This is a genomic window from Aquipseudomonas ullengensis (assembly GCF_014174475.1).
Classification (GTDB): Bacteria; Pseudomonadota; Gammaproteobacteria; order Pseudomonadales; family Pseudomonadaceae; genus Aquipseudomonas; species Aquipseudomonas ullengensis.
In genome coordinates this window covers 56,674-113,071 of the sequence record NZ_JACJUD010000007.1, presented here as the reverse complement: position 1 = coordinate 113,071, position 56,398 = coordinate 56,674, and the positions used below count along the sequence as shown (strand labels likewise).

At 62.2% G+C, this 56,398-nt stretch carries 53 protein-coding genes and 2 tRNA genes (2 of these 55 running past the window's edge); 28 read left to right on the top strand and 27 right to left on the bottom strand.

The genetic code is table 11. The features are described from left to right. The 6 genes from H3H51_RS18920 to H3H51_RS18895 all read right to left on the bottom strand — a co-directional run. Nucleotides 1-961 carry the 5' portion of an acyl-CoA dehydrogenase family protein gene (locus tag H3H51_RS18920; RefSeq protein WP_183090633.1) on the bottom strand. The gene continues 179 nt to the left of window position 1, outside the view, so the window shows 961 of its 1,140 coding nt (coding positions 1-961); its start codon is at nucleotides 959-961; its stop codon lies off the left edge, out of view. Nucleotides 962-1,076: 115 nt separating this feature from the next. Then, entirely contained in the window at nucleotides 1,077-2,633 is a 1,557-nt protein-coding gene (locus H3H51_RS18915; RefSeq protein ID WP_183090632.1) for a long-chain-fatty-acid--CoA ligase, read from the bottom strand. 2 nt (nucleotides 2,634-2,635) lie between these two features. Further along, entirely contained in the window at nucleotides 2,636-3,049 is a 414-nt protein-coding gene (locus H3H51_RS18910; protein WP_183090631.1) for a PaaI family thioesterase, read from the bottom strand. Continuing rightward, nucleotides 3,049-4,605: a long-chain-fatty-acid--CoA ligase gene (locus tag H3H51_RS18905; protein ID WP_183090630.1), complete on the bottom strand. Its 1,557-nt coding sequence runs from the start codon at nucleotides 4,603-4,605 to the stop codon at nucleotides 3,049-3,051. Before H3H51_RS18905 ends, H3H51_RS18910 begins: the two co-directional genes overlap by 1 nt. A 62-nt stretch (nucleotides 4,606-4,667) precedes the next feature. Further along, nucleotides 4,668-5,471, bottom strand: coding sequence for an enoyl-CoA hydratase/isomerase family protein (locus H3H51_RS18900; protein WP_183090629.1), 804 nt, complete (start codon nucleotides 5,469-5,471; stop codon nucleotides 4,668-4,670). A gap of 33 nt (nucleotides 5,472-5,504) precedes the next feature. Beyond that, nucleotides 5,505-6,665, bottom strand: a complete 1,161-nt coding sequence (locus tag H3H51_RS18895) for a CaiB/BaiF CoA transferase family protein (protein WP_183090628.1) — start codon at nucleotides 6,663-6,665, stop codon at nucleotides 5,505-5,507. Nucleotides 6,666-6,920: 255 nt separating this feature from the next. Between H3H51_RS18895 and H3H51_RS18890 the strand changes: the two genes are divergently transcribed. The 15 genes from H3H51_RS18890 (at nucleotide 6,921) to H3H51_RS18820 (ending at nucleotide 24,688) form a co-directional block, all read left to right on the top strand. Beyond that, nucleotides 6,921-9,740, top strand: a complete 2,820-nt coding sequence (locus H3H51_RS18890) for a LuxR C-terminal-related transcriptional regulator (RefSeq protein ID WP_183090627.1) — start codon at nucleotides 6,921-6,923, stop codon at nucleotides 9,738-9,740. Between the two features lie 237 nt (nucleotides 9,741-9,977). Beyond that, complete coding sequence (locus tag H3H51_RS18885) at nucleotides 9,978-11,150, top strand: acyl-CoA dehydrogenase family protein (protein WP_220791096.1); 1,173 nt, start codon at nucleotides 9,978-9,980, stop codon at nucleotides 11,148-11,150. 29 nt (nucleotides 11,151-11,179) lie between these two features. After that, the gene (locus H3H51_RS18880; RefSeq protein WP_183090625.1) at nucleotides 11,180-12,364 is read left to right on the top strand and encodes a lipid-transfer protein; all 1,185 of its coding nucleotides are present in this window, start codon (nucleotides 11,180-11,182) and stop codon (nucleotides 12,362-12,364) included. A gap of 74 nt (nucleotides 12,365-12,438) precedes the next feature. Then, nucleotides 12,439-12,879: a MaoC family dehydratase N-terminal domain-containing protein gene (locus H3H51_RS18875; RefSeq protein ID WP_183090789.1), complete on the top strand. Its 441-nt coding sequence runs from the start codon at nucleotides 12,439-12,441 to the stop codon at nucleotides 12,877-12,879. A gap of 14 nt (nucleotides 12,880-12,893) precedes the next feature. Next, nucleotides 12,894-13,310: a MaoC family dehydratase gene (locus H3H51_RS18870; protein ID WP_183090624.1), complete on the top strand. Its 417-nt coding sequence runs from the start codon at nucleotides 12,894-12,896 to the stop codon at nucleotides 13,308-13,310. Between the two features lie 26 nt (nucleotides 13,311-13,336). After that, nucleotides 13,337-14,161 (top strand): SDR family NAD(P)-dependent oxidoreductase, encoded by an 825-nt coding sequence (locus H3H51_RS18865; RefSeq protein ID WP_183090623.1) that lies wholly within the window; start codon nucleotides 13,337-13,339, stop codon nucleotides 14,159-14,161. Between the two features lie 73 nt (nucleotides 14,162-14,234). Next, on the top strand, nucleotides 14,235-16,031 hold the full coding sequence (locus tag H3H51_RS18860) for an acyl-CoA dehydrogenase (RefSeq protein ID WP_183090622.1): 1,797 nt from the start codon (nucleotides 14,235-14,237) through the stop codon (nucleotides 16,029-16,031). Nucleotides 16,032-16,241: 210 nt separating this feature from the next. Beyond that, a complete protein-coding gene (locus H3H51_RS18855) occupies nucleotides 16,242-17,495 on the top strand; it encodes an alpha/beta hydrolase (RefSeq protein WP_183090621.1) in 1,254 nt (417 codons plus the stop codon). A gap of 2 nt (nucleotides 17,496-17,497) precedes the next feature. Beyond that, nucleotides 17,498-17,914, top strand: coding sequence for a hypothetical protein (locus tag H3H51_RS18850; RefSeq protein ID WP_183090620.1), 417 nt, complete (start codon nucleotides 17,498-17,500; stop codon nucleotides 17,912-17,914). 2 nt (nucleotides 17,915-17,916) lie between these two features. After that, nucleotides 17,917-19,002 carry an alpha/beta fold hydrolase gene (locus H3H51_RS18845; protein ID WP_183090619.1) on the top strand — a complete coding sequence of 362 codons (1,086 nt, stop codon included), beginning with the start codon at nucleotides 17,917-17,919 and terminating at the stop codon, nucleotides 19,000-19,002. Then, nucleotides 18,999-19,595: a GNAT family N-acetyltransferase gene (locus tag H3H51_RS18840; RefSeq protein WP_220791084.1), complete on the top strand. Its 597-nt coding sequence runs from the start codon at nucleotides 18,999-19,001 to the stop codon at nucleotides 19,593-19,595. Before H3H51_RS18845 ends, H3H51_RS18840 begins: the two co-directional genes overlap by 4 nt. Nucleotides 19,596-19,692: 97 nt before the next feature. Beyond that, on the top strand, nucleotides 19,693-21,654 hold the full coding sequence (locus H3H51_RS18835) for an alkyl/aryl-sulfatase (protein WP_183090617.1): 1,962 nt from the start codon (nucleotides 19,693-19,695) through the stop codon (nucleotides 21,652-21,654). 116 nt (nucleotides 21,655-21,770) lie between these two features. Continuing rightward, nucleotides 21,771-22,400 carry a TetR/AcrR family transcriptional regulator gene (locus tag H3H51_RS18830; protein ID WP_183090616.1) on the top strand — a complete coding sequence of 210 codons (630 nt, stop codon included), beginning with the start codon at nucleotides 21,771-21,773 and terminating at the stop codon, nucleotides 22,398-22,400. After that, a complete protein-coding gene (locus H3H51_RS18825; RefSeq protein ID WP_183090615.1) occupies nucleotides 22,397-23,110 on the top strand; it encodes a 3-hydroxyacyl-CoA dehydrogenase family protein in 714 nt (237 codons plus the stop codon). Before H3H51_RS18830 ends, H3H51_RS18825 begins: the two co-directional genes overlap by 4 nt. A 219-nt stretch (nucleotides 23,111-23,329) precedes the next feature. Further along, complete coding sequence (locus H3H51_RS18820) at nucleotides 23,330-24,688, top strand: hypothetical protein (RefSeq protein WP_183090614.1); 1,359 nt, start codon at nucleotides 23,330-23,332, stop codon at nucleotides 24,686-24,688. 261 nt (nucleotides 24,689-24,949) lie between these two features. Here H3H51_RS18820 and H3H51_RS18815 read toward each other — a convergent pair. From H3H51_RS18815 to H3H51_RS18770, 10 genes are all read right to left on the bottom strand, one after another. After that, a tRNA-Pro gene (locus H3H51_RS18815) sits at nucleotides 24,950-25,026 on the bottom strand. Between the two features lie 85 nt (nucleotides 25,027-25,111). Further along, the gene (locus H3H51_RS18810) at nucleotides 25,112-25,468 is read right to left on the bottom strand and encodes a MerR family transcriptional regulator (RefSeq protein ID WP_183090613.1); all 357 of its coding nucleotides are present in this window, start codon (nucleotides 25,466-25,468) and stop codon (nucleotides 25,112-25,114) included. Further along, nucleotides 25,449-25,751, bottom strand: coding sequence for an integration host factor subunit alpha (gene ihfA / locus H3H51_RS18805; RefSeq protein WP_002553164.1), 303 nt, complete (start codon nucleotides 25,749-25,751; stop codon nucleotides 25,449-25,451). The genes H3H51_RS18810 and ihfA overlap by 20 nt, the downstream gene beginning before the upstream one ends. 3 nt (nucleotides 25,752-25,754) lie before the next feature. Beyond that, the gene (gene pheT, locus H3H51_RS18800) at nucleotides 25,755-28,133 is read right to left on the bottom strand and encodes a phenylalanine--tRNA ligase subunit beta (RefSeq protein WP_183090612.1); all 2,379 of its coding nucleotides are present in this window, start codon (nucleotides 28,131-28,133) and stop codon (nucleotides 25,755-25,757) included. Nucleotides 28,134-28,175: 42 nt separating this feature from the next. After that, complete coding sequence (gene pheS / locus H3H51_RS18795; RefSeq protein WP_183090611.1) at nucleotides 28,176-29,192, bottom strand: phenylalanine--tRNA ligase subunit alpha; 1,017 nt, start codon at nucleotides 29,190-29,192, stop codon at nucleotides 28,176-28,178. A 94-nt stretch (nucleotides 29,193-29,286) separates the two neighbouring features. Beyond that, nucleotides 29,287-29,643 carry a 50S ribosomal protein L20 gene (gene rplT / locus H3H51_RS18790; protein WP_183090610.1) on the bottom strand — a complete coding sequence of 119 codons (357 nt, stop codon included), beginning with the start codon at nucleotides 29,641-29,643 and terminating at the stop codon, nucleotides 29,287-29,289. A gap of 25 nt (nucleotides 29,644-29,668) precedes the next feature. Further along, nucleotides 29,669-29,863 carry a 50S ribosomal protein L35 gene (rpmI, locus tag H3H51_RS18785; RefSeq protein WP_042552869.1) on the bottom strand — a complete coding sequence of 65 codons (195 nt, stop codon included), beginning with the start codon at nucleotides 29,861-29,863 and terminating at the stop codon, nucleotides 29,669-29,671. 60 nt (nucleotides 29,864-29,923) lie between these two features. Continuing rightward, nucleotides 29,924-30,475 carry a translation initiation factor IF-3 gene (infC, locus tag H3H51_RS18780; RefSeq protein WP_183090788.1) on the bottom strand — a complete coding sequence of 184 codons (552 nt, stop codon included), beginning with the start codon at nucleotides 30,473-30,475 and terminating at the stop codon, nucleotides 29,924-29,926. Continuing rightward, nucleotides 30,475-32,397 (bottom strand): threonine--tRNA ligase, encoded by a 1,923-nt coding sequence (thrS, locus tag H3H51_RS18775; RefSeq protein ID WP_183090609.1) that lies wholly within the window; start codon nucleotides 32,395-32,397, stop codon nucleotides 30,475-30,477. Before thrS ends, infC begins: the two co-directional genes overlap by 1 nt. A 224-nt stretch (nucleotides 32,398-32,621) precedes the next feature. Further along, nucleotides 32,622-32,698: transfer RNA gene (locus H3H51_RS18770), tRNA-Val, on the bottom strand. Nucleotides 32,699-32,882: 184 nt separating this feature from the next. On the opposite strand from H3H51_RS18770, the gene H3H51_RS18765 reads away from it, so the two are divergent. Then, nucleotides 32,883-34,166, top strand: coding sequence for an NAD(P)/FAD-dependent oxidoreductase (locus tag H3H51_RS18765; RefSeq protein ID WP_183090608.1), 1,284 nt, complete (start codon nucleotides 32,883-32,885; stop codon nucleotides 34,164-34,166). 52 nt (nucleotides 34,167-34,218) lie between these two features. Here H3H51_RS18765 and H3H51_RS18760 read toward each other — a convergent pair whose 3' ends face one another. Continuing rightward, entirely contained in the window at nucleotides 34,219-34,722 is a 504-nt protein-coding gene (locus H3H51_RS18760) for a DUF3015 domain-containing protein (RefSeq protein WP_183090607.1), read from the bottom strand. 257 nt (nucleotides 34,723-34,979) lie between these two features. Here H3H51_RS18760 and dusA point away from each other — a divergent pair, with 257 nt between their 5' ends. Further along, on the top strand, nucleotides 34,980-35,966 hold the full coding sequence (gene dusA, locus H3H51_RS18755) for a tRNA dihydrouridine(20/20a) synthase DusA (RefSeq protein ID WP_183090606.1): 987 nt from the start codon (nucleotides 34,980-34,982) through the stop codon (nucleotides 35,964-35,966). 84 nt (nucleotides 35,967-36,050) lie between these two features. Continuing rightward, entirely contained in the window at nucleotides 36,051-36,974 is a 924-nt protein-coding gene (gene tal, locus H3H51_RS18750) for a transaldolase (RefSeq protein WP_183090605.1), read from the top strand. A 66-nt stretch (nucleotides 36,975-37,040) separates the two neighbouring features. On the opposite strand, the gene rssC is transcribed toward tal, so the two are convergent. Next, on the bottom strand, nucleotides 37,041-37,535 hold the full coding sequence (gene rssC, locus H3H51_RS18745; protein ID WP_183090604.1) for an anti-sigma factor antagonist RssC: 495 nt from the start codon (nucleotides 37,533-37,535) through the stop codon (nucleotides 37,041-37,043). Continuing rightward, nucleotides 37,532-38,716, bottom strand: a complete 1,185-nt coding sequence (gene rssB / locus H3H51_RS18740; protein WP_183090603.1) for a two-component system response regulator RssB — start codon at nucleotides 38,714-38,716, stop codon at nucleotides 37,532-37,534. The genes rssC and rssB overlap by 4 nt, the downstream gene beginning before the upstream one ends. 213 nt (nucleotides 38,717-38,929) lie before the next feature. Here rssB and H3H51_RS18735 point away from each other — a divergent pair, with 213 nt between their 5' ends. Further along, on the top strand, nucleotides 38,930-39,229 hold the full coding sequence (locus H3H51_RS18735) for a PilZ domain-containing protein (protein ID WP_183090602.1): 300 nt from the start codon (nucleotides 38,930-38,932) through the stop codon (nucleotides 39,227-39,229). Nucleotides 39,230-39,288: 59 nt separating this feature from the next. On the opposite strand, the gene H3H51_RS18730 is transcribed toward H3H51_RS18735, so the two are convergent. After that, entirely contained in the window at nucleotides 39,289-39,990 is a 702-nt protein-coding gene (locus tag H3H51_RS18730) for an MlaA family lipoprotein (protein WP_183090601.1), read from the bottom strand. Between the two features lie 106 nt (nucleotides 39,991-40,096). Between H3H51_RS18730 and H3H51_RS18725 the strand changes: the two genes are divergently transcribed. The 3 genes from H3H51_RS18725 to H3H51_RS18715 all read left to right on the top strand — a co-directional run bounded on the left by H3H51_RS18725 (nucleotide 40,097) and on the right by H3H51_RS18715 (nucleotide 41,654). Next, nucleotides 40,097-40,513 carry an acyl-CoA thioesterase gene (locus H3H51_RS18725; RefSeq protein WP_183090600.1) on the top strand — a complete coding sequence of 139 codons (417 nt, stop codon included), beginning with the start codon at nucleotides 40,097-40,099 and terminating at the stop codon, nucleotides 40,511-40,513. A 70-nt stretch (nucleotides 40,514-40,583) separates the two neighbouring features. Then, nucleotides 40,584-41,261 carry an HAD family phosphatase gene (locus H3H51_RS18720; protein ID WP_183090599.1) on the top strand — a complete coding sequence of 226 codons (678 nt, stop codon included), beginning with the start codon at nucleotides 40,584-40,586 and terminating at the stop codon, nucleotides 41,259-41,261. Between the two features lie 129 nt (nucleotides 41,262-41,390). Then, nucleotides 41,391-41,654 carry a DUF4404 family protein gene (locus H3H51_RS18715; protein ID WP_183090598.1) on the top strand — a complete coding sequence of 88 codons (264 nt, stop codon included), beginning with the start codon at nucleotides 41,391-41,393 and terminating at the stop codon, nucleotides 41,652-41,654. A 49-nt stretch (nucleotides 41,655-41,703) separates the two neighbouring features. Here H3H51_RS18715 and queF read toward each other — a convergent pair whose 3' ends face one another. The 4 genes from queF to H3H51_RS18695 form a co-directional block, all read right to left on the bottom strand. Then, a complete protein-coding gene (gene queF, locus H3H51_RS18710; protein WP_183090597.1) occupies nucleotides 41,704-42,534 on the bottom strand; it encodes an NADPH-dependent 7-cyano-7-deazaguanine reductase QueF in 831 nt (276 codons plus the stop codon). A 69-nt stretch (nucleotides 42,535-42,603) separates the two neighbouring features. Next, a complete protein-coding gene (locus H3H51_RS18705; protein ID WP_183090596.1) occupies nucleotides 42,604-43,308 on the bottom strand; it encodes a copper resistance protein B in 705 nt (234 codons plus the stop codon). Then, complete coding sequence (locus H3H51_RS18700) at nucleotides 43,295-45,022, bottom strand: copper resistance system multicopper oxidase (protein ID WP_183090595.1); 1,728 nt, start codon at nucleotides 45,020-45,022, stop codon at nucleotides 43,295-43,297. The genes H3H51_RS18705 and H3H51_RS18700 overlap by 14 nt, the downstream gene beginning before the upstream one ends. After that, nucleotides 45,019-45,543, bottom strand: a complete 525-nt coding sequence (locus tag H3H51_RS18695) for a cupredoxin domain-containing protein (protein ID WP_183090594.1) — start codon at nucleotides 45,541-45,543, stop codon at nucleotides 45,019-45,021. The genes H3H51_RS18700 and H3H51_RS18695 overlap by 4 nt, the downstream gene beginning before the upstream one ends. 349 nt (nucleotides 45,544-45,892) lie before the next feature. Here H3H51_RS18695 and H3H51_RS18690 point away from each other — a divergent pair, with 349 nt between their 5' ends. From H3H51_RS18690 to H3H51_RS18665, 6 genes are all read left to right on the top strand, one after another. Next, complete coding sequence (locus H3H51_RS18690) at nucleotides 45,893-46,789, top strand: LysR family transcriptional regulator (protein ID WP_183090593.1); 897 nt, start codon at nucleotides 45,893-45,895, stop codon at nucleotides 46,787-46,789. A gap of 3 nt (nucleotides 46,790-46,792) precedes the next feature. After that, entirely contained in the window at nucleotides 46,793-47,695 is a 903-nt protein-coding gene (locus H3H51_RS18685) for a LysR family transcriptional regulator (protein ID WP_183090592.1), read from the top strand. 174 nt (nucleotides 47,696-47,869) lie between these two features. Continuing rightward, nucleotides 47,870-48,493 carry a glutathione S-transferase family protein gene (locus tag H3H51_RS18680; protein ID WP_183090591.1) on the top strand — a complete coding sequence of 208 codons (624 nt, stop codon included), beginning with the start codon at nucleotides 47,870-47,872 and terminating at the stop codon, nucleotides 48,491-48,493. Nucleotides 48,494-48,545: 52 nt separating this feature from the next. Beyond that, nucleotides 48,546-50,603 carry a pyridoxamine 5'-phosphate oxidase family protein gene (locus H3H51_RS18675; RefSeq protein ID WP_183090590.1) on the top strand — a complete coding sequence of 686 codons (2,058 nt, stop codon included), beginning with the start codon at nucleotides 48,546-48,548 and terminating at the stop codon, nucleotides 50,601-50,603. Nucleotides 50,604-50,618: 15 nt separating this feature from the next. Further along, on the top strand, nucleotides 50,619-50,837 hold the full coding sequence (locus H3H51_RS18670) for a hypothetical protein (protein ID WP_183090589.1): 219 nt from the start codon (nucleotides 50,619-50,621) through the stop codon (nucleotides 50,835-50,837). A gap of 90 nt (nucleotides 50,838-50,927) precedes the next feature. Next, nucleotides 50,928-51,398, top strand: a complete 471-nt coding sequence (locus H3H51_RS18665; RefSeq protein ID WP_183090588.1) for a nuclear transport factor 2 family protein — start codon at nucleotides 50,928-50,930, stop codon at nucleotides 51,396-51,398. A 39-nt stretch (nucleotides 51,399-51,437) separates the two neighbouring features. Here the strand turns inward: H3H51_RS18665 and H3H51_RS18660 are convergent, their stop codons facing one another. The 3 genes from H3H51_RS18660 to H3H51_RS18650 form a co-directional block, all read right to left on the bottom strand. After that, nucleotides 51,438-54,506: an efflux RND transporter permease subunit gene (locus tag H3H51_RS18660; protein WP_183090587.1), complete on the bottom strand. Its 3,069-nt coding sequence runs from the start codon at nucleotides 54,504-54,506 to the stop codon at nucleotides 51,438-51,440. Beyond that, entirely contained in the window at nucleotides 54,503-55,510 is a 1,008-nt protein-coding gene (locus tag H3H51_RS18655; RefSeq protein ID WP_407926523.1) for an efflux RND transporter periplasmic adaptor subunit, read from the bottom strand. Before H3H51_RS18655 ends, H3H51_RS18660 begins: the two co-directional genes overlap by 4 nt. A 136-nt stretch (nucleotides 55,511-55,646) precedes the next feature. Next, nucleotides 55,647-56,398: the 3' portion of an ABC transporter permease gene (locus tag H3H51_RS18650; protein ID WP_183090585.1), read on the bottom strand. Its footprint extends 28 nt past the window's final position; only the last 752 of its 780 coding nucleotides appear in the window; its start codon lies off the right edge, out of view; its stop codon occupies nucleotides 55,647-55,649.

The following is a 56,398-nucleotide window of genomic DNA, read 5'->3' as shown; positions in this document are numbered from 1 at the left end:
CGATGGCCGACTCCTGCACCGTCAGGCGGCGGCGCATGTGCTCACCGATGTAGTAATCGATCATCAGGCGCACCGCAGTGGCCTGGGCCTTGATGTCGGCCAGCTTGAATTTGGTGTTCTGGAAGTCCCACACGGTCTGGTTGAAGGCCTTGCGGTCTTTGACGTACTCGGTGGTCTGCTCGAGCAGACGTTCCAGCTTGGCCGCACTGTAGAGGGCGATGACCAGACGCTCCTGGGCCAGCTCTTCCATCAGGTGCATGAAGCCCTTGTTTTCCACGCCGAGCAGGTTGCCGGCGGGTACACGCACGTTGTCGAAGAACAGCTCGGCGGTATCGGCGGCGTGCTGGCCGACCTTCTCCAGCTTGCGGCCACGACGGAAGCCTTCGCTGTTGCAGTCAACCATGATCAGGCTGCAACCCTTGGCACCGGCGCTGGGGTCGGTCTTGCAGACCACCAGGACCATGTCGCAAGTCAGGCCATTGCTGATGAATGTCTTGCTACCGTTGATGACCCACTCGTCGCCATCGCGCACGGCAGTGGTGCGCACCGCTTTCAGGTCGGAGCCGGTGCCCGGCTCGGTCATCGCGATCGCCAGCACGGTTTCGCCGGTGCAAATTTTCGGCAGCCACTTCTGCTTCTGCTCTTCAGTGCCCAGACGCACGATGTACGGCGCGGTGATGTCAGAGTGCACACCCAGGCTCCAGCCGGAGACACCGGAGCGATACAGCTCCTCGATCAGTACCGCGGAGTGGCCGAAGTCACCGCCACCACCACCGTATTCGGTTGGCACGGTCAGGCACAGTAGGCCATTGCGCCCGGCCTTGAGCCAGGTTTCCCGGTCAACTTGGCCTGCTGCGTCCCACTGTGCCTGGAGTGGCAAGCACTCACGCTCGAAGAAGCGCCGCGCCGTTTCGCGCAGCATTTCGTGGTCGTCACGGTAAACGGTACGGTGGATATGCATCGGGGTCTCCAGTGGTCGCGGCAGGGCCCCGAAAAAAGGGGCCGCGGGTATGGAGAACGACTGTATTAACGACAGCGGGCAATAGAGCCACCCACGTTGGGTGGCGAAGGCCGGGTTAGTTCACGGCCCGGGTGTGGCCAGCCCAGAAGGGCTCGCGCAGCTCACGTTTAAGCACCTTACCGGCGGCCGACAACGGCAGCTCGGCACGAAACTCAAGGGTCTTCGGGCATTTGTAGCCGGCGATATGCTCGCGGCAGTGAGCCCGCAGGTGTTCCGCACTGACCGAGCTTCCAGGCTTGAGCACCACCACCGCATGCACCGCCTCGCCCCACTGTGCATGGGGCACGCCGATAACGGCACTGAGCAGCACCGCCGGGTGGCGGGCGAGCACGTTTTCCACCTCGGCCGAATAAATGTTCTCGCCGCCGCTGACGATCATGTCCTTGAGGCGGTCGACGATAAACAGGTAACCCTGCTCATCCATGTAGGCGCCGTCACCGGTGTACAACCAGCCGTTGCGCACCGCCTTTGCGGTTTCCTCCGGCTTGTTCCAGTAGCCCTGCATCACATTCGGCCCACGCACGGTGATTTCCCCTACTGTGCCGCATGGCACTTCCTGGCCGTGCTCATCAACGATCTTCACCAGCACGCCATAACCGCTGCGCCCGACCGAGCGTGATAGGCCGCTTTTACGCGCCGCCTCGGTGTGGTTGGCCGGCAGGTTGCTCGACACCGTCGGGCACGCCTCGGTAAGGCCGTAAGAGTGGCTGAGCTCTAGCCAGGGCATGGCCTGCAACACCTGTTCAACCATCGTTCCGGCGCTCGGCGAGGCGCCGTAGGTCAGCCGTTTCAGGCTGCGCAAATCGCGCCGGGCAAAGTCCGGGTGCGCCAGCAGCGCGGTAATCATGGTCGGCACCAGCAAGGTCTCCGTGATGCCTTCGCTTTCGATCAAGCGCAGCACCTCGCCGGCCTCGAAAGCGGGCACCACGGCATGGCATTCACCGGCAAAAAACTGCACCAGCGCTCGGGCCAACCCGGCTACATGAAACAGCGGCGCCACATGCAACAACACGCCGCCGCGAATCGGCGGCATATCCAGGGTACGCGGCATACACGCCGACCACAGGTTGCGGTGCGACTGCATGACGCCCTTGGGAAAACCGGTGGTGCCGCCGGTGTACATGATGCAGGCGAGGTCTTCCCCGCCGCGCCCGGCATCTTCCACCGGGGCGAAATCCGCTAATAGCTGTTCGTAGCCGAACAGCCCGGCCGGAGTGGGGCCATCCCCGCAATAAATCAGCACCGGCGCGCGCTTGGCCTGCGCACGAATAGCCGGCAGCAGGTCCATAAACGCATCGTCCACCAGCAGAATGCGTGTATCGCAATCGTCCAGTGCGTAGACGATTTCGTTCACGCTCCAGCGAGTATTCACCGGGTTGAGCACGCCACCGCCCCACCACACGCCCATCAGCGTTTCCAGGTAGCGGTCGGAGTTCAGCGCGAGAATGCCGACGCGCTCGCCAGCGCCCATGCCCATTACCCGCAGCGCACCCGCCAGGCGTGCTACGCGCTCGCCAAACTGACGGTAGGTATGGCGGCGTGGGCCGCAGAGGGTCACGAGTTTGTCGGGCGTTTGTTGCAGGCCACGTTGCAGGCATTGCGTCAGGTACATGGTCAGGCCGGCTCTTTCCAACGGGTAAAAATACCGTTGCCGCGCAGCACCACGCGGGTGCCGACTTGCAGCAGGCAACTGGCGTTGTTGAAGCGGCCACCAGTCTTGTGCACTTCGACATGGGCTTCCAGCCACTCACCGGCGCGCACTGCACTCAGGTAGTCGACATTCAGGTTGACCGTCACCGGCCACAGCTGGCCGCCGCTCTGGCGCCAGATCATCGCGCCGCAAGCGCTGTCGGCCAGGGTGGCCAGCAGCCCGCCGTGGACGATCTGTAACGCGTTAAGGTGCTCCGGGCCAATGCGCACACCCATGATCGGCAGCTCATCGTGCAGATAGAACTCGCCACAGCGGCGCAGAAACTCGCCCTTGCTGGCCAGACGACTAAAGCCTGCTGGCACGCCGTCGACCGCCATCAATTGACGCCTCGGCTCTTGCCGGCCCAGAACGGTTCGCGCAGGTCACGCTTGAGAATCTTGCCGGCGCCGGACAGCGGCAGGCTCGGGCGAAACTCCACGGCCTTGGGGCATTTGTAGCCGGCGATGTATTCGCGGCAGTGGCCACGCAATTGTTCTTCGCTGGCCTCACAACCAGGCTTGAGCACCACCACCGCGTGCACCGCCTCGCCCCACTGCTCATGGGGAATACCGATCACCGCGCACATCAGCACTGCCGGGTGACGGGCAATGATGTTTTCGACTTCAGCCGAGTACACGTTCTCACCACCCGTGACGATCATGTCCTTGAGGCGGTCGACGATGTAAATGTAACCCTGCTCGTCCATATAGGCGCCATCGCCGGTGTACAGCCAACCATCGCGCAGGGCCTTGGCGGTTTCCTCGGGCTTGTTCAGGTAGCCCTGCATAATGTTCGGCCCGCGCACAATGATTTCACCGACGGTGCCGCGTGGCACTTCCACGCCCTGCTCATCGACGATCTTCACGTTGACGCCGTAACCGCCGCGCCCCACCGAGCGCGCCAGGCCGCTCTTACGCGCTTGCGCACTGTGGTTTTCCGGTGGGTTGGTGGAGACGATCGGACAGGCCTCGGTCAGCCCGTAGCCGTGTACCAGCTCCAGGTCCGGCAACTTGGCCAATACTTCTTCGATCATTTCCCCGGCCGTGGGCGAAGCACCATAAGTGAGGCGCTGCAGGCTGTTGAGGTTGTACTGGTCGAAGGTCGGCTCGGCCAGCATGGCAAGGATCATGGTAGGCACCAGACAGGTGTCGGTGATCGCCTCATGCTCGATCATGGCCAATACCGCTTTGGGCTCGAACGCCGGCACGATCACATGCGTGCCGCCGGCAATGAAACCGCACAGAGCACGCGCCAATCCGGCGCAATGGAACAGCGGCATCACGTGCATGTCGCGATTATTCAACGGCGGGGGCAACTCAGCCATGCGCTGGACACAGGCCGACCAGAGGTTCATGTGCGACTGCATCACGCCCTTGGGAAAGCCGGTGGTTCCACCCGTGTACATGACACAGGCGAGGTCATGCCCACCACGCCCGGCATCCTCGACCGGGTCCGACTCAGCAATCAGTTGCTCATGACTGAGCATGCCGGCCGGTGCCTGGCCTTCACCGCTGTAGATGAAAATTGGCGGGCGCTTGGCACTGGCACGGATGCCCTCGACCATAGGCAGAAAATAGTCGTCGACAAACAGCAGGGTCGTGTCGCAGTCGTCAAGCGAATAGACGATTTCCGGTACCGCCCAACGGGTGTTGACCGGATTGAGTACACCGCCGCCCCACCAGGTGGCCTGCATGTACTCCAGGTAACGATCAGAGTTGAGCGCCAGCATGCTGACCCGGTCACCGGCGCCCATGCCCAACTGACGCAGCGCCCCTGCCAGACGCGCTACGCGATCGGCGAACTGGCGAAAGGTACGGCGCCGCTCGCCGAAGATGGTGATGAGCTGCTCCGGGGTCTGTTGCAGTGAGCGCTGCAGGCCTTGGGTCAGATACATGAGAAGAGTCTCCAAACATTATTGTTGTTAGATGAACCGCAGACTCGCTGCGTGGGCGCTGTTCAGGCACCGGTATAGCGTGGGGCACGACCCTGCGCTGTGGCGTTCTGTCCTTCCTGGCGGTCTTTGCTGTCGCGCAACAGGCCCCAGACAAGGTGGGTCTGTGCAACGAAGTCGCGGGGAGATAGATGGGCGGTCTGTAGCGCCAGTCTCTTGCTGGCTTGCACTGCCAGCGGGCCATTGGCGGCGATACATTGTGCCAACGCCATTGCCGTGGGCATAAGCCGCTCATGCTGCACACACTCACTGATTAGGCCAATGCGCAGCGCCTCGTCGGAATCGATGCGGGCACCGGTGAGCGCGAGCTTCATAGCATGTGCCGCAGCCACCGTGCGCAGCAGATACTGCACGCCACCGGCCAGCGGCACGCTGGCCTGGGTGACCTCAGGCAAGGCGAAGCAGGCGTCGACAGCGGCAATGCGCAGGTCGCACTGCAGGGCCAGCTCCAGACCACCGCCCAGGCACTGTCCATTAATGGCGGCAATGATCGGCTTCCAGATCTCCAGATCGGAAAGGTCGAACAGCCGTGCGTAGCCGCCCTCTTCCGCCTCCGCCTCACGGCTTTTCAACGCCGCACTGGCGAGGCTGCCGGGCACAGGCAGGTTTTCCTTGAGGTTGACGCCGGCACAGAACGCCTGCTCGCCACGCCCGGTGAGGACGATCACGCGTACCTGATCATCGTCCTGGCAGGTACCAAGCACCTTGCGCAGGTGGATCAGGTCGCCAATGGTCAAGGCGTTATGCGCATCCGGCGCGTCCAGGGTAATGACTGCGACGTGACCGACAATCTGGAACTGAATGGCCATGGGTAATCCTCGCCAGGCTCGCAAAAAAGAAAATCAAAGGTCGCCGTGAAAACCCAGCCCCAGCTCACGCAACTGCGTCAGCTCCGCGGCGGCAAAGCCCCACTCACGCAAGGCGCTCAGGCCATGTTCACCGCGCGCGGGTGCCGGGCGCGGCAAGGCCGATGGCGTGGCGAGAAACCGCGGAGCCGGCACCGGCTGCACCACGCCGCTGACTTCGATAAAGCTGCCGCGCGCCTGGTTATGCGGGTGGTGGGCGGCCTCGGCCATGCCGAGCACCGGGGCCACACAAGCGTCACTGTCGGCGAACACCTCCTGCCAGTGCGCGCGGGTGTGGCTGAGGAACGCCTGCATAAATGCCTCACGCAGTTGCGGCCAGCCGCTGCGGTCGTGTTGCTTGGGCAGGTGCGCAGGATCGAGATCCAGCTTGTTCAGCAACTCGGCGTAGAAGCGCGGTTCCAGCGGACCAATCGCCATGTAATGGCCGTCCAGGGTGCGGTAGGTGTCGTACCAGGGCGCGCCGCCATCGAGCAGGTTGCTGCCGCGTTGTTCTTTCCAACTGCCACCGGCGAGCAAGCCATAGATCACCGAACCGAGCTGCGCCGCGCCTTCGGTCATGGCCGCATCCACCACCTGGCCGTTACCACCGCGCTGCACATGCAGCAACGCCGCCAGCACGCCCATGGCCAGCAGCATGCCGCCACCGCCGTAGTCTCCGACCAGGTTCAACGGCGGCAGCGGCCGCCCGCCAGCCGGACCAATGGCCGAGAGCACGCCCGAAAGCGCGATGTAGTTGAGGTCGTGGCCAGCCCGTTGCGCCAGCGGGCCGCTCTGGCCCCAACCGGTCATACGTGCATAAACCAGCTTCGGGTTGCGGGCCAGAGCGACATCGGGGCCAAGCCCCAGGCGCTCCATGGTGCCAGGGCGATAGCCTTCGATCAGCACGTCGGCGCGTTCGATCAGGGCTAGCGCCGCCTCCACCGACTGGGGATTCTTCAAGTCCAGGGTGACCGAACTGCGGTTGCGCCCGGTAATGTCTACATGGCTGCCGGCGGTCTTTGGGATCAGCTCTTCGGGCGCGGCCGGACGGTCGATGCGCACCACCTCGGCGCCCATATCGGCCAACAACATGGTGCCAAAGGGCGCCGGGCCGATTGCCTCGAACTCCACCACCCGAATACCGCTCAATACGCCCATCGCTCATGCCCTTTCGTCGTGCCTGTGGGAGGCCGGACACTCCTCGAGCGCCCTGGTTTTCCGGTGACGTCAGTAGAGCAATGCCGCGTCCGAGAACGACCACCCGTGTCGGGTGGCAGCCTCACGCCAGCCCCAGACAGAATGCGGGCTGCAGCGGGCGCGATCGCGGTGATGCAGTTATCCTTCTGGTGGTAGCAGGCCACGATACGGCATGCTGTGGCGTCATTTCGTTGTAGTCAGCTCCCTGGAACTCCCATGGATAAAAAAACAAAAACAACGACGGCCGCCCCCGCTATCAGCCCCGGTGAGCACGTCAACAGCCAGAGCCCGGTGGACAGCAGCAAAGTCTCGCCACCGCGCAGCAGCGCGCGCCTGGTCCCGCGGGAAAAACTGCACGGCCTGCTGCAGGACGCCCGCCGCCGGCGCTGCATCGTGCTCAAAGGCCCGGCCGGTTGCGGTAAGACCACCGCCCTGGTGGCGTGGCGGCAAATGCTGCTGCCGCTGGGGTTCGATGTGGCCTGGCTGACACTGACCAGCGACGACAATCAGCTCGCGCGTTTTCTCGATTACCTGCTGGCCAGCCTGGCCCAGGTCGACCCAGCGCTGGTACGCGACGCCCTACTGGTAGAGGGTTACAGCAGCGACAGCGAGGCCGTGGAACGCACCATCATCACCCTGGTGCGCGGCATCGGCAGCCACCCGCGGGAATTGGTGCTGGTACTCGACGACCTGCACACCCTCACCGATGTGGCTATCCATCAGGCCCTGCAATGGCTGATCGAGTACGCGCCGAACAACCTGCACGTGGTGCTGGTGTCGCGCAGCGTGGTGCCCTTGTCGTTGGCGCGGCTGCGTAGCCAGAACCTGACCATGGAGCTGGACCTGCGTGACCTGCGTTTCACCTACGACGAGGCGCAGCAATTTCTCACCGCGCACCTGGGTGAAATCAGCCCGCAAGAAGTGCAGGTGATCTACGACATGACCGACGGCTGGATTGCCGGTCTGCAACTGGTGGCCGTGAGCCGCAAGAAAAGCCGCCAACGCCCGAGCCTGACCACCCCTGACCCGGCCACCACTCAGGCGCACCTGCGCGACAACGAAAGCTTTGCGCATTTCTTCGAGGCCCAGGTGCTCGCCCAACTGTCGGTGCCCGACCTCGACCTGCTGCTCAATTGCACCGTGTGCAACCGCTTCAGCGCCTCATTGTGCGCCGCCCTGGTGGGCCGTCCTCTGGCCGTCAGCGAAGCGCGGGCACTGTTGCAGCGCCTGGAAAACGACAACCTGTTCTTGATTCCCATCGACAGCCACGACGACGAAGGCTGGTACCGCTTGCACCCACTGCTGCGCGAAACCCTGCTGAAGTTGTTCAGCAAGCGCAGCAGCGAGGAGCAGCAGCGCGTGCATTCGCGAGCCTGGCAGTGGTTCCGGGACCGCGGCCAGCTCAGCGATGCGGTGATGCATGCGGTGCAAGGCGGTGAAGCGGTAGCAGCCGCCGAGCTGGTGGAGCAACAGGTGGAGCGCCTGTATGCGCAGGGCGATCTGCGCCTGTTGATCGAGCTGGTGAAACTGCTGCCGATGGAGCAATTACAAGCCAGCATAAACCTGCGCGTACTGCTGGCGCGCATGCAGATCTACACCCGCGAGTTCGCCGCCTGCAGCGACAACATCCGCCGCTTGCAGCACGACATTCCCGAAGGCAACAGCGAGGAGCGTTTTCGCCTGACCATGGTGCGCGCGCTGTTTGCCGTGCAGCGCGATGACACCGATGGCGCGCTGGCCATGGCGCCCGAGCTGCTCGACCCGCCGCCGGGTGCCGATGTGATCATGGTCGGTGGCAGCATCAATATTCTGTCGTGGCTGTATATGCAGCGCGGCGAACACGAGCGCGCGCGGCAGTTGCAGTTCGACCGACCGCCCTTGATGGTCAACGGCATGCCGCTGATTGGCACCACCGGCGGCACCTTGCAGGGGCGTTGCCTGGTCGGCCTGAGCCTGGCCATGGAAGGCCAGATGAGCCAGGCAGAACGCATCTACCGCGAGGTGATTTACGAGGCCGAACGCAGTGGCAAAACCTGCGCCGAGCCGCTGTATTTCGCCAAGGCGCTGCTCGGCGAAGTGCTGTACGAAAACAACGAAGTGGAAGCGGCTTACGAACTGCTGGCGCGCTCAGTGGATATCTTCGAGCGGGTGTCGATTCCCGACTCGGTGCTGCGCGTGCTGGAAGTGTTGGCCAAATGCCAATGGGCACTGGGCAACCACCGCGAAGCCTTCGCCTACCTCGAACGCCTGGAAGAATATGCGCGTAAGCTCGACCTGCCGCGCTTGCAGGCGCACAGCCTGGCGCGGCAGATTTTCTGGCACCTGCAACTGGGTGAACAGGTGGCTGCGGAAACCCAGCTGGCGCGCCTGGATGTGCTTGATGCACGCCACCCCAACAGCGAACGCAGTGCCTTGGGCGATATCCGTATTCTGACCGAACACGCCCACGTGCGCTGGCAAGCCGCCCTGGGCGATGTCCAGGGGGCGCAACTCAGGCTCAACAAGGTGATGGCCCTGTGCGAAAGCGGCGGGCGCAAGCTGGGTATTCCGCGCCTGACTCTGCTCAGCGCGATGTTCGATGCGCAGCGTGGCTTGGTGGATTCCGCCCGGGACAAGGTGCTCGCAGTACTGCGCGTAGGCCATCGCTATGGCCAGGTGCGCAATCTGCTCGATGCCGATCCATCGGCTCTGGCACTCATCAGTGAGATTGCCCTGCGCGAAACCCTCGATCCGGTTCTGGCGTTCTACGTGGAGCGTCTGCAGGCTACGCAACGCAAACCTGAAAGCACACCCGTGCAACCCAGCAAACCGGGCTGGCAATTGGCTCCGGGCATGGAGCCTCTGAGCGAGCGCGAGCTGGAAGTGCTGAGGTTGCTAGCCCAAGCCCTGCCCAACAAGAAGATCGCCCGCGCCCTGGGTCTGTCTCACGAGACGGTCAAATGGCACCTGCGGCACATCTACAGCAAGCTCGGTGTCAGCAGCCGCGATGAAGCAGTGGCACGGCTTCGTGATCTGGAGGCCAATGGCGAAGGCTGAACCCATCGCTAACCCTCATACCCAGCACAGCGCCCTCCTGCCTTTGCCCGCACCTGAACAGCCTCGCCATCCCTGAGCCTGCCTGCTCGTCAGCGCTTACTCCTCTCACGCCTGTCACACCTCAAGCCTCGCCACCCATCACGGGTGGCGTTCGCCTGGGTGGTCGCGGCCTACCGTAGCGCCAGGATCAACGCGGCGCATTACGTGCCACCACGACGCTTTGTAGCCGCCGCACCGATGTGCAGGCCGGTGTACAAGCAGGAGTCTTCCGTGCATATCGAACGTACCGTCTTCCGTGACGACCACGAAATGTTCCGCACCACCGCGCGCCGCTTCTTCGAGCGCGAGTGCGTACCGCGCCAGGCCGACTGGGACCAGGCTGGACAGGTGGACCGCGAGACCTGGCTCAAAGCCGGTCGTGAAGGCTTGCTAGGGATAACCCTGCCGCCCGAGTACGGCGGTGGTGGTGGCGATTTCGGCCACTGCGCCGTGTTCAACGAAGAGTTCGCCCGTGCTGGCGTGAGCGGTGCCTACTTCGGCATGCATTCGGATGTCATCGCGCCCTACATCAATCGCTGTGGCAGCGATGAGCAAAAGCAGAAGTGGCTGCCAGGGGTTTGTTCCGGCGAGATCATCCTCGCCATCGCCATGACCGAGCCGGGCACCGGCTCCGACCTCAAGGCCGTACGCACCACTGCCATCCGCGACGGTGACGAGTATGTGATCAACGGCAGCAAGACCTTCATCAGCAACGGTCTGACCGCCGACCTGGTGATCGTGGTGTGCAAGACCGACCCGGCAGCTGGCGCCAAGGGCATCAGCCTGATCGCCGTGGAAGCCAGCCGCGCCGGTTTCCAGCGCGGCCGCAAGCTGGAGAAAGTCGGCCAACCGGCCGCCGACACCGCCGAGCTGTTCTTCGACAACGTGCGCGTACCGGTCGGCAACCGCCTCGGTGAGGAAGGCCAAGGCTTCGTTTACCTGATGGGCGAACTGCCGCAGGAGCGTTTCTCCATTGCCGTAACCGCCGCCGCCAAGCTGGAGCGCCTGCTCGAGCAGACCACCGAGTACGTCAAGGAACGCAAGGCGTTCAACCAGACCGTGTGGGACTTCCAGAACACCAAATTCAAGCTGGCCGATATCAAGGCTCAGGCCACGGCCGTGCGCCTGATGGTTGATTACTACCTCGGCGAACACATGCGCCGCCGCCTGACCCTCGAAGAAGCGGCCATCGCCAAGCTTTACGCCACCGAAACCCTATGGAAGTGCATCGACGACATGGTCCAGCTGCATGGCGGCTACGGCTACATGCTCGAGTACCCGATCGCCCGCGCGTTCGTCGACATGCGCGTCAACCGCATCTACGGCGGCACCAGTGAAGTCATGCGCGAACTGATCGCACGCAAGCTCTGACCCAAACGAATAAAACCAGGAGAAATGGCATGAGCAACAAAGTATTCGTCGCCGGTGTCGGCATGATCCAGTTCAAGAAGCCGGGCACCAACGAGCCCTATGACGTGATGGGCGAGCAGGCCATCCGCCTGGCCCTGGCCGACGCTGGCCTAGATTTCAGCGACATCCAGCAGGCCTACGCCGGTTACGTGTATGGCGACTCCACCTGCGGCCAGAAAGCCCTGTACCGCGTCGGCATGACCGGTATCCCACTGATCAACGTCAACAACAACTGCGCCACCGGCTCCTCGGCGCTGTTCCTCGCCCGCCAGGCCGTGCAGAGCGGTGCAGTGGACTGCGCCCTGGCCTTCGGTTTCGAGCAGATGAACCCGGGCGCGCTGAAATCCGCCTGGACCGATCGCGCCCCGGCCACCGAGCGCGCGCTGAAACTGACCAACGAGCTGGTTGGCATGCCCGATCTGCCGACCGCCATCCGCCAGTTCGCCGGTGCCGGTTTCGCCCACATGCAGAAGTACGGTACTCAGCTGTCTACCTTCGCCGCCATCCGCGCCAAGGCCAGCCGCCATGCCGCGAACAACCCGCTGGCCGTATTCCGAAATGTGGTCAGCACCGAAGACGTACTCGCCGCGCCGATGCTCTGGGAAGGCGTGCTGACTCGCCTGATGGCCTGCCCGCCGACCTGCGGCGCCGCTGCGGCCCTGGTCGTCTCGGAAGCCTTCGCCAAGAAGCACGGCCTGCGCACCGATGTACTGATCGCCGGCCAGGCGCTGACCACCGACCTGCCCAGCACCTACGACGCCAAGGACATGATCCGCGTAGTCGGCTTCGACATGACCCGCCTAGCCGCTCAGCAAGCCTACGAGCAGGCAGGCATCGGCCCGGAAGATGTCCAGGTGATCGAACTCCACGACTGCTTCGCGCAAAACGAGCTGCTCACCTATGAAGGCCTGGGCCTGTGCGCCGAAGGCGGTGCCGAGCAGTTCGTCCTGGATGGCGACAACACCTACGGAGGCAAGTGGGTGACCAACCCGTCCGGCGGCCTGCTGTCCAAGGGCCACCCGCTGGGCGCCACCGGCCTGGCGCAGTGCTACGAGCTGACCCACCAGCTGCGCGGCAGCGCCGAAGCCCGCCAGGTTGAAGGCGCACGCGTCGGCGTGCAGCACAACCTCGGCCTAGGCGGCGCCTGCGTGGTGACCGTTTACCAGAAGCACTGACAGCCCCGGGAACACCGGTGACGGCCACCGCCGTCGACGCTGTTCCTCGCCTGCAACCCATGGAGTTGTACGACATGATCGACCCCAAACACATCGGCAAGGAGATCGGCTCCTTCACCGTCGCCGCCGAGGCCGGGCAACTGCGCCTGTTCGCCAAGACTGTCGGCGAAACCAACCCGATCTACTTCGACGAAAACGCCGCGCGTGACGCAGGCCATCCTGGCCTGCCGCTGCCACCGACCTTCCTCTTCTCGCTGGAATTCCTCATGCCGTCGCAAGCCTGGCGCGATGAACTAGGCATCGTCCCAGCCCGCGTGCTGCACGGTGAGGAGACCTTCAAGTACCACCGCATGGCCTACGCCGGCGACCAACTGCATTTCGACGTGCGCATCGCTGACATCTACGCCAAGAAAGGCGGCGCCCTGGAGTTCGTGGTGCGCGAGTCGCGTGTGACCAACCAGCGCGGCGAGCACGTGGCGGATCTGCGCACCGTCCTCGTCCATCGCAACGGCTGAACCGGAGAACCCCGATGAGCACAGTTACTTTCGACTCCATCCAGGTCGGCGACCTGCTGCCGCCGCTAGCCCTGGCGCCGATCAATCGCACCACCCTGGGGTTGTTCGCCGGCGCCTCGAACGACCACAACCCACTCCACATCGACATCGACTACGCGCGCAAGGCCGGCATGAACGACGTGTTCGCCCACGGCATGTTGTCGATGGCCTACCTCGGCCGCCTGCTGACCCAGTGGGTCGACCAGCGCCAGCTGCGCGAGTTCGGTGTGCGCTTCGTCGGCATCACCCACCTCGGCCACCAGATCACCTGCACCGGCAAGGTGGTGGAGAAGTTCGCGGCCGACGGTGAACAGCGCATCAAGGTGGAAATCCAGACCGCCAACCAATACGGCGACGTGAAGATACTCGGCGACGCCGTGATCGCCCTCTAACCCCCATTCAGACAGGAGTACATCCCATGGCAAAACTCGACGGCAAAGTAGCACTGGTCACCGGCTCCGGCCGCGGCATCGGTCAACAGATCGCCCTGAAACTGGCCAGCGAAGGCGCGCGTATCGTCATCAATGACCTCGACCTGGAACCGGCCCAGGAAACCGCCGAGCTGATCCGCAAGCTGGGTGGCGAAGCCGCCATCTGCCACGGCAACGTCAGTGCCCCGGACTTCGGCGAACGCTACGTGAAGACCGCGGTGGACAGCTTTGGCGGCATCGACATCATCGTCAACAACGCAGGCTACACCTGGGACGACGTAGTGCAGAAGATGACCGACGAGCAGTGGTACGCCATTCTCGACTGCCACATGACCGCACCGTTCCGCATCCTGCGTGCCGCCTACCCGATCATCAAGGCACAGGCCCAGGCTGAACAGGCCGCCGGCCTCGAAGTGTTCCGCAAGGTGGTCAACATCTCCTCGGTCTCCGCGCTGCGCGGCAACGCCGGGCAGATGAACTACTCCGGCGCCAAGGCCGGTGTACTCGGCATGACCCGTGCCCTGGCCCGCGAGTGGGGCCGTTTCAAGGTCAACGTCAACGCTGTGGCCTTCGGCTTCATCGAGACCCGCATGACCCGTGCCGACGCCCACGCCGGTGCCACCGTGAAGATCGACGGGCGCGACATCCGCGTCGGCATCAACCCCGACGCGGCGAAAAACCACGCTGCGCGCAACCCGCTGGGCCGCGCCGGTACCCCGGAAGAAGCAGCCAACGCCGTGTACCTGTTCTGCTCGCCAGAGTCGAACTACATCACCGCACAAACCATCGCGGTGGCCGGCGACCTGATGTAACCGCTAGCAATCCCCATAGCGGGCCCTCCTTCGCGAAGGCCCGCTTTTTCTTTGTCTACACGAAGCCGAATCCATGAGTGAATACCACGCCCCTCTGCGTGACATGCAGTTCGTCCTCAACGAACTGGAGCATCTGAACCAAGTCAGCACCCTGCCGGGCTGCGAAGAAATAGGCGCAGATCTGGCTGCAGCGATCCTCGACGAGGCTGACAAGTACGCCAGCGGTGTGTTGTCACCACTCAACATCAGCGGCGACCTGCAAGGTGCCCGCTGGAGCGATGGTGCGGTGAGCACTCCGACCGGCTGGAAGCACGCCTATGCCCAGTTCGTCGCAAGCGGCTGGAATGCGCTGTCCTGTACCCCTGAGTTCGGTGGCCAAGGCTTACCGCGACTGATCTCTGCGCTGGTCGAGGAAATGTGGAACGGAGCCAACGTCGCGTTCGGCCTGTGCCCAATGCTGACCCGCGGCGCTATCGAAGCTATCGAATTACGCGGCTCCGACTATTTGAAAGAAACCTACCTGCCGAAGATGGTCAGCGGTGAGTGGACAGGCAGCATGAACCTCACCGAGCCGCAGGCCGGTTCGGATCTCGCAGCCGTGCGCAGCCGCGCCGAGCCACAAGGCGACGGCAGCTACCGTGTCTATGGACAGAAGATATTCATCACCTACGGCGAGCATGACCTCACCGATAACATCGTCCATCTGGTACTGGCTCGCGTACCGGGAGCACCCGACGGCGTCAAAGGAATCTCGCTGTTCGTCGTGCCGAAATTCCTGGTCAACCCAGACGGCTGCCTCGGCGCACGCAACGACGTGCGCTGCGTGTCGATCGAGCACAAGCTCGGCATCCACGCCAGCCCCACCGCTGTGCTCGCCTTTGGTGACAAAGAGGGGGCGCACGGCTGGCTAGTCGGCGAAGAGAACCGTGGCCTGGAATACATGTTCATCATGATGAATGCCGCACGCTTCTCGGTCGGCATTGAGGGTATCGGCATTGCCGAGCGCGCCTACCAGCGCGCCCTGGCCTATGCCCGCGATCGCGTGCAGGGCAGCGAACTAGGCGCCAAGAGCCGCAACAAGGTGGCGATCATCCGTCACCCTGATGTGAGGCGCATGCTGCTGTCGATGAAGTCGCGCACCGAAGCCATGCGTGCACTGGCCTGCGCAGTGGCCACCGCCATGGACATCGCTCAGCGCCATACCGACGACTCCCAGCGCCAGCACAGTCAGGCCTTCGTTGACCTGATGATCCCGGTGGTCAAGGGCTGGAGCACCGAGAGCGCCATCGACATCGCCTCGCTCGGCGTACAGATCCATGGCGGCATGGGCTTCATCGAGGAAACCGGTGCCGCCCAGCATCTACGCGATGCACGCATCACCACCATCTACGAAGGCACCACCGGCATTCAGGCCGCAGACCTAATCGGCCGCAAGATCGCCCGCGACCAAGGCCAGGCAGCAAGGCACGTCATGGCGCAGATGCGCACCGTGGAAGACTCACTCTTGCGGCGCAACGATGCATCCCTCGCCCCCATCGCCCGCGCACTGGGACAGGGCATCAAAGCGCTGGAACAAGCGATCAGCTACATCGTTGCGCATTACGACACTCAGGTACACCAGGTATCGGCAGGTTCGGTGCCCTTCCTTGAGCTATTCGGTCTCGTCGCCGGCGGCTGGCAGCTGGCCCGCGCAGCACTGGTCGCCCAGCAACAACTGGGCGCCGGCAACACCGAGGTCGCGTTCTATCAAGCCAAGCTGCAAACCGCGCGTTTTTACGCCGAGCACCTGCTGGTACGCGCCGAAGGCCTGGCGCAAACGCTGACCCAAGGGGGGGGCGCGGTACTGGCGATGGACGACGAACACTTCTAGCAGGGCAGACCGAACGATAGCCCGAATGGGCCTACCCGCCTGATTCGGGTGGGTACTGCCGGCAAGGTGAACAGTATTTTATCCGCAGGATAACCAGATGGCGTACGTGAGCCATCAGAGGCCACTGATGTGAAAAGGCAAAAGCAGCAACAGGCACAACCCACCCCGTGGACTGCTTCGGCGATCGCGCCCAGCCCTTGCGGTGCGGGCATGCCGCAAACATTGCGAGCCAGCACACTGGACCGTGAAGCCCGAGCCTTCCTGCGCATGTTCAACCTGGCGGCGCGCTTGCGCCCCTTGGAGAACTACTCACTGCGAGAGATGCGCCAGTCCTGGCGACTAACCGCACTGGCACTGGGCCGCAGGCTTCCCGTCGCCACGGTCACCGAGCTGCAGATCGAAGGTCCTGGCGGGCTGATCGCACTGCGCGTCTTCACGCCCCACAAGACGGCACACTCCCTCCCCGCGTTTCTCTGGTGCTACGGCGGTGGATTCATCGTGGGCGACCTGGACACAGCGGATTCGATTTGCCGCAACATCGCTGTTGCCGCCGGCTGCATCACCATTGCCGTGCGCTACCGGCTGGCACCGGAGCACGACCTGGCGGCCGGGCGTGAGGACTTCCTCAGGGCGCTAGAATGGGTTGCGCAAAACGGCTCGACGCTGGGTATCGACACCTCGCGGCTGGCAATTGGCGGGGACTCCGCAGGCGGCAATATTTCCGCTGCAGTGGCTCAGGAAACCCTGCGGCGTGGAGCGCCGAAGCTGCGCCTGCAGGTACTGGCCTATCCGGCGACCGATCTGCTGCAGGAATTTCCCTCCATGGCGGAAAACGCCGAAGGCTTCCTGATCACTGACCAACTGTTGAGCCAGATCAAGCAGTCTGTGGCCGGTTCGATGGCCACCCTGGATCCTGCAGCACCCTGGTTCTCGCCGCGGCGCAAAACCGACCTAGGCGGCCTGCCGCCGGCGCTGATCGTCAGCACCGGCTACGACCCGATCCGTGACGACGGCCTCGACTATGCCTGCAAGCTGCGCGCGGCCAAGGTTCCGGTGGAGCTGCTGCACTATGCCGGGCAGTTCCATGGATTTCTCAACTTCGACACCCTGATCTGCGCCAGCCGCGACGCGCTGCAGCGCATTGGCACGGCCCTGAACCAGGCCTTTGCTGACGAGCCTGGCCACGACCGGACCATCGAGATCGCCGATGAAATACCCAGGGCGAATCTGGCCGCAGCAGCCGTCGGCGAGCTGGCAACCGCGAGCGTGACCGCCTGGACAGCAACAGCTGGCTGGCGCGATGCCTTGCTGCGCCAGCTGTCGCCCACGCTCGCCTCGGCCTCGCTATGGCTGCTGCGTTATTGCCTGGCGCCGACCAACCTGATTCGCCGCCGTCTCGCTCATCGGCTTGAGCATTTGACTGCGCACCAAACCTATCCAGAGAACCCCTCTGCCAGGAGTTGATCATGGCTTTTTCGTTGCTCCCGGACCCACTGCAACTGTGCCGCGATGCGCTGAACAAGCTCGAAAATGGCATCAACGGGATTGCCACGCGCAAGATGGAATCGAGCGAATTCGCCCAGGCGCTCAACCGTTATTCCAGGATTTCCCTGGGCATGCAGTATGTGGTCGAAAAGTCCCTGGCCTGCTGCTTCGAGCGCCTCGACCTGCCGAGCCGCACGGAAATCAGCACACTCGCTGCCGCCGTACAGCGCGTCGAAGACAAACTCGACCAGTTGCTGCCCGTGGTGTCCCCAGCAGCCCTGGAGCCCAAGCCACCACGCACGCGCCGCCCGCTAGACATCGCGCCAGAGCAGGCCCTGAGCGAAGCCCGTGCCCGGGTCCAAAAGCCAGCGGCCAAGAGCACTGGCCAGGAGCAGTAAGCATGGCCTCCCCACTTGGCAGCAAGCCTGCCGTATCCCTGGCTGGACGTTTGCGCACTGAGGTGCAGCGGCTGATCCAGCGACGCCTCAAGGGGCTCGAGTACCTTGCCTCACCGGGACCTATGGTGGGTATGACGCCCAAGACCCTGCTGCATCGGTGCGGCACCGTGAGCCTGTACCACTACCACGCTACAGCGGACGAGGTGTACCGGGTACCGCTGTTGTTCGTCATGGCACCGACCAACAAGGCCTACATCTTCGATCTGGCAAAGGGACAGAGTCTTATCGAGTTTCTCCTGCATCGGGGGTACGACGTCTATGTGCTGGACTGGAACGCGCCAACCCTCGAAGAACGACACCTGAAGATCGAGAACTACGTGCTCGACTTCATCCCCGATTGCATTCGTCGAGTGCAGGAAGACTCCGGCGTGCAAGACATAACGTTGGTCGGTTACTGCATGGCCGGGGTGCTGGCGACCATCTACGCCGCGCTGCATGCCGAAGGACCATTGAAGAACTTGGTGTGTTTCACCACCCCGATCGACTGGTCACAGTCACCCTGGCAGCGCAGCGGCGCCCAGCAGGATCACTTCGAGGTCGATCGTCTGGTAGACCGGCTGGGCATCATCCCCGCGCGCTTGATCATCCAGGCCTTCGACATGCTCCGCCCGGCTGGGCGCCTCGCTGGACAGATCCGCCTCTGGGACAACATGTGGAACGACGACTACGTCAGAGGCTACCGCATGATGACCGGCTGGGGCGACGAGACCTTGCCGCTGGCGGGCGACTACTTCCGGCAAATCGTCAAGGAGCTGGTCTGGAAGAACGGCCTGAACAACGGCAGCTTGCGCATCGGTGGGCGCACGGTCGACCTGCAGGAGATCACAGTCCCGTTACTGCATGTGCTGGCGCAGTACGACACGCTGGTACCGCCAGCGTCTGCGCAGCCACTGCTGGCCAAGGTTGGTTCGCACGACAAGGAGGAACTGATATTGCCAGGCGGGCACGTGAGCCTGGTGGCGGGCCCTGCGGCCGTCAAACGAATGTGGCCGGCGCTTGATCAATGGTTGGGCAGGAGATCGCTATGAAAAAATCTACTGTACGCACGTATCCGCATACCCTGGCGCTGAACGACGCGAAGGTCGAAGTACGCCTGATGACGGCGGACGATGGGCCAGCGCTCAGCATTTTCATCAATACCTTACCCTCCCACGACTTACTCTTCGTGCGGCGCAACATCAGCCACTCTAAGGTTCAAGCCGCATGGCTAAGTGCGCTCGGCGAGCGGGTCACCAGCCTGGTGGCCTATGCCGATGGGCAGATCGTCGGCTGCACGGCGATCGTCACCGACACCCTCTCCTGGTCGCCTCATGTCGGTGATCTGCGTGTGCTAGTGAAGCCCGCGTGGCGCGGCTGCGGTCTGGGCCGCCTGCTGACCCAAGAGTGCTTCAACCTTGCCTTAGGTCTGCGCCTGGAAAAGCTGACGGTGCAGATGACGGTCGACCAGAGCGCCGCGATCGCGATCTTCGAGGAGCTGGGTTTCCGTGCCGAATCGGTGCTGCGTAACCACCTCAAGGACTACGACGGCAAGCGCCATGACCTCGCCCTGCTGAGCCTCGAAGTGGCCGAGTTGCCGATGCGCTCGTACGCGCGAGGGATGTCCACGGCGTTACACGAATAAACCGCACGAAACCCGCACGGGTTGGCCAAGGCTCTTGCCTGCTGGCCGCGATCCATCGACGTATTTATCACCATAACAACAATATTCCGGAGCTTGTATGAAACCCTTTTCCCTCTTGCCTCTGCTGGCCTTTCTCAGCACCGCCAGCCTGAGCCCAGCACTGCTGGCCAGCCAACCGGCCAGCAGCATCACCGCGGCGAAGAATGCCGAAGTACTGAAGGTGCTGCCTTTCACCGATCGCGCCGACTACGAGTCGGCCAGCCGTGGCCTGATCGCGCCCTTCAGCGGACAGATCAAGAACGCCGACGGCCAGGTGGTATGGGATATGGACGCCTATAAATTCCTCGACGCCGATCTGGCTCCGGAAACCGTCAACCCCAGCCTGTGGCGTTTGGCCCAGTTGAACAAAAATGCAGGGCTCTTTCAGGTAGCAGACAACATCTACCAGTTGCGCGGCATGGATGTGTCGAACATGACCGTCATCGAAGGTGATGACGGCCTGTTTATCATCGACCCGCTGACCTACAGCGAAACCGCCAAGGCCGCGCTGGAGCTGTACTACCAGCACCGCCCGAAGAAACCGGTGCTGGCTGTGGCCTACAGCCATAGCCATGCCGATCATTTCGGCGGCGTACGCGGGGTGGTCGACGAGGCCGACGTCAAGGCCGGCAAGGTGAAGATCTTTGCCCCATCGGGCTTCATGGAACACGTGGTCGCCGAGAACGTGTTCGCGGGCAGCGCCATGAGCCGCCGCGCACAGTTCCAGTTCGGCTCGTTGCTGCCGCGCGGCGAACAAGGGCAGGTCGACACCGGCATGGGCAAGACCATCGCTGTCAACGGCGGGGTCAGCGTGATCGCGCCGACCGACCTGATCAGCAATCCCTACGAGACCCACACGGTTTCCGGCATCGAGATCGAGTTCCAACTCACCCCGGGCACCGAGGCGCCCTCGGAGATGAACTTCTACCTGCCCAAGCAACATGCACTGTGCATGTCAGAAAACACCACGCAGATGATGCACAACGTGCTCACTCCGCGCGGCGCCCTGGTGCGCGACGCCAAAGCCTGGGCCGAGTTCATCGACGAAAGTCTGGAGCGCTACGGCAACAAGACCGACGTGATGTTCATCTCGCACAACTGGCCGATCTGGGGCGGCGAGCGCATCCGTACGTTCCTGGCAGACCAACGCGACATGTACGCCTTCCTCAATGACCGCACACTGAATCTGATCAACAAAGGCCTGACGCCTACCGAGATCGCCGAAAAAATGGACAAACTGCCCGGTGATCTGGAGAAGAAGTGGTACACCCGCAGCTACTACGGCTCGCTCAGCCACAACTCGCGCGCCGTGTACCAACGTTACCTGGGCTACTACGATGGCAACCCGGCCAACCTTGACCCGCTCACCCCGGTGGATGCCGGCAAGCATTACGTGCAAGCCATGGGGGGGACGGAGGCAGTGCTCAAACAGATGCGTACAGCCATCGACCAAGGTGACTACCGCTGGGCTACCACCCTCGGCAACAATCTGGTCTTCGCCGACCCGGGCAACCAGGCAGCCAAAGCGCTGCAAGCAGACGCTCTGGAGCAACTCGGCTATCAGAGCGAAAACGCCCTTTGGCGCAACATCTACCTGACCGGGGCGATGGAACTGCGCAATGGCGTACCGGCCTATAATGGCGGCGCAGCACGCTCCGATCTGGGGCGCTCGATGACCGCCAGCCAGTTCTTCGACTATCTCGCCGTGCGTCTGGACAGCGACAAGGCCCAGGGCCACGACATGGTCCTCAACTGGGTGTTCGAGGATATCGGGCAATCCTTCGTACTGACTCTACGCAACGGCGTGCTGACCCACCGCAACGACAAGCAGAGCGCGCAGGCCGTCATCACAGTCAAGCTGGACAAGGCCACCTTGGACCAGATCAGCATGCGCCGGCTTGACTTCCCCACGGCGGTCAAGCGGGGTGACATCAAACTCGAAGGCGACGGCAAGCGACTCGGCCAGTTCCTCTCGATGCTCGACACCTTCACCCAGCAATTCAACATCGTCACCCCCTGATAGCACTACCACCCCTACTCAGCCGTCAGCCCCTGACGGCCGAGTAGTGACCTGCTGCAACCTACTCACAAGGCTTGCAACACTGGTACGGATGCCAAGTACAGGACAGAGATCTCATGAGTACCAATCTGACTGAACAATGCATTCGCCTGGCCGCAACCCGGTTGATATCGCGTATAGGCTACGAGTCGATGAGCCTGCGTCAGCTAACCAGCGAAGCCGGCATCAATTCATCGACCCTTTATCTCTACTACAAGGGCAAAAGGGAACTGCTGCTGACACTGGTGCTGGAGTATTTCCAGGAGCTGTCGTTGGCCTGGAACGATTGCCGCCCGCGGCGCGCTCGAGCCGAAACACAGCTGCGCGCCTTTATCGCTTTTCACCTCCGCCATCATTTGCTGCGCAGGGAACAGGCCGTGCTTGGCAACATGGAGCTCAGAAGCCTTGAGACCAGTGAACTGATGATGGTCAAGCAAGCCCGCCGAGCCTACCTGAGCAAGCTGCAGGAGATCCTAGAGCAAGGATGCGCCGAGGGTTCGTTGCACTGTGACGAACCGAAACTGCTGGCGCGCATCATCTGCAGCATGCTCACCAACACCAGCACCTGGTATCAGGCAGAAGGCCGCCTGTGTGTCGATGAGATGATCAGCCATTACACCGGACTGATCATGCGCATGCTCAACGGCGATCCGCCCCGGCGCATTCCCCCTGTTTCCCGCAAACGCCAATCCCAGGAGCAGCGTTGAGTACTCTGATTACCTACCGCCGCGAAATCGGCCAAGACTTTGGCTTCACTCAATTTGAATCGGCCGCCGCCACACAGGTGTACGCGGCCTGCTCTCGAGAGGCGCAGCGCCTGGTTCTGGAGGGTGCCACACCGGCTCGGGTCGATAATATATTCCGAGCCTTGGGTATGCACACCGGCATCCTGGCCATGCTGGACAGGATCGGATTGGATATGCGCTGGCCGGCATACGCAGCCTGCCACGCTCGCATTGTCCAAGATCCCAGCTACTGGCGGCTGGCCGATGAGCTGGAAGCCATGGGATACCTCGGCTGCAAGAACGGACGCGGCTTCTACAGGTACCAAGACCGCGAGCGTCTGGAAGATTATGAAGTCGTGGCCATCGCAGAACTGCTGGCCGCCGAGCTACAAATTTTCCGACGGCCGATCAGCGAGCGAGAAATATATGATCGCGCCCTGTTCACGCTGCTCAATGTAGGTATCCATTTGCTCGACGAAGGAACGCAGCAGGAAGCGAGTTCTCTCACCTCAACCTGGCTCTCGACCGGCAACGCCCTCACTCATCCGGCTGAACATTCGGGTCTCAATGCCATTCTCGACGGCCTCCAGCGCTACCGCAAAAGGCTCGGTGAGTACGGTGATACCTGGTTCCGTCCGGCACCGCTGCTCGAGCATTTGGCAGCAAGCCACAACCAAAGTGATGCCAAATAAGCAACGCTCGGCTGCGCTCCCCCGTGGCCGAAATCGAACGCACCGAAATAGCGGGACACTCATCTCCAGCCGCTGTTGCTACGCCTGCAGGCACTGGTTTCGAGACCTTTCGTGGAGCCGCCGAACTGCTCTGACGGAAGTATCCAGCAGGGGCCAATCCATATCCGAAGCCCTGGCTAATTAACTAGCAAGAACACCGCCCCGTGGCATAGGCAACGCATGCACACCACTGTTTCAGAAAGCCCACGCAGAGAGTTTCCTCTGTTGTTACCTCTAGCCATGCTCAGTGAGCTTGCTTCGATCTTAACTGGCTCGCATGAACTGGGGATCGGCGCGGCGGTGCTCTTCGGCATGTTCTTTCTCAGCCACTGGCGCTCGCTTATGCCTTATCCGCGCAGGTTGGGTTGGATTACCTTGATGTTGCTGGCGTACTGGATCGCAGAAGGTAAGGCATCCGTGGCCAGCGCAGGCCACCTGGCTTCGGCCGCAGCCTACTATGCGAGCTTTATCGCCTCGCTGAGCCTGATGCAGTGCCTGGTCAGACGCCAACTGCAGCTCGCTGACCTGCACCGTCTATTGCTTGCCGGCTGGTCTGGCATCAGGTACCCACGCTATGTACTGAGCAGCCTTGCGATTGGGTCGATACTCAGCTTTGGCGTACTCAATCTTCTCTGCGGCAGTCTGAACCGCCACATCGAAGCCCTTGATGTCGACGACCGTACTGCCAGTGAAGGTCGCCGCGGGGTCCTGGTAGCAGTCCTGCGAGGCTTCGCCCTAGTTCCACTGCTGGCACCAACAAGTGTTGCGGTAGCAATTCTGACTCGTGAATTGCATGGGCTCAGCTGGTTCGCAATCCTGCCATACGGTGGGGTTGCTGCGACTCTGTTGCTGCTCGTTGGCTGGTATCAGGATAACCGACGTCTAAAAGACCTTAATCAGCATGAGCAGATCCCTAGAATTCCAGGACTGGGACAGCTGGTTGGTGTCGGCCTTCTGGGAATAGGCGGTATGGCCCTACTGGCGTGCCTGACGCACCTGACCTCCACCCAAGCCGCCATGCTGCTGGTGCCCTGCGGAATCTGCATCTACCTGTTATCGGTCAATGGCTCGCCAATGGCTGTAGCCCGTGAAATGACCGAGACCCTTGCCAGTGTACGCAACGAGACTTTCATCTTTGCCTGCTCGGGTTTGCTCGGTGGCCTGGTTAGCCAACTGGTATCACTGGACGGCATAGCAAGCCTGCTTGCAGGATTGCCTGGCGGGCTCTTCTTGGTCGAGATCACCGGACTACTGGGCATAATCCTGTTGTCGCTTCTCGGAGTGGCCCCGATCATCTCGCTCAGTTTGATCAGCGGTCTGTTAGTACAACTGGCAGAACAAGGTTTACCCGTACTAGGCCCGGCAATCGCCCTGATCTGCGGCTTCTCCCTTGCCATGCTCCTTTCCCCTTTCGGCCCTTCCGCATTACTACTGGCTCGCTACGCTAACGTATCCGCAGCACAGGTCGCGTTTTTCTGGAACGGGCGCTTTGCCCTCTGCGCACTGATACCACTACTGCCACTGGTGTTGATGGTCTGAGCCGGCTGAGTTGCCAACGGGCGCCGCTTGGCAAGCATGAGTCCACCCCTTTATTTGTAGACTCTCAGCGACTGCTCCTGGCCGACTCCTGCCGATCAGATCGATAGAGAAATGCAGGACCCGCTAGCCCTCTTCCCCCCCCAGTTGAAGGCCGAATTCTTCGGTGGGGCAAAAAGTGGGGTAAAAATTGAGTGCAGTGAAAAATACCCGCCCATAAAAAAATCCAGTCACCGATAAGTGACTGGATTTTATAGGGTTTTTTGGTCGGGACGGAGTGATTCGAACACTCGACCCCTTGCACCCCATGCAAGTGCGCTACCGGGCTGCGCTACGCCCCGACTTTTACAGCACGCTCCCGAGTTACTGAAAGCGCGAGAACTATACAATAAGCTTCTGAATTGTGGAAGTTTTTTTGCCCGAGTACTACTTGCGTAGCACGTGCAGAACATCTTCCAACTCGGCAATCATCTGCCGAATGAGCTGCTTGTATTGAGTTGTATCATCTTTTGCCTCATCACCAGACAAGCGCTGACGCGCACCACCGATAGTGAAACCCTGATCGTACAAAAGCGCACGAATCTGACGGATCATCAACACATCTTGGCGCTGATAGTAGCGACGATTACCCCGCCGCTTTACTGGATTGAGCTGGGGAAATTCCTGCTCCCAATAACGCAGAACATGGGGCTTGACGGCACAGAGGTCACTGACTTCACCAATGGTGAAATAGCGCTTGCCAGGTATAGGCGGTAGCTCGTCGTTATGACTTGGTTCCAGCATATGCCTCTACTCTGGCCTTCAATTTCTGGCCCGGACGAAAGGTGACAACACGGCGAGCCGTGATTGGGATTTCTTCGCCTGTCTTTGGATTACGGCCAGGTCGCTGGCGCTTATCGCGCAGGTCAAAGTTGCCGAAACCGGACAATTTGACCTGCTCGTTATCCTCCAACGCGTGGCGAATTTCCTCAAAAAACAGCTCCACCAGTTCCTTGGCTTCCCGTTTATTCAGGCCTAGCTCTTCATACAGACGTTCCGCCATCTCAGCTTTCGTCAGAGCCCCCATACGCTACTTCCTTAACGTGGCGTTGAACCTTTCTTCCAGCGAGGTGAGGATATTTTGCGTTGTGGTATTCACCTCATCGTCATTAAGAGTGCGCGATGGATGCTGCCAGGTCAAGCCGACGGCCAGGCTTTTTCTATGCGGATCAATACCTTTACCGTGATACACGTCAAACAGCCTGAGATCCGTCAGCCACTCGCCTGCCGCTTCGCGGATGCAAGCCAAAACAGATTCGGCTGGTAGTTCGCGATCGGCCAGTAACGCGAGGTCACGACGCACCTCAGGGAAACGCGACAATTCGCTGAACTTCGGCATACGCCCTTGAGCGACTTCGGCCAGTACCAGCTCAAACAGGTAGACAGGCTGATCCACACCCAATGTCTTGGCCAGCTCCGGATGCAGTGCACCAATAAAACCAACCAGGCGACCTTCACGCTCGATACGCGCGGTCTGCCCCGGATGCAGAGCGGCATGTTCGCCAGAAGCGAAGCTGAACTCCAGCGAAGAACCTGCGGAACCGAGCAGCGCCTCGACATCAGCCTTCAGGTCATAGAAGTCGACGTCATCACGACCATGCGCCCAACCTTCCGGCAAACGGCTACCAGTGAGCACGCCAGCCAACATGGCCTCTTGCTTCAGCCCTTCAAGCTGACCGACAAAGCGCAAACCGCTTTCGAACAGGCGCACGCGTGATTGTTGACGATTGAGGTTGTGCTGCAGCGCCTTGACCAGACCCGGCCACAGCGAAGAACGCATGGCGGCCATATCCGCGGAAATCGGGTTGGCCAGTTGCAGCGGCTCGACACCTGGATTGAACAGGGCAAACAGCTTGGGATCGATGAAGCTGTAGGTGATCGCTTCCTGATAGCCGCGCGCAACCAGCAGGCGACGCAGGGCCGCCAGCTCGGCACGTGCCTCGCTCTTGGCCTGTGGCGCCAGACGCGCTTGGGGGTAGCGCACCGGCAAGCGGTTGTAGCCATACAGGCGACCCAACTCCTCGATCAGGTCCACTTCCAGGCTGATATCGAAGCGATGGCTCGGTAAACCGACCTGCCAGACGCCTGCGCCTTGCGCAGATACGCTCAGCCCCAATGCAGTGAGCAGACGCTCAACTTCCGCGGCATCCATCTGCATGCCCAGCATCTGGTCGATGCGCTCGGCACGCAAGGTGATCGGCGCGATCTGTGGTAGATCGGCCTGGCTCATGGCTTCGATGATCGGGCCTGCTTCGCCGCCGACGATCTCGAGCAGCAGTGCAGTGGCACGCTCGATTGCCTGGCGCGCCAGCTGCGAATCCACACCACGCTCGAAGCGGTGCGAGGAGTCGGTGTGCAGGCCATAGGAGCGGGCCTTGCCGGCGAGGGCGATGGTGTCGAAGAATGCGCTTTCGAGGAACAGGTCGCGGGTCTTGGCACTCACACCGCTATGCTCGCCACCCATCACGCCGGCGATAGCCAGGGCGCGCTGGTGGTCGGCGATCACCAGGGTGTCGCTGCGCAGGCTGACTTCCTGACCATCCAGCAACACCAGCTTCTCGCCCTCTTCCGCCATGCGCACGCGAATGCCACCGTTGATCTCGGCGAGATCGAAGGCGTGCATCGGCTGGCCGAGCTCGAGCATCACGTAGTTGGTGATGTCCACTGCCGCATCGATGCTACGGATATCGGAACGGCGCAGGCGCTCGACCATCCACAGCGGAGTCGGTTTGGACAGGTCGACATTGCGAATGACGCGACCCAGGTAGCGCGGACAGGCCTTGGGCGCCAGCACCTCAACCGGACGCACTTCATCATGCACCGGAGCGATAGGAGCGATGACCACCGGAGCGACCGGAGCGGCGTAGATGGCACCGACTTCGCGGGCCAGGCCGGCCAGGGACAGGCAGTCGCCACGGTTGGGCGTCAGACCCAGCTCGATGCTGGCGTCATCCAGACCAAGATAGTCGCGGATATTGCCGCCCACTGGGGCATCGGCCGCCAGCTCCATCAGGCCGCTATTGTCGTCGCTGATCTGCAGCTCGGAAGCCGAGCAGAGCATGCCGTTAGACTCGACGCCGCGCAGCTTGGCCTTCTTGATCTTGAAGTCGCCCGGCAGTTCGGCGCCGATCATGGCGAACGGAATCTTGATGCCGGGGCGCGCATTCGGCGCACCGCAGACCACCTGGAAGCTCTCGCTGCCGTTGCTGACCTGGCACACGCGCAGCTTGTCGGCGTCCGGGTGCTGCTCGGTGCTGAGGATCTCGCCGATCACGATGCCGCTGAACTCGCCGGCAGCCGGGGTAACGCTGTCTACTTCAAGGCCGACCATGGACAGGCGAGCCACCAGCTCGTCGCGCGAGACCGCCGGGTTGACCCAGCTGCGCAGCCACTGTTCACTGAATTTCATACTGTCTGTTCTCCTGAACGCATTCGATACGGGTCATGTGGCCTAGCGGAATTGCGCCAGGAACCGCAGGTCGTTATCGAAGAACAGGCGCAAGTCATTGACGCCATAACGCAGCATGGCCAGGCGCTCGACGCCCATGCCGAAGGCGAAGCCCTGATACTTCTCGGGATCAATACCGGACATACGCAGCACGTTCGGGTGCACCATGCCGCAACCCATGACTTCCAGCCAACCGGTCTGCTTGCACACGCGGCAACCGTTGCCACTGCACATCACGCACTGCATGTCGACTTCCGCCGACGGCTCGGTGAACGGGAAGAACGATGGACGGAAGCGCACACCCAGCGGCTTCTCGAAGAACACCCGGAGGAACTCCTCGATGGTCCCTTTGAGGTCGGCAAAGCTGATGCCCTCGTCGATCAGCAGGCCTTCGACCTGGTGGAACATCGGCGAGTGGGTGATATCGGAGTCGCAGCGATAGACACGGCCGGGGCAGACGATGCGGATAGGCGGCTGCTGCGATTCCATGGTGCGCACCTGTACCGGTGAGGTATGGGTGCGCAGCAACATGTTCGCGTTGAAATAGAAGGTGTCATGCATCGCCCGAGCCGGATGGTGGCCGGGAATATTGAGCGCCTCGAAGTTGTGGTAGTCGTCTTCGACCTCCGGCCCCTCGGCCACGTTGTAGCCGATATGGGTGAAGAACTGTTCGACACGCTCCAGCGTGCGAGTCACCGGGTGCAGGCCACCAGAGGCCTGGCCGCGGCCCGGCAGGGTTACGTCAATCTTCTCGGCGGCAAGTTTGGCGCTCAGCGCAACCTGCTCAAGGGAGTCCTTACGAGTATTCAAGGCTTCCTGCACGCGCTCCTTGGCGACGTTGATCAGGGCGCCGACTTTCGGACGCTCTTCGGCCGGCAGATCGCCCAAGGTTTTCATCACCTGGGTCAGTTCGCCTTTCTTGCCGAGATAGTGAACCCGGAGCTGCTCCAAGGCATTGACGTCTTCAGTTTGTTGCACGGCCTCAAGCGCTTGCGAGACCAATGCATCCAGGTTTTCCATGTACGGACTCCAGATACAAAATAGGGGAAGAGCTTGAAGGCTCTTCCCCTATTGGTGACGTTGCCACCGGGCGAGCCCGGTGATTGTCGGGGACTTAAGCCAGAACGGCCTTAGCTTTCTCGACAATCGCAGCAAACGCCGCTTTTTCGTTCACTGCCAGATCGGCCAGAACTTTGCGATCGATTTCGATGGCTGCTTTTTTCAGACCAGCGATGAAACGGCTGTAGGACAGACCGTTAACACGAGCGCCAGCGTTGATACGAGCGATCCACAGAGCACGGAACTGACGCTTCCGCTGACGGCGGTCACGGTAGGCGTATTGGCCTGCCTTGATCACAGCCTGCTTGGCAACACGGAACACGCGCGAACGAGCGCCGTAGTAGCCTTTAGCGAGTTTCAGAATTTTTTTGTGACGAGCACGAGCGATAACGCCACGCTTAACACGAGCCATGAGTAATTTCCTCTATCTTGACCGATTAACGAACGCGCAGCATGCGCGCCACTTTAGCTACGTCCGACGGGTGCACCATGGTGCTACCGCGCAGGTGACGCTTACGCTTAGTGGACATCTTGGTCAGGATGTGGCTCTTAAAAGCGTGCTTGTGCTTGAAGCCGGTAGCGGTTTTGAGAAAACGCTTCGCGGCACCACTCTTGGTTTTCATTTTTGGCATGTTTTGTACTCCGCATTCATTAACTACTGATAACCATCAGGCCTGCCAGTGCCCGGGAGATTATTTACGCTTTTTGGGAGCGATGACCATCATCAGCTGGCGTCCTTCCAGCTTAGGATGCTGTTCAACGGTGCCGAGTTCGGCGAGGTCAGCTTCAACCCGCTTCAACAGCTCCATGCCCAGTTCCTGGTGGGCCATCTCACGACCGCGGAATCTCAGAGATACCTTGGCCTTGTCCCCATCTTCTAGGAAACGTACCAGGTTGCGTAGCTTTACCTGGTAATCCCCATCTTCCGTCCCTGGACGAAACTTGATTTCTTTAATCTGCTGCTGGTGCTGGTTTTTCTTAGCAATAGCGGCTTGTTTCTTCTTTTCGAACAGGTGCTTGCCGTAGTCCATGATGCGGCAAACGGGTGGAAGCGCATCGGCGGAGATTTCCACCAGATCGAGCTTGGCCTCTTCAGCCACTCGCATCGCTTCATCAATCGAGACAACGCCAATCTGCTCGCCGTCAGCGCCAATCAGGCGCACTTCACGAGCGGTGATGTTCTCGTTGATCGGTGCCTTAGGTACGGCCCGCTTATCCTGTCTCATTTCACGCTTAATAATGATTACTCCGAATCTTGGCGACCACGCCGGGAAACCGCTTGCTTGAGCTGCTCAGCAAATTGCTCGAGGGGCATGGAGCCCAAATCGACGCCTTCGCGAGTGCGCACAGCAACGGATCGTGTCTCAACCTCCCGATCTCCAATAACCAAGAGATAGGGAACCTTGAGCAAAGTATGCTCGCGGATTTTAAAGCCGATCTTCTCGTTTCTCAAGTCAGACTTGGCACGGAACCCGCTTTGACCGAGAGATTTCTCGACCTCAAGGGCAAAATCGGCCTGTTTATCCGTGATGTTCATCACCACGGCTTGAGTCGGTGCGAGCCAGGCCGGGAAGGCACCGGCATAGTGCTCGATCAGCATACCGACGAAGCGCTCGAAGGAACCAAGGATCGCGCGATGCAGCATCACCGGGCGCTTACGGTTGTTATCTTCGGCGATATAGCTGGCATCCAGGCGCTCCGGGAGGTTCGGATCGTACTGCAGGGTGCCGCATTGCCAGTTACGCCCCAGGCAATCCTTGAGGGTAAATTCGATCTTCGGACCGTAGAAAGCACCCTCGCCCGGCTGGTATTCCCAGGCCAGACCCGACTCATTCAGGGCGTCAGCCAATGCACCCTCAGCGCGATCCCACAGCTCGTCGGAACCAACACGCTTAACCGGACGAGTGGATAGTTTCATCGAGATATCGGAAAAACCGAAGTCCGCATACACCTGCAGTGTCAGCTTGATGAAGTCGGCCGCCTCTTTCTTCACCTGATCTTCGGTGCAGAAAATGTGCGCATCGTCCTGGGTGAAGCCACGCACACGCATGATGCCGTGCAGCGCGCCGGAAGGCTCGTTGCGGTGGCAGGCACCGAACTCAGCCATGCGCAGCGGTAGGTCACGATAGGACTTCAGGCCCTGATTGAAGATCTGCACGTGGCACGGGCAGTTCATCGGCTTCACCGCGTAGTCGCGGTTTTCCGAGTTGGTGGTGAACATGTTCTCGGCGTAGTTCGACCAGTGACCCGAGCGCTCCCAGAGGATGCGGTCGACCACCTGCGGCGTGCGCACCTCGACGTAGCCGTGCTCTCGCTGCACCTGGCGCATGTACTGCTCAAGCACCTGATAAAGGGTCCAGCCATTCGGATGCCAGAACACCATGCCCGGCGCTTCTTCCTGCAGGTGAAACAGGTCCAGCTGCTTGCCTATGCGACGGTGATCGCGCTTCTCGGCTTCCTCGATACGCTGGATATAGGCTGCCAGCTGCTTCTTGTCAGCCCAGGCTGTGCCGTAGATGCGCTGCAGCTGCTCGTTTTTCGAGTCGCCGCGCCAGTAGGCACCGGAAATACGGGTCAGCTTGAATGCCTTGAGAAAGCGAGTGTTCGGCACGTGCGGGCCACGGCACATGTCGACGTATTCTTCGTGGTAGTACAGACCCATGGCCTGCTCATCCGACATGTCGTCAATCAGGCGCAACTTGTACTCTTCGCCACGAGCCTTGAATACGTCAATGACCTCGGCACGCGGAGTCATCTTCTTGATTACGTCGTAGTCATGGTCGATCAGCTCGGCCATGCGCTTTTCGATCGCCGCCATGTCTTCCGGGGTAAAAGGCCGGCCGATAGCGATGTCGTAATAGAAGCCTTCCTCAATGACCGGACCGATCACCATCTTGGCGTCCGGGTACAACTGCTTGACCGCATGACCAATCAGATGCGCACAGGAGTGGCGGATAATTTCCAGCCCTTCCTGGTCTTTCGGCGTAATGATCTGCAGGGTTGCGTCGTGCTCGATCAAGTCGCAGGCATCCACCTGCTTGCCGTCGACCTTGCCAGCCAGCGTGGCTTTGGCCAGACCAGCACCGATGGACTGAGCCACCTCAAGCACGGAAACGGGACGATCGAACGAACGCTGACTACCGTCGGGAAGAGTAATGATGGGCATGGCGCCTCCTCTCCTAGTGGTGACCCCTACCAAAGGTCACGTGGGTTGGGATGAGCCAGGAAGCGATCCGGCGGTTTCCCTGCCGAACGATGGCAGGAGCCTTGCGGCCAACTAGCAGCGGACCAGAGTCACTGGAGGTAAAGAAGATCGGATGCTTCCAGAAAGCCACAAACCTGACAAGCAGCCAATAAAAAAGGGGTCGTATAAACGACCCCTTTTTAATTTGGTAGGCACAATTGGACTCGAACCAACGACCCCCACCATGTCAAGGTGGTGCTCTAACCAACTGAGCTATGTGCCTGCAATGGCCGCGCATTTTACGGATGGAGCCACCACTGTCAACACCTTTCTAGCTAAGTAGCTGAAAAAGTGGATTTTTTACTAAATGCACAGCGCGTTAAAAATTTTGCACAGAGGCTAGCCGGGCATTTTCAAGTCGAGTAGCATCGCCCTATTCGTAAAAAATAAAGAACAAAGGTTCCAATATGACGCACACCCCCTACCCTCAGTCCTACTACGCTGCCTCTGCCAACGCGGTGCCGCCACGCCCTGAACTGCAAGGCGAGACGGAAACTGACGTCTGCGTCATCGGCGCAGGCTACACCGGTCTCTCGACCGCCCTGTTCCTGCTCGAGAACGGCTTCAAGGTCACCGTACTGGAGGCCGCCAAGGTCGGCTTCGGTGCATCTGGGCGTAACGGCGGGCAGATCGTCAACAGCTATAGCCGCGACATCGACGTGATCGAACGCACCGTCGGACCCAAGCAAGCGCAGCTGCTCGGGCAGATGGCGTTCGAAGGCGGCCGCATCATTCGTGAGCGCATCGCCAAGTACAACATCCAGTGCGACCTGAAGGATGGCGGTGTATTTGCCGCCAACACCGCCAAGCATATGAAGCACCTGGAATCGCAGAAGAAGCTGTGGGAGCGCTACGGCCATACCCAACTGGAACTGATGGATGCCAAACGCATTCGTGAAGTAGTGGCAACCGACAACTATGTAGGCGGCATGCTCGACATGAGCGGCGGCCATATCCACCCGCTCAACCTGGCACTCGGCGAAGCGGCTGCAGTGGAGTCTCTGGGCGGCGTGATCCACGAGCAAAGCCCGGCCATTCGCGTCGAGCGCGGCGCCAACCCGGTCGTGCACACCCCCAATGGCCGCGTTAAGGCCAAGTTCGTGGTCGTAGCCGGTAACGCCTACCTGGGCAACCTGCTGCCAGAATTGGCCGCCAAGTCCATGCCATGCGGCACCCAGGTGATCACCACCGAGCCGCTGTCCGACGACGTAGCCAAGAGCCTACTGCCACAGGACTACTGCGTCGAAGACTGCAATTACCTGCTCGACTACTACCGCCTGACCAGCGACAAGCGCCTGATCTTCGGCGGTGGCGTGGTTTACGGCGCGCGTGATCCGGCCAACATTGAAGCGATCATCCGCCCGAAGATGCTCAAGACCTTCCCGCAACTGAAAGACGTGAAGATCGACTTCGCCTGGACCGGCAACTTCCTGCTGACCCTGTCGCGCCTGCCGCAAGTCGGCCGCATTGGCGACAATATCTACTACTCCCAGGGCTGCAGCGGCCACGGCGTGACCTACACCCACCTGGCAGGCAAAGTCCTGGCTGAGGCCCTGCGCGGCCAGGCTGAGCGCTTCGATGCGTTCGCCGATCTGCCGCACTACCCGTTCCCGGGTGGCCGCCTGTTCCAGGTGCCGTTCAGCGCTCTCGGCGCCTGGTACTACAGCCTGCGCGACAAGCTGGGCGTCTAAGTTCCGCTCAAAAAAACGGCGCCTCAGGGCGCCGTTTTTGTTTGCTTCGTGATCAGCTCGCGGTGGTCACGTACTTCGCCAGGCGCTGATCCTGGCTCATCACATCCAGGGTTGCTGCCAGCACTTGTTCACTGTTGGCATCGGCACTGGAGAAGATGCTCGAGAAATGCTCATGGGTGACCGCTGCAAAATGCTGCCGATCGTCACCGCTGACACCCAGCAGCGTGGCGTAGGCGTCCAGCGCCTCGCCCTGCCCCTTCGCCATGTCTTCGGCAATGCTATCGAGCATGCCATTCATGGCCAGCAGCGAGCGGCCACCGTAGCCGAGTTTGACGCTGGAGTCGCAACCGTTGGTGCCCGAGGTAAGGCCGAAGGTGGCGTTGCCCGAGGTGCCGTTGGTAGTGGTCGCCAGCAGGTGCGGCACCAGGCCACGCTGACCGTCGAACAACATGTTGCCCCAGCCGCAACCACCACCACCCGCCTGGTCGGCCTGAGCGATACCAGTCGCCAGCAATGGCAGGGAGGACAGCAGGGAGATCATGATGACTTTACGCATATGTATTACTCCTGAAGGATTTCCTTTTAGCGGATCGACACCAATACAGCGGAACAGCAGAAAGTCGCACTCGCCCTCGAAGGCGGACCGAAGAACCTTCCAAGCACGCCGAAGGAACGAACAAGAAAAGGTATAGCCAGAAAATTGCTATCGCGCCCGCCAATCTATGCATTGAGCCGGCATACCGTAGCAACTGGTAGACTGTGCCCTGCCGCGCCGGTCAGGCGCCACCCTCTTTACCTGCCGAATCTGCACTGATGTCGATAGCCGCCAAACCCCTGTCCCGCCGCTTTTCCGTCGCTCCCATGATGGATTGGACGGACCGCCATTGCCGTTACTTTCTCCGCCAGCTGTCCAGCCAGGCACTGCTGTATACCGAGATGGTCACCACCGGCGCATTGCTGCACAACGATGCGGCGCGCTTCCTGCGTTACGACTCGAGCGAACACCCGCTGGCCCTGCAGCTGGGGGGCAGCAACCCCGGCGAGCTGGCAGCTTGCGCGAAGATGGCCGAGGCGCATGGCTACGACGAGGTCAATCTGAACGTCGGCTGCCCCAGTGATCGCGTGCAGAACAACATGATCGGTGCCTGCCTGATGGGCCACCCACAACTGGTGGCCGACTGCGTCAAAGCCATGCAGGACGCGGTAGCCACTCCAGTCACGGTCAAACACCGTATCGGCATCAACGGCCGCGACAGCTACGCCGAGCTGTGCGACTTCGTCGGTACGGTGCGTGATGCTGGCTGCACCAGCTTCACCGTGCACGCACGCATCGCCATCCTCGAAGGTCTTTCGCCCAAAGAGAACCGCGAAGTACCGCCCCTGCGCTACGACGTGGCCGCGCAACTCAAGCAGGACTTCCCCGACTTGGAAATCATCCTCAACGGCGGGATCAAGACCCTGGAAGAATGTCAGCAGCACCTGGCCACCTTCGATGGCGTGATGCTGGGCCGCGAGGCCTATCACAACCCCTACTTGCTGGCGCAGGTCGATCAGTTGCTGTTCGGCCTCGAACAACCGCCACTCAGCCGCGCCGACGCCCTGGCCCGGATGCACCCGTATATCGAGCAGCACATCGCCAGCGGCGGACTGATGCACCACATCACCCGTCACATGCTGGGCCTGGCCCAAGGCTTTCCGGGTGCACGGCGCTTCCGCCAACTGCTCTCGGTCGACATCCACAAGAGCAAAGACCCGCTGGCGCTGCTCGACCAGGCCGGTGAATTGCTCGCAGGGCGCTGAAAGCCGCAAATGCCCGCGCCAGGCCGTTGAGCGGCCTGCTCCGCTCGGGTAAGGTCATGGCATTCGCTACGACAGGGCTTTGTCATGACCTCCAAGCTGGATCAACTCAAACAATTCACCACCGTGGTTGCCGACACCGGTGATTTCGATGCCATCAGCCGTCTCAAGCCGGTGGACGCCACCACCAACCCGTCCCTGCTGCTCAAGGCCGCCGCCCTGCCCGGCTATACAAGCCTGCTGGATGATGCGGTCAAGGGGTGTGCAGGCGACCTGGGGCTGGCCTGTGACCGTTTCGGCGTGGCCGTCGGCCAGGAAATCCTCAAGGTGATTCCGGGGCGTATCTCCACGGAAGTCGACGCGCGCCTGTCCTTCGACACACAGGCCACCCTGCGCCGTGCCGAACGCATCATCGGCCTCTACGACCAGGCCGGTATCGGCCGCGAGCGCGTGCTGATCAAGATCGCCTCTACCTGGGAAGGCATCCGCGCCGCCGAGCAGCTGGAGAAAGCCGGCGTGCAGACCAACCTCACCCTGCTGTTCTCCTTCGCCCAGGCCGTTGCCTGCGCCGAGGCTGGGGTGTTCCTGATCTCGCCATTCGTGGGCCGCATCTACGACTGGTACAAGAAGGCCGAAGGCCGCGACTTCGTTGGTGCCGAAGACCCCGGCGTACGCTCCGTCTCGCGCATTTACCAGTACTACAAGGCCAATGGCTACGACACCGTGGTCATGGGCGCCAGTTTCCGCAACCTGGGGCAGATCGAGCAACTCGCCGGTTGCGATCGCCTGACCATCAGCCCGGACCTGCTGCAGCAACTGGCCGACGACCAGGGCGACCTGCCGCGCATCCTCAACGCTGGAGCCGGCGAAGCGCGCCAGAGCCTGGACGAGAGCAGCTTCCGCTGGGCCATGAACGAAGACGCCATGGCCACTGAAAAGCTCGCCGAAGGCATCCGCCTGTTCGCCCGCGACCAGGAAAAGCTCGAAGCACTGCTCGCCGCTCGCGCCTGACAAACGCCCCAACAAAAAGGGCGATACCGCTGCCGGTATCGCCCTTTTTTGTTGTTCAGATATTGATTAGCCGCGTTCCAGCGCGCTCACCAGATCGTGGAAGGCTTCGCGATTGGAGTCATTGAGCCCCATCAGGATGCGATGTGCCTCCAGCACCTTGGCCTTGACCACTTCTTCCGACTGATCCTGCGACGGCAGGTCACTCAGGCATTCCGGGCAGGGAATCGGACGATCGACGATGTTGAACACCTGATCGAAGCCCATGGACTGCAGCAGCCGGGTGATGTCTTCGTGAGTGGTCACCACCGTCGGCAGCAAGCCAATCTTCTGCCGGGACAGGATCGAGAGCTTGGCCAGCAAGCCAAGCGTCGTACTGTCGATACTGCGGGTTTCCGTCAGATCAATGACGATCGCCGAGAAATTCAGCGCCGTGAAGATTTTTTCGATCGTCGAATCCAGCGCCGAACACAAGGTCAGACGGACTTCGCCCACGAACTTGAGGACAAAGGTGCCATCCTGTTCGGCGAATTGGATCCTACCGGGACTATTCCCAGGATTCATGCAAGGTTCCTGCTCAACACCAGCAAGGCGATATCATCCGGCATCTCTCCCAGATTCGCCAGCCCGAAGACTTGGCGCAAACCGTCGAGCGTGCCACCAGCCGAGCTAACCAGTTGTGGCAGCACGGTTTCCTTTTCTTTGAGCGTATCGCCAGGCAAAAGATCCAGAATCCCGTCGGACAACAGGGTCAGGCTGAACGAATCCGGCAGGTCCATCACCAGATCGGTATACACCGCCTCATCAAACAGGCCGACCGGCAGACCGCGGCCTTCCAGGTAGCGCGCCTGCCCTTCGCTGTACAGCACTGGCAATGGCAGATGCCCGCCAATGCTATAGGTAAGCTGGCCACTCTGTTCGTCGATCACACCGCCCAGCATGGTCACGTGCTTGCCCAGTTTGCAGTTGATGAGACCGCGGTTGATATGCCCCAGCACATCGGACGGTTTGAACTCCGGCAGAGTACCGGCGCGGCGCCATTCATACAGCAGACGCGTGGTCATGAACTTGAGCAGTACGGTGACGAAGGCCGAAGACGCACCATGGCCGGAAACATCCGCCAGGTAGAACGCCACGCGGTGCTCGTCGACCCGGAAGTAATCAACGAAATCGCCAGACAGGTACAACGACGGAATGATCTGGTGGGCGAACTGCAGGCCGTCGACCTTCCACGGCGTCACCGGCAGCATGTTCATCTGCACCTGGCGACCGGCGTTCTGGTCCTCCTGCAGCAGGTGCAGGCTGGCTTGCAGCTCACGGTTGGCCGTTTCCAGCTTTTCCCGGTAGCGCAGGTTTTCCAGGCGCAGGTGCGCGCGATCCAGGGCTCGGCGCACCGAGTGCTCGAGCACGGCCAGGTCTTCCAGCGGTTTGATCAGGTAGTCGGCGGCGCCCAGGCGCAGCGCTTCGACGGCATCGCTCATCACACCGGCACCGGAAACCACGATGACCGGGATGTCGCTACCGAGGATATTGATGCGGCGGATCAGCTCGAGACCATCGACCTGCGGCATGCGCAAGTCGCAGATAACCACATCGGGCTGATCACGCTCGAACACTTCCAACCCCTGCAAACCATTGCTGGCCTGTAGTACGTGGAAACCGCTGTCTTCGAGGTAGGCGGCGAGACTCGCTCGCACCACCTCATCATCATCGATAATCAGCAGCTTGGCGCTGGGATTGTGCATGGGATGTCCAGGCAAACGACGCCGGAGATGGAAATTGTTGGGCGACCGCACTGCAACGGTACAACCGTACACAGTCGATTCACGGCGCAGACGGTACTCCCATCCGACTGTCGATTCAAGCGCGTGCCGATTGTCGCCAGGCGCCTTTACACCTCAAATCGACGAGGGTTATAACGACTCGGGGAGTACCCATAAAACAAGAGGACAGGGTCCATGAGCCAAAGCGATCGTGCCTACAGCGAGAAACGTGACTTCATCCGCATGCGACTGGAAGCTCCGGTCACTCTGCATCATGCTGGCCGCGCCATCCCTGCCATGTGTCTCGACCTGTCGAGCACCGGCATGCAACTGGAAGCCGAATGCCGCCTGAACATGGGCGACAAGGTAAAGGTACACATCGCATCCGACCACAACGCCCTCCAGGGCCTCGAAGCGCAAGCCGAAGTTGTGCGCGTTCAGGACCTGGAAGACGGTCGGCAGTCGCTCGGACTGGCTGTCCTGTCGATGAGTTGAGGCCCTCACGGGCATGAAAAAAGGCGGCCTTGGCCGCCTTTTTTTCATGTTTCGAGATGTTAGAAGTCGTCGACGACTTCGCCATCCTTGACCCGGAACTCGCGGTTCTGCATGTAGGCGTTGCGGATGAAGATGTACTTGTCACCACCAATCATCTTTTCCGCCGACAGCAGGCTGGCACGGGTATCCACCACATCCACCGCACGGGTGACGTTACGGGTCGGTACATGGTCGATGTACGGGTACATGCCCAGGTAGGCGTCCGGAATCTTCGCCCCGGCATCGCGCACGTTACTCGGGCCGAGAAGCGGCAGCACCACGTACGGGCCACTGCCCAGGCCCCAGGCGCCCAGGGTCTGGCCGAAGTCTTCGTCATTCTTCTGCAGGCCCATCTTGCTGGCTACATCGAAGAAACCCAGCACCCCGAAGGTGGTGTTGAAGATCAGGCGACCGGTGTCGACACCGGCATCATGCACCTTGCCCTGCAACAGGTTGTTGGCCAGGTTGCCAACGTCCCCGATGTTGCCGAACACGTTGTGCACGCCATCTTCGAGGAACTGCGGCGTGACGGCCTGGTAGCCCTTGGCGACCGGCTTCAGCGCGTAGGTGTCGAGGGTGTCGTTGAAACGGAACACCGGGCGGTTGAAGCCCTCCCAAGGATCATCCTCGGCGGCGGTGGCTACCAGCGGCAGCATGGCCAGAGCGGCACAGGCGCAGAGGTGGCCCAGACGATCGACCCAACGGGCTCCGATCTTGTGCATTTGCAGTCTCTCCTTGGCATCAGTAGTTTGGCGGCCCACGGCCAGCCAGTCGGCCGCGCAGTATAAACTGCCTGCCCACCAGGCCAGTAGCATAGCGAATACAAAGATGCCGGATAGACAGCTGATTCATACCGCCCACATCCCCGTGCGCTGGGGCGACATGGACAACTACGGCCACGTCAACAACACCACCTACCTGGCGTATGTGCAGGAAGCGCGCGTCGAGTGGTTCGCCCGCGTCGGCATCGATATCGACCACGCCGCCGAAGGCCCAGTGGTGCTGCAAACCCTGCATACCTACCTGAAACCGGTGGTGCACCCGGCCACCGTGGTGATTGAGCTCTATGCCGGCACACTGGGACGCAGCAGCCTGGTCGTCGAACACCGCCTGAGCATCCTCAGCGACCCACACACCTGCTACGGCGAAGGCCACTGCAAGCTGGTGTGGATCGACCACGCCAGCAACCAGTCAGTGCCTGTGCCCGACAGCGTACGCGCTGTGATGAGTGGTCCGCAGGCCTGACGCATAAACGTCATCCAAGCGTAACCGGCACTCGCTAGCCTGCCCGTACCCCACGGGAAACGAGATCGCCATGCCAGGCTCCACCGCTGCTCCCCCCGCCTTCACCGCGCTGCTGTTCGGCCTCAGTGGCTGCCTGGTGGACTTCGGCGCCCGCACCCTGCCGATTGCCCTGCAACACAGCCAGCTGAAACAGCCTCACGCCTCGCTGGATACCCCAGCGCTGCTGCCCGCCCTGCTGGCTGCGGCCGAGGAGCGGGCTGAAGCACTGCCGCAAACCCGCGAACTGCTCAAACACCTGCACCAACAAAAGCTGCCTTGCGCCTGGCTGGAAGAGCTGCCAGAGGCCGTTTGCGCAGAGCTGGCCAAGCCGTTGCCAAGCTGGCTGCGCGCGACGCACCTGAGCGGCGCCCGCCCCTGGCCCGCGCCAGATGCGTTGTGGCTGGCGTTGAGCGAGCTGAAGGTCGAACGACTGGATGGCTGCGTACTGATCGCCAGCGAACCACGCCTGCTCCAGGCAGGCCTCAACGCCGGGCTCTGGTGCATCGGCCTGGCGACCTGCGGTCCGCTGTGCGGCCTGGCCCTGGGCGATTGGCAGGCACTGGCCAGTGAGGAACGGGAGAGGCTGCGCGCCGCCGCCACCCTGAGCCTGTACCGCCTCGGCGCGCACTCGGTCATCGATCACCCGGGCGAGCTACCGGCCTGCCTGGATGAACTTGCCGTACGTCGCCTCAAGGGCGAAAAACCCTGAAACCAAATACCTGCCGGGATTGCTCTGGATCAGGCACGAGTGCAGCGACTGGATTAACCTTCAAGCCAAGGGACGAACCTTTGCCGCCCGGCCAAGGTCCACTCTGCCGTAGCAATGGAGGGAATACCCATGCCTGAACGCCTGCAACAACACCTTCAGCAACTGCGCGAGCAACTGGCCGAAGACACGCCCCTGGATGCGGACGACCGCGCCGCGCTGCTCGAACTGATGCAGCAGATCGACCTGAAACTGGCCCGTGAGCTGGCCAGTGCACCCGACGCCACCCTGGTGGACGGAGTCAACCTGGCGGTGGAAAGCTTCGAGAGCCAGCACCCGACCCTGACCGGCACCCTGCGCAACATCCTGCAGAGCCTGGCCAACATGGGCATCTGAAGACCCATTCGCCAGCCATGAAAAAGCCCGCAATCGCGGGCTTTTTCGTTTACTGGCGAACCAGGCGCTGGTTGTCCGTCACCACCGCCTCGGTACTGCGATAGGGATTGATATCCAACCCGCCGCGTCGCACGTAGCGCGCATACACCGTCAGCTTCTGCGGCTTGAGCAGACGCTGCAGGTCGAGGAACACCCGCTCCACGCACTGCTCGTGGAAGTCCTGGTGCTGGCGGAAGCTCACCACGTAGGCCAGCAGGCTGGCGGCATCCAGTTGCGGACCCTGGTATTCGACCACCAGCGTGCCCCAGTCCGGCTGGCCGGTCACCGGGCAGTTGGATTTCAGCAGGTGGCTGTACAGGGTTTCCTCAACGATCTGCTCAGACACACAACGCAGCAGCTCGGGCCGCGGATGGGCATAGTCGCTGACGACGATATCCAGCCCATCGACGCAGCGCCCCGCCAGCACAGCCACGCCTTCGGCGGCCACCTCGTCCAGGCTGCGCACCCGCACCATCACCGGCTTGCCGGCACAAGCCGAGAGATCGCGTGCCAGCACTTGCTCAACCTCGGCCTGGCTGGCATAGGCGCTCTGGTTCAGCGAATTGAGGTAGAGCTTGAACGACTTGGACTCGATGATATTCGGCGAATCAGCCGGGATGGCGAACTCACCAATAGCTACCACCGGCTTGCCACTCGGGGTCAGCCAGGACAGCTCGTAGCAGTTCCAGTAATCCACCCCCTGATACGGCAGGGTGCTGGCCGTCAGCCCCAGCTCTGCCCACTTGGTAGTGCGCGAGATGGGGAACAGCAGTTCGGGGCTGTAGCTGGAAACGTACTCGCTGGATTTGCCCAGCGGCGAGTGTTCGGCGGGGTGCTGCATGGCGACGGGCCTGAGAAAATGAAACGGCGCGCATTATACCCCGTAGGGCGCACGCGGGTTTCACCCGCCCTACAGCCAGAACTTCAGCCCGAGCAGCCAGGCGCCTTCCTCCTCATCCTCACCCTCGGCGCGCAACCAGTCGCCGCTGCGGCCATAGGTTTTCTGCCACTGGTAGCCGATATAGGGCGAGAACTGCGGGCTGATCCGGTAATGCAGGCGCAAGCCGGTTTCCAGGCTGCTGCCGCCTGCACCGATACCCAGGTCGCGGTCGTCGGCCAGGGCCAGGTCGTACTCCAGCTTGGGCTCCAGCACCCAGCGCTGGGTCAGCAGCAGCTCGTACTCGGCCTCGACACGCAGCGACGGATCACCGTGCTCGCTGACGAACAGGTTGGCGTCCAGCTCTACCCACTGCGGCGCCAGCCCCTTCAAGCCGAGCACGGCATAGCTGCGGGTTGGCCCCGGCTGGTCGTCATGACGCACGCCGGCCTGCCAGTCGAAGAACTCGCTGGCCATGCGTCGATACAGCAGCTGGGTCTCGCTGGACTCGGTCGGCCCGCCGTCGGCGCGCTCGCCGCTGCTTTTCAGCACCGCCTTGTGCAGATCATTGCCGTAGGTTGCCTCCAGCTCCCAGGCCAAGGCCTGGTCGTCGCCGTCAAAGCGCGGCTCCAGGTGGTCGACGGCCAGCTTGGCTACCGGCATGGCGTCCATGTGCTGTTCCATGGCCCAAGCTGGAGTGGCAAGCAGCAGGCCGACGCAGAGATTAGTGCTGCGCATGCTGGCTCTCCCTGCTGAAAGACTGCTCGCCGTAGAACGGCTGGGTGCTGCCGTCGGCCGCCTCGACCACGACCTTGCGGAACATGCCGCTGGCCATGTGGTAGATCAGGTGACAATGGAAGGCCCACTCGCCCACGGCATCGGCCGGTACATCGACCTCGATCGTCTGCCCCGGCGCCACATTGACCACATGCTTGAGCGGATTGAGCTGGCCATTGCCCTTGTCCAACTGCATCCACATGCCGTGCAGGTGCATGGGGTGATTCATCATGGTCTGGTTGACGAAGCGAAAGCGCACGCGCTCGCCGTACTTGAGGCGGATCGGTTCGGCCTCGGAGTACTTCACCCCGTCGAACGACCAGAAGTAGCGCTCCATGTTGCCAGTCAGCTTCAGCTCGATGGTGCGATCCGGCGCGCGATAGCCAGCAGCCGGGCGCATGGCCTTGAGGTCGCCATAGACCAGCACCCGCCCACCATCCACCGGTTCGGGAGCAATGCCGCTGCCGGCGGCGTAGTCCGGATTGTTCGCCGCGGCCTGGCCCATCGCACCGTGGTCCATCCCGGCCATGCTCGAATGATCCATCCCCGTCATGGCCGAATGATCCATAGCGCTCATGGCGCCATGATCCATCCCGGTCATCTCGCCACCACCCATCGAACCGTGATCCATCCCGGCGTGGGCCATACCCATGTCGGCCATGCTCAGCAGGCGTGGCGCACGCTGCTCGGGCACCTCGCCCTGCATGCCAGCCCGCGGTGCCAGGGTGGCACGGGCATAGCCACGGCGATCCATGGACTCGGCGAACAGGGTGTAGGCCTTGTCCTCCCTGGGCTGGACGATCACGTCGTAGGTCTCGGCCACAGCGATGCGCAACTGATCGACAGTCACTGGCTGCACATCGTTGCCGTCGGCCTGCACCACGGTCATCGGCAGCCCTGGGATGCGCAGGTCGAAGTAGCTCATGCCCGCACCATTGATGATACGCAGGCGCACGCGCTCGCCCGGCTTGAACAGCGCGGTCCAGTTCTGCTCGGTGTCGCGGCCGTTGACCAGGAAGCGGAAGCCACTGACATCGGCGATATCGCTCCGCGCCATGCGCATGTCGCCCCAGTCCCAGCGATCCTTGAGCGCCGCGCTCCAGCCATCGCGCCTGGCGTCGCGCAGCAGATCGCCCAGGGTCGGTTGCTGGTCGTTGTAGTAGTCGGCCTGTTTCTTCAGGTTGGCCAGGGTGCGCTCGGGTTTCTCGTCCTGCCAGTCGAACAGCAGCACCGTGTATTCGCGGTCATAGCGGTACGGCTCGCGGCCCTTGGGCTCGATGATCAGCGGGCCGTACAGACCTTCCTGCTCCTGGAAGTCGGCATGCGCGTGGTACCAGTAGGTGCCGGACTGCTTGAGGGTGAAGCGGTAGGTGAAGGTCTCCCCGGGCTGGATGCCGGGGAAGCTGATGCCCGGCACGCCGTCCTGGGTATAGGGCAGCAGGATGCCGTGCCAGTGCAGCGCGGTCATGCGCTCGAGGCGGTTGGTAACCTTGATCTCCACCTCCTCGCCTTCTTTAAATCGCAGCTCCGGCGCCGGACTCTGGCCATTGATGGTCAGCGCCGTACGCTTGCCATCACTGAACTCGACCTCACCTTCGTCGATCACCAGTTCATAGCTGCCCGCCTGCACCGACAAGCTGCACAACAGCAGGGTCGACAGCAACAACCGCCTCACGGCTTGATCTCGACCGTGCCGACCATGCCAGCCTGGTAATGGCCCGGGATGTTGCAGGCGAACTCCAGGCCGCTGGCCTGGGTGAAGGTCCAGGTCAGCTCGGCGCTCTGGCCCGGGGCGATCATCACCGTATTGGGGTCGTCATGAGTCATCTGCCCATGATCCATGCCGGACATGTCGTGGCCCATCTGGCTGTGATCCATCGGCTTGATGCCATCGGCGCCCAGCATGCCCATCTGCTGCATCATCAGCATGTGCTTCTGGTGCTCGGCATGCATGGCCGCATCGCCCAGGCTGAACTCGTGCAGCAGGCTGCCCTGGTTGTTCAACACGAAGCGCACCGTCTCGCCGGCCTTGACCTGCACGCTGGCCGGCTCGTAGTACATATCGCCAAGGGTGATCTCGACAGTGCGCTCGGCCTTGGATGCTTCAGCCGGTTTGCCGAAGGCGTAGTGCCCTGTACCGGCCAGGGCTGGCAGGCTGAAGGCACACAGCAGTGGAAGCAGGAAACGGGCGGGCATGGGGAAACTCCTGGCATGAGAAATCGACCGCGGCCCTCATGGCAGGCCGCAACAGAAGCCTACAACCTTGCCACCGTGACAAGGCAAGCCCGGCCGCAAGAGAAACCCCTGGCGCCTCAGGCGGCCATGGAGCCAGCGAGCAGACGGCCCTGCGCAACACGTGACGATCCCCCATCAGAACGCCCGCTCCAGCGCTGCATACGCGGCAGTAAATTGTCACGAAAACACCCGACATTCCGAGCCAACAGCTGAAGAGCGCATGGCCGTATTGGGCTACCTTCAACCGCTACGCCGATAGCGGCTCAACCCACCCTGCAAGCTGGCGGTGATTGTGGACAGGTTTCAGGAAATGAAAGTGCTGCTGGCCGTCGCGGACGCGGAAAGCTTTGCCGGTGGCGCCAAGCTGATGGGCATGTCACCGCCGAGCGTGACACGGGTGATCGCGGGCCTGGAAAACCGTCTGGGTACCCTGCTACTGGCACGCAGTACCCGCAGCCTGCGCCTGACCGAAGCCGGCCGGCGGTACATGGAGGACTGCAAGCGCATTTTGCTGGACCTTGAGGAAGCCGAAGAACTGGCTACCGGCAGCAGTGTTCGCGCCCGTGGCAACCTGACGGTGACGGCCCCGGTGATGTTCGGCGAGCTGTTCCTGATCCCCCGGATCACCGAATACCTGGCGCAGCACCCTGAGGTGACCCTCAACGCCCTGCTGGTGGACCGCCTGGTGAACATGGTGGACGAAGGTGTGGATGTCGCCATCCGCATCGGTGAGTTGCCGGATACCGGCCTGCAGGCGGTCAGGGTCGGGCATATTCGCCCCGTGGTATGCGCCGCGCCGGCCTTTCTCGATCGCGTCGGCAGGCCGACTGCCCCCAAGGATGTACTGGCGCTGCCGATGGTGATGTCCTCGGCCAGCAACCTGCTCACCGAGTGGCAATTCAGGGACGGTGAACACGCCATAGCCCTGCACCCCAAACCGCGCCTGCTGGTCAGTTCCAACCAGGCCGCGATCAACGCCGCGCGCATGGGCTGGGGCCTGACGCGGGTGCTGTCTTATCAGGTGGCGGCAGCGGTGGCCAAGGGCGAACTGGAGATCGTCCTCGAAGCGTTTCAGACACCGGCCCTGCCCGTTCACGTTCTCTATCAAGGGGGCAAACGGATACCGGCCAAGGTACGCACCTTCGTCGACTACTGCTCCAGCCGGTTCCTTACCGATCCCGCATTGCAAGCAGACAAAGTGACCTAGCCCGTGAGCCACTATCGCCAGATGCAGACCTTCGCAGCCGTGGCCCAGGCCGGTAGCCTGGCTGCGGCGGCGCGGCATCTACAGCAATCGCAGGCGACCGTCATGCGCGCCATCGCCGCGCTGGAAGCGCGCCTGCACAACACCCTGCTGATTCGCGGGCCGCGCGGTGTCGAGCTGAGCCCAGCCGGTGAGCAGTTCGCGCAAAGCTGCCGACAGATCCTGGAGCAGACCGAGCAAGCCGAACGTTCGGCGGCCGGCCTGCATGCCAGCCCCGAAGGTCGCCTGACCGTGGCCTTACCCCTGCTGATGGACCTGCAGGTGTTCACCCCCATTGCCCTCGCCTACCTGGAGGCTTATCCCGATGTGCACCTGGCCATCCGCACCAGCGACGGTGCGCCCAGGCTGCTCAAGGACGGCATCGATGTGGCCCTGGTGGTGGGGCCGCTGCCCAGTTCTTCGGAGTTTGCACTGCCGCTGGGCACGGTCACGCCAGTGGTTTGCGCGTCTCCCGCCTACCTGGCCAAGTGGGGACGGCCCACAACACCCGACGACCTCAAAAGCCATCGCACGGTGATGAGCACCTCGCCGGGCTACGAGGCGCAATGGCACTTCCCTAACAGCCGCACCACCCGCCTGCTGAAACCCGCGCACGTGCTGAGCTGCACCACCCAGCGTGCCGCTATCCACGCCGCCACCCTGGGACTGGGGCTGATCCGCTGCATGAGTTACGAAGCCCACGATGAACTGCACAGCGGCTTGCTCGAAGCGGTACTCACCGACTTCGCCAGCCCAGGCGTGCCGGCGCAGTTGATCTACCGCCATGGCCGCCGCGCCGAGGCGCGCGTGCGCAGCTTTATCGACTTCGCCACGCCCCTGCTGCGCGCCCATCCGGCCTTTGCGGGCTGAGCCACGCGCCTCTCGCCCTCACCCGCTTTATTTCGTAAAACGAAATTATGGATTGCTCGGCATGGTGATTCTGCTTGCCCCGGCGTGGGCGCAGCATGGCTCCACCAGCGCAATAACCACCGACCTGGTTTGACGCTGCGCTGATTCCCCTAACCCCATCGCGGAGCCATCACCATGCCACAGGCCATCAAACTCTACCGCCACCCTCTTTCCGGTCACGCCCACCGCGTCGAGCTGCTGCTCTCGCTGCTGCAACTGCCGACCGAGCTGGTGTTCGTCGACCTCGCCAAGGGCGCGCACAAGCAAGCCGAGTTCCTCGCCCTTAACCCCTTCGGCCAGGTGCCGGTGATCGACGACAACGGCACCGTGGTCATCGACTCCAACGCGATCCTGGTCTATCTGGCGAAGAAGTACGGTGACGGTCGCTGGCTCTCCGATGAGCCGTTGGCAGCAGCGCGGGTACAACGCTGGTTGTCGGTAGCCGCCGGCCAGGTGGCATTCGGCCCGGCCGCTGCCCGCCTGATCACCGTGTTCGGCGCGGCGTTCAATGCCGAGGAAGTGATCAACCGCGCCCACGCCCTGTTCAAGGTGATGGAGACCGAACTGGCCAGCTCGCCGTACCTCGCAGGCCCGGCGCCGACCATCGCCGATGTGGCCAACTACACCTACATCGCCCACGCTCCTGAAGGCAACGTGTCGCTGGAGGCCTACCCGAACGTGCGTGCCTGGCTGCAACGCATCGAGGCCCTGCCCGGCTTCGTGCCCATGCAACGCACCGCCATCGGCCTGGCCAGCTGAGTACTGCCCCGTCTGCCGGGCCTCCCGGCAGCCCTCCCAAGGAGCACCCGCCATGGATCATCTGCCCGAACCGCGTAAATCACCCTGGCATGCCGGCGAAAAGAAGCTGCAGGCAATCTTTCACGCCGCCGAGCGCATGGAAGAGCTCGGGCAGCGGGTTATCCGTGACTACATGCCCGACCAGCACCGCGAGTTCTATCACCAGTTGCCATTCATGGTGGTGGGCGCCGTCGATGCCGATAACCGCCCCTGGGCCACCCTGCTCGAAGGGCCGGAAGGCTTCGTGACCTCGGCCGACCCGTACCATTTGCTCCTGGACACCCAGCCCGACCCGCAAGACCCGGCGGCATCAGGCCTGCAGGCTGGCCATGCCATCGGCATGCTGGGCATCGAGCTGCACAGCCGTCGACGCAATCGCATGAACGGGGTGATTCAGCAGTCCTCGGCGGCAGGCCTCGAAGTGGCGGTCGAGCAGTCCTACGGCAACTGCCCCAAGTACATTCAGGAACGCATCTACACCCTGGTTGCGCAGCCGGAAAGCGGTAAACCCGCGCGCCAGGATTTCACCGCCCTGGATGAACACAGCACAGCCTGGATACGCGGCGCCGACACCTTCTTTATCGCCAGCTTTGTCGACCACGACGCCCACAGCCGCTCCGTGGATGTCTCCCATCGCGGCGGCCGCGCCGGTTTTATCAAGGTGGAAGGCAATCGCCTAACCATCCCCGACTATGCCGGCAACCTGTTCTTCAACACCCTGGGCAACCTGCAGAGCAATCCGGTGGCCGGCTTGCTGTTTGTCGACTTCACCAGCGGCGACATGCTGCAACTGTGCGGGCGCACCGAATTGCTGCTGGACAGCCCGCTGATCAAGGCCTTTGAAGGTGCCGAGCGGCTCTGGGCCTTCGACGTCGAGCAGGTTGTACTGCGCCCGGCCGCGTTGAACATCCGCTGGCTGTTCAGCGACTACGCGCCCACCAGCCTGGCCACCGGCACCTGGGCCGAAACCGACGAGCGCCTGCGCCACGTCGAGCAGCGCAAGCAATGGCAGCAATGGCGCGTGGCGCGCGTAGAGCAGGAAAGCAGCGATATCCGCTCGTTCTTCCTCGCACCGGCTGACAATGCCGTGGTGCCATTCGCCCCCGGCCAACACCTGCCGATGCGTATTCTGGCCGCCGGCAACGAAGCGCTGGTACGCACCTACAGCGTGTCCAGCGCACCGTCCGATGGGCATATCCGCATCAGCGTGAAACGCCAGGGCAAGGCCTCGTTTCATCTGCACGACAACGTACGGGTGGGCGACGTGCTGGAGGTGCGCGCGCCAGTGGGTAGTTTCACCCTCACTGATAGCACTACTCGGCCAGTGGTCCTGCTCGGCGCTGGGGTCGGCATCACGCCGATGATGTCCATGGCCAGGGAGCTGGTGGCGCAAAACCTTCAGCAGCAGGTGGCGCGCGCGATCCATCTGTTCCAGAGCGCGCGAAGCCTGGCCGACCTGCCATTCCGGGAAGAACTGCGCGAGCTGCAACAGCGCTCGGCAGGCTCACTTCACGTGCACCGCACCCTGAGCAATCCCGAGGCCGACGCCCTGCTGGATCATGATTACCAGGTGGCCGGGCGCCTGGACCTTACCCAGGTGAAAGCTCGCCTGCCGCTGGACGACTACGACTTCTACCTGTGCGGGCCCGGCGGTTTTCTCCAGGCCATGTACGACGGCCTGCGCGGCGTGAACATCGCCGACCAGCGCATTCACGCCGAAGCCTTTGGTCCCTCGGCGCTGCGCCGCTCGGAGAGCGCACAGCCACCCACCCTGCAACAACCGCCCGCCGCCGAAGGGCCGGTGCCGGTGTACTTCTCCGCCTCGGGCAGCGAAGCACGCTGGAAGCCCGGTGCCGGCAGCCTGTTGGAACTGGCCGAGAGCCGTGGCCTGAGCCCCGAGTTCAGCTGCCGTGGCGGTTCATGCGGCACCTGCGCTACCAGGCTGCTCAGTGGCGCCGTGCACTACAGCAACCCGCCGGCGCAGTTGCCGGATGGCGACAAGGTGCTGATCTGCTGCGCCATCCCCGCGCAAACCGAAGGCACTGCCCAACCCCTGGTCCTGGATCTCTAACGAGGAGGCCGTGACATGAACACGAACGCATACAGCCAGCCGATTACGCGCTGGAAAGACAGCGGCACCCGCGACAACGATGCCGCCTCGCCGTACATGCTCGGTGCCGTGGAATGGGAAGCCAGCTACCTGCTGCCACAGTGGCTGGCTGGCGCCGAACTGCCTGGCAGCCCCGCAGCGTCGACGCAGGCGCAGCCAAGCCGCCTGCTACGCCTGTGGTACGCACTGCACTGAAAGGCCAGCCCACCAACCCTTGGCGCTGCGCCCTGCTCACTCAGTGAGGCGCGGCTCCCCCATCTACCCACGCTAAAAGGAGCAAGCGTCATGTCCGAAATCCGCCAACCGGTTCCACCCTTCACCCGCGAGACCGCGATGTTGAAAGTGCGCCTGGCCGAAGACGGCTGGAACAGCCGCGACGCCGGCAAAGTCGCCCTGGCCTACACGCCGGATACGCGCTGGCGCAACCGCGCCGAATTCGCCACCAGCCGTGCCGAAGCCGAGGCGTTTCTGCGGCGCAAATGGAGCAAGGAGCTGGAGTACCGCTTGATCAAGGAACTGTGGGCCTTCACCGACAACCGCATCGCCGTGCGCTACGCCTACGAATGGCACGACGACTCCGGCAACTGGTTTCGCTCCTACGGCAACGAGAACTGGGAGTTCGCCGAAAACGGCCTGATGGCCCACCGCTTTGCCTGCATCAACGACCTACCCATCAGCGAGGCCGAACGGAAATTCCGTTGGCCGCTGGGGCGTCGCCCGGATGACCATCCGGGGCTGTCGGAGCTGGGTCTGTAACGCTGCTCGGTAGTTGCCTGCCAAAAGGCCGCCAACGACCTACGCCAAACCCACTTCACCCTGCTCCACCACCATCGGCCGCCAGCGGCGCAGCAGGCTGTACAGCGTCGGCACCACGAACAGGGTGAAGAACGTCCCCACCAGCAGGCCACCGACGATCACCATGCCGATCTGCTGGCGGCTCTCGGCGCCAGCACCGCTGGCGATGGCCAGGGGTAGCGAGCCGAGCACCATGGCCCCGGTGGTCATCAGGATCGGCCGCAGGCGCTGCACCGCCGCTTCCAGCACCGCCTCGTGCAGCTCGCGACCCTGGCGCAGCAGGTCATTGGCGAAGTCGACGATGAGGATGCCGTGCTTGCTGATCAGGCCGATCAGGGTCACCAGGCCAACCTGCGAGTAGATGTTCAGGGTGCCGCCGAACAGCTTCAGCGCCAGCAACGCACCGGCCATCGACAGCGGCACGCTGAGCAGGATGATCAGCGGGTCGAAGAAACTCTCGAACTGCGCGGCCAGCACCAGGAAGATGAACACCAGGGCCAGGGCGAAGATCAGCGCCACGCCGCCGCTGGAGTCCTTGAAGTCGCGCGAGGTGCCGGTGTAATCGAACTGGGTGTCTGGCGGGAAGATCGCCTGCGCCTTTTCCTCCAGATGCTCTAGCGCCTCGCCCAGGGTGTAGCCGGAGCCGACGTTGGCGCTGATGGTTACCGCGCGCAGCTGGTTGAAGTGGTTGAGCTCGCGCGGCGCCACGGTCTCGCGCACTTCGATCAGGTTGGACAGTTGCACCATGTTGTCATTGCGCCCGCGCACATAGACGCGGTTGAGGTCGTCCGGGTTGCTGCGGTCGACGTTGGCCAGTTGCACCAGCACATCGTACTGCTCGCCGTTCTGCTTGAAGCGGGTGACCTGGCGGCTGCCGAACAGGCTTTCCATGCTGCGACCGATAGTCGCCACATCGGTGCCCACCGCCACTGCCTGCTCGCGGTTGACCGTGACCTTGAGTTGCGGAGTATTCAGCTTGAGATCGGTATCCAGGCTTTCCAGCCCCGGATAGTCGCGCACTTCGGCCAACAGCTTGTCGACGTATTGCTGCAGCTCGGCGTACTCCAGCGAGGAACGGATGACGAAGTTGACCGGCTGGTTGCGCGCGCTCTGCCCCAGCGGCGGGCGGTTGATCGGAAAGGCGCGTACGCCAGGGATGGCCTGCAGCTTGGGCAGCAGCTCGTCGCGGATCTCGAACTGGCTGCGCGAACGCTTGCTCCAGTCTTCCAGCTTCATGAACGACAGCCCTTGGGCCACGGTGGGGAAGCCGGCAATCACCATGTAGCGGTTGGTTTCCGGAATGCTCTTGTAGGCCTCCTCCACCTGTTTCGCGTAGCGGCTGGTGTAACCCAGGGTGGCGCCATCGGGGCCGTTGATCGAGCCGACGATGGTGCCGGTGTCCTCGGTCGGCGCCAGTTCGCTGCGCAGGCCGCTGAACAGCCAGGCGCACAGCAGCAGGATGCCAACCAGCCCCAGCAGCACCAGCCACCAGGCGCGCAGTACCCGCTCCAGGCCATGCCGGTAGCTGTAGGTCAGGTGATGCAGGAAGCCTTCGATCAGGTTGTAGAAGCGCCCATGCTTCTGCTCTGGCACATGGGCCTTGAGCAAGTGCCCGCACATCATCGGCGACAGGGTCAGCGCCACGAAACCGGACACCAGCACGGCGCCGGCCAGGGTCCAGGCGAACTCGGTGAACAGCTTGCCACTGGTGCCTTGCATGAAGCCGATCGGCGCATACACCGCAGCCAGGGTGAGGGTCATGGCTATCACCGCGAAGGCGATCTCGCGGCTGCCCTTGAACGCCGCCTGCATCGGCGACAACCCTTCCTCGATATGCCGGTGGATGTTTTCCAGCACCACGATGGCGTCGTCCACCACCAGGCCGATGGCCAACACCATCGCCAGCAGTGTCAGGGTGTTCACGGTGAAGCCCATCAGCGCCATCAGCGCGAAGGCACCGATCAGCGAAACGGGAATGGTCACCAAAGGAATGAGGGTGGCGCGCAGCGAGCGCAGGAACAGGAAGATGATCAGCACCACCAGCGCCACCGCCTCCCAGATGGTGGCGTAGACGTTGTGGATCGACTCGCGGATGAACTGTGAGTTGTCGTTGGCGATCGACATTTCCATGCCTTCGGGCAACAGCTCGCGCAGTGCCGGCATGGCCTCCTGCAGGCCATCGGAGATTTCCAGCGGGTTGGCCGTGGCCTGCTTGACCAGGCCCAGCGCCACCGCCGAGCGACCGTTGAAGCGCACCAGCGAACGCTCGTCGGCGGCACCGATTTCGGCGTGGCCGATGTCGGACAGGCGCAGCAGGTAGCCTCGCGAGTCGTCGAGGATCAGGTTGTCGAATTCTTCCGGGGTCTTCAGGTCGGTTTCCGACAGCACGGAAAACTCGCGCTGTACCGACTCGATGCGCCCGGCGGGAATTTCCACGTTCTGCCGGCGCAGGGCGTCTTCCACGTCCAGTACGGTGAGGTCGTAGGCAGCCAGTTTCTCCGGATCGAGCCAGATGCGCATGGCATAGGTGCGCGCACCGCGGATCTGCACTTCCGAGACGCCGGGAATGGTCTGCAGGCGATCCTGCACCACGCGCTCCAGCAGATCGGTGATTGCCATCGCCGAGTAGCGCTCGCTGTGGAACGCCAGCCAGATCACCGGCTGCGCATCGGCCTCGACCTTCTGCACCATGGGTTCGTCGATTTCTTCCGGCAGCAGGCTGCGCACCCGGCCGAGACGGTCGCGCACGTCGTTGGCCGCTTCATCGGAGTTGCTGCCGAGGCGGAACTGCGCGGTGATCTGGGTGTTTTCCGAACGGCTGATGGAGCTGACGAAATCCAGGCCTTCAATTCCGGAGAGCACGTCCTCGATCGGCTGCGCTACCTGCGACTCCATGATTTCAGGGCTGGCGCCGGGGTAGATGACGTTGACCGTGACGATCGGCACGTCGATGTTCGGGTATTCGCGCACCGCCAGGCGCTGATAGGCCAGCAGGCCGAGCAGAACGATGATCAGCGATAGAACGGTGGCGAAGACCGGGCGACGGATGCAGATGTCGGACAGGGTCATGCGCCCTCACCCCGTTTGATCGTGCGCACCTCGTGGCCTGGGGTGACCTTCTGCCAGCCGGCACTGATCACCGTCTCGTCGCCCTGCAGCCCTTCCACCACTTCGGCCTTGCCACGCTGGCGCTGGCCAATGCGGATCTGCCGGCGCTCCGCCTTGCCGTCCACCACCAGGTTGACGAATAGCAACTGGCCCATAGGCATCACTGCTTCTTCGGGGATCAACAGCGCCTGTGGGCGCTCCGCGAGGATCACCGAGACTTTGACGAACTGACCGGGCTTGAGCCGGTGGTCGCTGTTGCCGATCTGCGCGCGGATTGCCTGGCTGCGCCCCACTTCATCCAGGCGCGGGTTGAGGGCAATGATCGTGCCTTTGAAGCGCTCGCCGGGGTAAGCGTCGAGACTCAGCTCGATGACCTGGCCGACGCCGACCTGGCTGACGGCCTTCTGCGGGATGCGGAAATCCACCTTGAGCGGGTCGAGCACTTCCAGGTTGACCATGTCCTGGCCGGCGCTGAGGTAGTCACCGATGCTGACCTGGCGCAGGCCAAGTACACCGTCGTAAGGCGCGCGTACCTGGGTCTTGTCCAAGCGCGCCTGGGCCAGTGCCAGGCTGGCACGGGCGGCCTGTTGCTGGGACTGCGCCTCGTCCTGGGCCTGGGCATTACTGGCGCCGCGCTTGAACAGCATCTGCGTGCGCTGGTAGCTCTTTTCCGCCAGATCGAGATTAGCCTGGGCCTGGGCCAGCTCGGCGCGGGTGATCGAATCATCCAGGCTGACCAGCAATTCGCCGCCCTTCACCGCTTCGCCTTCGCGAAAATGCAGGCTGGCAACTCGCCCTTCGATCTCCGGGCGGATCATCACCGACTCATCGGAGCGCAGCGAGCCGAAGGTCACCAGCTCATCGCGCACCAGGGTGCGCTCGGGCTGGGTCACTTCCACCAGGGGCGCCTGCTCGGCCAACACCTGGCCACTACAAATCAGACTGACCATCAAGGGCCACAGCATGCGACGGACAATCATCCACCTTGCCTCTTGGAATTGGAGTTAGGTAGGGAGTCTAACGGCTCTGCCGTGTGGGGATCGTCAATGACAGGTAAATATGGCGCCAGCCTGTGACGCCATATTTCCCCACCCACAACCGTTACTGGCGCATGCCACGGCCGCTTTTCAGCAGGCGGATGCACACGGTGTACAGCACCGCGCAGGCCAGCAGCATCATGCCGATGGCCACGCCGATATTGATGTCGGAGACGCCGAGAATGCCGTAGCGGAAGGCGTTGACCATGTGCAGGATCGGGTTGATCAGCGAGACCTTCTGCCAGAACTCCGGCAGCAGGCTGATCGAGTAGAATACCCCGCCCAGGTAGGTCAGCGGCGTCAGCACGAACGTCGGGATGATCGAGATATCGTCGAAATTGCGCGCATACACCGCGTTGATGAAGCCGCCCAGAGCGAAGGTCGTCGCCGTGAGGATGATCACGATGATGGTCACGCCCAGGTGATGCACCTGCAGCTTGGTGAAGAACAGCGACAGCAACGTGACGATGAAGGCCACCGCCAGGCCGCGCAGCATGCCGCCGACGGTGTAGCCGATAAGGATGGTGTGCGGCGATACCGGCGATACCAGCAATTCCTCGATGTTGTGCTGGAACTTGCTGCTGAAGAAGCTCGACACCACGTTGCTGTAGGAGTTGGTGATCACCGACATCATGATCAGCCCCGGCACGATGAACTCCATGTAGCTGAACTGGCCGACGCCACCGACCTGGCTGCCGATCAGCCGGCCGAAGATCACGAAGTACAGGGCCATGGTGATGGCTGGCGGCAGCAGGGTCTGCGCCCAGATGCGGGTGAAGCGACGCACTTCGCGGGTGACGATGGTCTGCAGGGCGA

What these genes read in the sequence shown, in the direction of transcription:
- H3H51_RS18915 (WP_183090632.1), bottom strand. Translation starts at nt 2,633, where the DNA reads ATGTACCTGACGCAATGCCTGCAACGTGGCCTGCAACAAACGCCCGAC.
- H3H51_RS18910 (WP_183090631.1), bottom strand. Translation starts at nt 3,049, where the DNA reads ATGGCGGTCGACGGCGTGCCAGCAGGCTTTAGTCGTCTGGCCAGCAAG.
- H3H51_RS18905 (WP_183090630.1), bottom strand. Translation starts at nt 4,605, where the DNA reads ATGTATCTGACCCAAGGCCTGCAGCGCTCACTGCAACAGACCCCGGAG.
- H3H51_RS18900 (WP_183090629.1), bottom strand. Translation starts at nt 5,471, where the DNA reads ATGGCCATTCAGTTCCAGATTGTCGGTCACGTCGCAGTCATTACCCTG.
- H3H51_RS18895 (WP_183090628.1), bottom strand. Translation starts at nt 6,665, where the DNA reads ATGGGCGTATTGAGCGGTATTCGGGTGGTGGAGTTCGAGGCAATCGGC.
- H3H51_RS18890 (WP_183090627.1), top strand. Translation starts at nt 6,921, where the DNA reads ATGGATAAAAAAACAAAAACAACGACGGCCGCCCCCGCTATCAGCCCC.
- H3H51_RS18885 (WP_220791096.1), top strand. Translation starts at nt 9,978, where the DNA reads ATGTGCAGGCCGGTGTACAAGCAGGAGTCTTCCGTGCATATCGAACGT.
- H3H51_RS18880 (WP_183090625.1), top strand. Translation starts at nt 11,180, where the DNA reads ATGAGCAACAAAGTATTCGTCGCCGGTGTCGGCATGATCCAGTTCAAG.
- H3H51_RS18875 (WP_183090789.1), top strand. Translation starts at nt 12,439, where the DNA reads ATGATCGACCCCAAACACATCGGCAAGGAGATCGGCTCCTTCACCGTC.
- H3H51_RS18870 (WP_183090624.1), top strand. Translation starts at nt 12,894, where the DNA reads ATGAGCACAGTTACTTTCGACTCCATCCAGGTCGGCGACCTGCTGCCG.
- H3H51_RS18865 (WP_183090623.1), top strand. Translation starts at nt 13,337, where the DNA reads ATGGCAAAACTCGACGGCAAAGTAGCACTGGTCACCGGCTCCGGCCGC.
- H3H51_RS18860 (WP_183090622.1), top strand. Translation starts at nt 14,235, where the DNA reads ATGAGTGAATACCACGCCCCTCTGCGTGACATGCAGTTCGTCCTCAAC.
- H3H51_RS18855 (WP_183090621.1), top strand. Translation starts at nt 16,242, where the DNA reads ATGCCGCAAACATTGCGAGCCAGCACACTGGACCGTGAAGCCCGAGCC.
- H3H51_RS18850 (WP_183090620.1), top strand. Translation starts at nt 17,498, where the DNA reads ATGGCTTTTTCGTTGCTCCCGGACCCACTGCAACTGTGCCGCGATGCG.
- H3H51_RS18845 (WP_183090619.1), top strand. Translation starts at nt 17,917, where the DNA reads ATGGCCTCCCCACTTGGCAGCAAGCCTGCCGTATCCCTGGCTGGACGT.
- H3H51_RS18840 (WP_220791084.1), top strand. Translation starts at nt 18,999, where the DNA reads ATGAAAAAATCTACTGTACGCACGTATCCGCATACCCTGGCGCTGAAC.
- H3H51_RS18835 (WP_183090617.1), top strand. Translation starts at nt 19,693, where the DNA reads ATGAAACCCTTTTCCCTCTTGCCTCTGCTGGCCTTTCTCAGCACCGCC.
- H3H51_RS18830 (WP_183090616.1), top strand. Translation starts at nt 21,771, where the DNA reads ATGAGTACCAATCTGACTGAACAATGCATTCGCCTGGCCGCAACCCGG.
- H3H51_RS18820 (WP_183090614.1), top strand. Translation starts at nt 23,330, where the DNA reads ATGCACACCACTGTTTCAGAAAGCCCACGCAGAGAGTTTCCTCTGTTG.
- H3H51_RS18810 (WP_183090613.1), bottom strand. Translation starts at nt 25,468, where the DNA reads ATGCTGGAACCAAGTCATAACGACGAGCTACCGCCTATACCTGGCAAG.
- ihfA (WP_002553164.1), bottom strand. Translation starts at nt 25,751, where the DNA reads ATGGGGGCTCTGACGAAAGCTGAGATGGCGGAACGTCTGTATGAAGAG.
- pheT (WP_183090612.1), bottom strand. Translation starts at nt 28,133, where the DNA reads ATGAAATTCAGTGAACAGTGGCTGCGCAGCTGGGTCAACCCGGCGGTC.
- pheS (WP_183090611.1), bottom strand. Translation starts at nt 29,192, where the DNA reads ATGGAAAACCTGGATGCATTGGTCTCGCAAGCGCTTGAGGCCGTGCAA.
- rplT (WP_183090610.1), bottom strand. Translation starts at nt 29,643, where the DNA reads ATGGCTCGTGTTAAGCGTGGCGTTATCGCTCGTGCTCGTCACAAAAAA.
- rpmI (WP_042552869.1), bottom strand. Translation starts at nt 29,863, where the DNA reads ATGCCAAAAATGAAAACCAAGAGTGGTGCCGCGAAGCGTTTTCTCAAA.
- thrS (WP_183090609.1), bottom strand. Translation starts at nt 32,397, where the DNA reads ATGCCCATCATTACTCTTCCCGACGGTAGTCAGCGTTCGTTCGATCGT.
- H3H51_RS18765 (WP_183090608.1), top strand. Translation starts at nt 32,883, where the DNA reads ATGACGCACACCCCCTACCCTCAGTCCTACTACGCTGCCTCTGCCAAC.
- H3H51_RS18760 (WP_183090607.1), bottom strand. Translation starts at nt 34,722, where the DNA reads ATGCGTAAAGTCATCATGATCTCCCTGCTGTCCTCCCTGCCATTGCTG.
- dusA (WP_183090606.1), top strand. Translation starts at nt 34,980, where the DNA reads ATGTCGATAGCCGCCAAACCCCTGTCCCGCCGCTTTTCCGTCGCTCCC.
- tal (WP_183090605.1), top strand. Translation starts at nt 36,051, where the DNA reads ATGACCTCCAAGCTGGATCAACTCAAACAATTCACCACCGTGGTTGCC.
- rssC (WP_183090604.1), bottom strand. Translation starts at nt 37,535, where the DNA reads ATGAATCCTGGGAATAGTCCCGGTAGGATCCAATTCGCCGAACAGGAT.
- rssB (WP_183090603.1), bottom strand. Translation starts at nt 38,716, where the DNA reads ATGCACAATCCCAGCGCCAAGCTGCTGATTATCGATGATGATGAGGTG.
- H3H51_RS18735 (WP_183090602.1), top strand. Translation starts at nt 38,930, where the DNA reads ATGAGCCAAAGCGATCGTGCCTACAGCGAGAAACGTGACTTCATCCGC.
- H3H51_RS18730 (WP_183090601.1), bottom strand. Translation starts at nt 39,990, where the DNA reads ATGCACAAGATCGGAGCCCGTTGGGTCGATCGTCTGGGCCACCTCTGC.
- H3H51_RS18725 (WP_183090600.1), top strand. Translation starts at nt 40,097, where the DNA reads ATGCCGGATAGACAGCTGATTCATACCGCCCACATCCCCGTGCGCTGG.
- H3H51_RS18720 (WP_183090599.1), top strand. Translation starts at nt 40,584, where the DNA reads ATGCCAGGCTCCACCGCTGCTCCCCCCGCCTTCACCGCGCTGCTGTTC.
- H3H51_RS18715 (WP_183090598.1), top strand. Translation starts at nt 41,391, where the DNA reads ATGCCTGAACGCCTGCAACAACACCTTCAGCAACTGCGCGAGCAACTG.
- queF (WP_183090597.1), bottom strand. Translation starts at nt 42,534, where the DNA reads ATGCAGCACCCCGCCGAACACTCGCCGCTGGGCAAATCCAGCGAGTAC.
- H3H51_RS18705 (WP_183090596.1), bottom strand. Translation starts at nt 43,308, where the DNA reads ATGCGCAGCACTAATCTCTGCGTCGGCCTGCTGCTTGCCACTCCAGCT.
- H3H51_RS18695 (WP_183090594.1), bottom strand. Translation starts at nt 45,543, where the DNA reads ATGCCCGCCCGTTTCCTGCTTCCACTGCTGTGTGCCTTCAGCCTGCCA.
- H3H51_RS18690 (WP_183090593.1), top strand. Translation starts at nt 45,893, where the DNA reads ATGAAAGTGCTGCTGGCCGTCGCGGACGCGGAAAGCTTTGCCGGTGGC.
- H3H51_RS18680 (WP_183090591.1), top strand. Translation starts at nt 47,870, where the DNA reads ATGCCACAGGCCATCAAACTCTACCGCCACCCTCTTTCCGGTCACGCC.
- H3H51_RS18675 (WP_183090590.1), top strand. Translation starts at nt 48,546, where the DNA reads ATGGATCATCTGCCCGAACCGCGTAAATCACCCTGGCATGCCGGCGAA.
- H3H51_RS18670 (WP_183090589.1), top strand. Translation starts at nt 50,619, where the DNA reads ATGAACACGAACGCATACAGCCAGCCGATTACGCGCTGGAAAGACAGC.
- H3H51_RS18665 (WP_183090588.1), top strand. Translation starts at nt 50,928, where the DNA reads ATGTCCGAAATCCGCCAACCGGTTCCACCCTTCACCCGCGAGACCGCG.
- H3H51_RS18660 (WP_183090587.1), bottom strand. Translation starts at nt 54,506, where the DNA reads ATGACCCTGTCCGACATCTGCATCCGTCGCCCGGTCTTCGCCACCGTT.
- H3H51_RS18655 (WP_407926523.1), bottom strand. Translation starts at nt 55,510, where the DNA reads ATGCTGTGGCCCTTGATGGTCAGTCTGATTTGTAGTGGCCAGGTGTTG.